We start from the raw sequence: 47,759 nt of genomic DNA on the forward strand, positions 1-47,759 counted from the left end.
GTGGGGTCGATGACGTCGCCGGCGGCGAAGACGCCGGGGAGGCTGGTGCGGGAGGAGCGGCCCTCGACGGCGATGGTGCCGTCGTCGGTGAGGGCGAGCTGGCCGCGGACGAGGTCGGTGCGGGGGTCGTTGCCGATGGCGACGAACACGCCGGTGACCTCGAGGCGGGACTCGGTGCCGTCGAGGGTGTTGGCCAGGCGCAGGCCGGTGACCTTGTCCTGGCCCTCGATGCCGGTGACGGCCTGGTTCCAGGCGAAGTCGATCTTGGGGTGGGCCAGGGCGCGCTCGGCCATGATCTTCGAGGCGCGCAGCTCGTCGCGGCGGTGCACGACGGTGACCTTGGAGGCGAACTTGGTCAGGAAGAGGGCCTCCTCCATGGCGGAGTCCCCGCCGCCGACGACGGCGATGTGCTGCTCGCGGAAGAAGAACCCGTCGCAGGTCGCGCACCAGGAGACCCCGTGTCCGGAGAGGCGCTTCTCGTCGGGCAGGCCCAGCTCGCGGTAGGCGGAGCCGGTGGCGATGATGACCGCCCGGGCCCGGTAGGTGTCCCCGTTGGCCAGGCGCACGGTCTTGGTCTCCCCGGCCAGGTCGAGGGCCTCGACGTCCTCGTAGAGGATCTCGGCGCCGAACCGGGCGGCCTGGGCGGCCATGTTGTCCATGAGCTCCGGGCCCATGATCCCGTCACGGAAGCCGGGGAAGTTCTCCACCTCGGTGGTGTTCATCAGCTCCCCGCCGGCGGTCACGGACCCTGCCACGACCACCGGGGACAGGTTCGCCCGCGCCGTGTACACGGCCGCCGTGTACCCGGCCGGACCGGAACCGACAATCACCACGTCGCGGACGGTCTCGTCGGTTGGGGCGTGGGTCTGCGTCATGGAAAGTCCTTCGGGTTGGGGGTGGTTTTCGGGCACGGCGGGAGTCAGTCCCGGCCGGCCAGCAGCCGGCCCTTCAGCTCCCGCACGCGGGCGTGGATGTCGTCGCGGATCAGCGCCATGCGCTCGCGGCCCTCGATGCCGCGCAGGCTCGGCTCGTCCGTGTCCCAGCGTTCGATCGTGACGCCGTCGACGGGGTCGACCTGGGCGTTCGCACCGACGATGACGACGTGCCCGGCCTCGCGCATGGCCTCCTCGGTCAGCTGCGTGGGCCGCTCCGCGCGGATGTCCGCGCCGAGTTCGAGCAGGGACCGGGCCGACTCCTCGTTGATCGCGTGGCCGGCCTTCGTGCCCGCGGAGGAGATGCCGATGGCGCCGCCGGCCTCGAGGCGCATGAGCCCGGCGGCCATCTGGGACTTGCCGCCGTTGGATTGGCAGACGAACAGGACGGAGGGGCGGGAGTCGCTCATGCGGAGACCTTTCCGGTGAGGGAGGCGGCGAGGCCGTCGAGGGCACCGGGGACCAGGGTGTAGTAGGCCCACACGCCGCGCTTCTCGCGGTGCAGGAGGCCGGCGTCGACGAGGACCTTGAGGTGGTGCGAGACGGTCGGTTGGCCGAGCCCGAGCGGCTCGGACAGGTCGCACACGCACGTCTCGGCGGCCTCGCTCGCGGAGACGATCGAGAGGATCCGCAGGCGGTTCGGGTCGGCGAGCGCCTTGAAGCGCGCGGCGAGCTCGGCGGCGGCGTCGCGCCCCAGGACCGGCTCCCCGGGCGCGGGCGCGCAGCACGGAGCGGCGGCGGCCTCGCCGCCGGCCGGCTGGCAGAGTCCCGCGACCGGCTCGGCGGTCGTGGTGTCGATGGTCTGCGTGGCCACGGTCACCCCTCGTTACATTGACGGATATCGATGCCCACCAGCATACTCGATATCGACAGTCATCGATATAGCCACCAACGATGCGTGCGCCACGCAGCAGGAGACCCCGTGACCGACACCCTTGCCCGCGCCGACACCGGTCCCGTCGCCGCGAAGCTCTCCACCCTGGACCGCTACCTCGCGGTCTGGATCCTCGCCGCCATGGCCCTCGGCCTCGGCCTGGGCCGCCTGGTGCCGGGCCTCGGCGCGGCGCTGGACTCCGTGCAGGTCGCCGGCGTCTCGCTGCCGATCGCGCTCGGCCTGCTCGTCATGATGTACCCCGTGCTGGCGAAGGTCCGCTACGACGAGACCCACCGGGTCATCGGCGACCGCAAGCTGATGGTGACGTCGCTGGTGATCAACTGGCTCGTCGCCCCGGCCTTCATGTTCGCGCTCGCGTGGATCTTCCTGCCGGACCTGCCGGAGTACCGGACCGGCCTGATCATCGTCGGCCTGGCCCGCTGCATCGCCATGGTGCTGATCTGGAACGACCTGGCGTGCGGCGACCGCGAGGCCGCCGCCGTGCTGGTGGCGATCAACTCCGTGTTCCAGGTCGTCGCATTCGGCGCGCTGGGCTGGTTCTACCTGCAGGCGCTGCCGTCCTGGCTGGGCCTGCCGACCACCAGCGCGGAGTTCTCCGTCTGGGCCATCACGCTCTCCGTCCTCGTGTTCCTGGGCATCCCGCTGGTCGCCGGCTTCCTGACGCGCACCTTGGGGGAGCGCGCCCGCGGACGCGAGTGGTACGAGTCGGCGTTCCTGCCGAAGATCGGACCCTGGGCCCTGTACGGCCTGCTGTTCACCATCGTGCTGCTGTTCGCGCTGCAGGGCGACACGATCCTCGCCAAGCCGCTCGACGTCGCCCGGATGGCCCTGCCGCTGCTGGTCTACTTCACCGTCGTCTTTGGGGCGAGCATGCTGATCGGCCGCGGCCTGGGCATGGGGTACGAGCGGACGACGACGCTGGCGTTCACCGCCGCGGGCAACAACTTCGAGCTGGCCATCGCCGTCGCGATCGCCACGTTCGGCGTCACGAGCGGCCAGGCCCTGGCCGGCGTCGTCGGACCGCTGATCGAGGTCCCGATCCTCGTCGCGCTGGTCTACGTCGCCCTGTGGGCCCGCAGGTACTTCCCGGCCCCCGCCACCCCGACCACCCGCGCCGTCCGAAAGGCCTGACCCATGGCGAACCCCACCCCCGTCTCCCCCGACGCCCCCACGGGCACCGACAAGCCCTCCGTCCTGTTCGTCTGCGTGCACAACGCCGGGCGCTCCCAGATGGCCGCCGGCTTCCTGATCCACCTGTCCGGTGGCGCCATCGAGGTCCGCTCGGCGGGCTCCCAGCCCGCCGAGACCGTGAACCCGGCCGCCGTCCAGGCCATGGCCGAACTCGGCATCGACCTGTCCGCGGAGACGCCGAAGGTCCTCACCACCGAGGCCGTCCAGGCCTCCGACGTCGTCATCACCATGGGCTGCGGCGACGAGTGCCCCTTCTTCCCTGGTAAGCGCTACGAGGACTGGGTCCTCGAGGACCCGGCGGGCCAGGGCGTGGACGCGGTCCGCCCGATCCGCGACGAGATCAGGGGCCGCGTCGAGGCGCTCATCGCCTCGCTGCTGCCCGCCCAGGCCTAGCCCCCGCCCGGCGGGGCCGACCCCCGGTGGGGCACGGCCCCGCCGGAACCACCCCGGCCTCCGCCGCGCGACACCGCCGTCGTCCATCCCGAGGAGCACGCCATGCAGAAGGACCCCGTCGTCGTCATCGGAGCCGGCCCCGTGGGCCTGGCCGCCGCCGCGCACCTGCTGGAGCGCGGGCTGGAGCCGCTCGTGCTGGAGGCCGGCGACGGCCCCGGCGCGGCGATCCGCGAGTGGGGGCACATCCGCCTCTTCTCCACGTGGCGGTACAACATCGACGACGCGGCGCGCCGCCTCCTGCTGCGCGCCGGGGAGGACGACGGCGGCCCCCGCTGGAGCGAGCCGCGCCCGACGCGGCTGCCCTACGGGGCCGAACTCGTCGACGACTATCTGGCGCCCCTGGCCGCCCTGCCGGCCCTGTGCGGGCGAATCCGCTACGGCCACCGGGTCGCGGCCGTGTCGCGGGTCGCCGGAGACGGGGGCGGCGTGGACAAGACGCGTACGCCGGGCCGCCCGGACTCGCGGTTCCTGCTCCGACTCGCCACGGCGGACGGCGAGGCCGAGGTGACGGCGCGGGCCGTGGTCGACGCCTCCGGCACGTGGGGCACCCCGAACCCCGCCGGCCGTTCGGGCCTGCCCGCCCTCGGCGAGGCAGGGGCCCGGGCCGCCGGACTCGTCACCGGGCCGCTGCCGGACGTGCTGGGCGCCGACGCGGACCGCTTCGCGGGGCGCGCGGTCCTGGTCCTCGGGGCCGGCCACTCCGCCGCGAACACGCTGCTCGCCCTCGCCCGCCTGCGGCAGCGGCACCCCGACACGCGGATCCTGTGGGGCATCCGCGGCGCCGCCGACCCGGCGCGGCTCTACGGCGGCGGGGCCGCCGACCAGCTGCCGGCGCGCGGCCAGCTCGGGACCAGCCTGCGCCGGTTCGTGGAGTCCCGGGACATCGAGCTGCTCGAGCGGTTCTCCGTGGCGCGGCTCGCGGTCGGCCGGGGGGACGACGGCGGCGCCCCGCTGCGCGTGGACTCCGCGGACGGGCGCGTCCTCGACGTCGACCTGCTCGTGCCGTGCACCGGATTCCGCCCGGACCTGCGGCCGCTGGCCGAGCTGCGCCTCGACCTCGACGACGCCGTGGAGGCGCCCCGCCGGCTGGGCCCGCTGATCGACCCCGAGTTCCACAGCTGCGGCACCGTCCCCCCGCACGGCGAGCGCCTGCTGGCCCACCCCGAGGAGGGCTTCTACCTCGCCGGGATGAAGAGCTACGGGCGGGCCCCGACGTTCCTCATGGCGACCGGCTACGAGCAGGTCCGCTCGATCGCCGCCGCGCTGGCCGGGGACCGGTCCGCGGCGGACCTGGTCCAGCTCGACCTGCCGGAGACCGGCGTCTGCTCGACCGACCTCGGCGGCTCCTGCGACGCCCCGGCGCCGGCGGAGTCCGCCCCACCGGAGTCCCCGGGTGCGGGCCCGGGCGGCGCCCCTGACCCGCTCGGGGTCGAGCCGGCCGGTTCGTGCTGCGCACCCCAGCCGCAGCGGGTGTCCGTCGGCTTCGCGACGGGCCTGCGGCACGGGAAGTCGGGCCTGGCCGGCCGCGGCTAGGGGCGTCAGCCGACGCGGGTGCCCGCCCACTCCCGCACGCCCGGGTGGAAGCGCCTGAACTTGCGGAACTGGTTGATCTGGCTGAGCGCGATGTAGGCCCAGCGGCGCGGGTTCGTCTCGGCCCGGTAGACGAAGGGGTGGGTGACTGCGTTGTCTCGGTAGAGGGCCGCGATCGCCGCGCGCAACCGCTCCGGGACGTACCGCATCAGCAGGGGCCGGGGCAGCACGGAGTAGAGGTGCCGCCCCTCGGCGACCTCGAAGCCGTCCACGGCGGGGGACTCCCCCAGCGCGGCGGCGACGTCGGGGAGGTACTCGCGCACGTACATCCGCGCGACGTTGTGGCCGGCGGCGGTCACGTAGTAGTGGTTCCGGCCGAGGCGCGGGTTGAGCTCGAAGAAGCGCAGCCGGCCGTCGCGGGGGTCCAGCTTGGCGTCGAACATGCAAAAGCCCGGCCAGCGCAGCTCCCGGACCAGGCGCGCCCCGGCCTCGACGATGTCCGGGTCCGGTTCGGCGACGATCGCGGCCGAGTTCCCCAGGGCCCCCGGGGCGTGCTCCTCGACCAGGACCCGGCCGGCCGACGCGAAGCGGGGCTCGCCGTCGCGCCCCCCGAAGAAGGTCACCAGCCGCATGCCGTGGTCGCCGCCGGGGATGAGGTCCTGGACCACCAGCCCGCCCCGGTAGCCGCCCGAGTGGGCGTCCGCCACGAGCCGCTCCAGCTCGTCCGGGCCGGACACGGTGTGGACCTTCTTCTTCCCGGGGAACGAGGCGTTGCCCCAGGCGACCGAGTCCGCGGCCTTCGCGATCGCCGGGTACGGGATCCCGGCCTCCTCAACGCGGCGCAGCAGGCCGTCGGCGGCTCCGTCGGGCAGCTCGTGCCCCAGGTCCAGGTCGACGGTGGCGGGGTGGTCCACGCCGACGCGCTCGCACAGGGCATAGAAGGAGTCCTTGTACGTGGCGGCGTCCAGTTGCCCGGCGCTCGCGTAGGGCACGGTGAAGAACTCGACCAGGGCGTCGCGGTGCTCGACCATGAACCGGACGTGCGGGTCGGCCGATCCCATGAGGAGCAGCGGGCGCCGGGCCCCGCCGTCGTCCTCCCCCGCCCTCGACAGTTCGCGCCCGAGCCGGACCGCGAACCCGAGGAACGCCGCGGCGTCGTCCTGGTCCGCGAACGGCCGCGCGTCGAGGATGCGGGAATGGCTCACGATCCCCGTCATGACGGAGGGCACGACGACGGACACGGCGCCGTAGGCCTCGTGGAATTCGCGGGCCAGGGAGTAGGCCCCGATGTCGCCGCCGAGGATGACGGGAACGAACGGTTGGTCAGCAGGGACGCGCATGGGAGCAAAACTATCAAGGCCTACCGCGCGGGCCCCGTGGGGGCGCCCGGTCCCCACCAGCGGGCGGCCCCAGACCGTCATATGCGGACAAAAAACTTTACTTAATTCGCTTAGGCATGCCTTACTGGACGACAGCCGTCCCGGAAGGATCCCCATGACTCCGACGCCCCAGCCCGCCCCGGCCCGCGCATCGCTCACCGCCGAGCCCCGGGCCGACCACGCCCACTCGCTCGCGCGCCGCATGCTGGCCGGCGAGGGCGCCGTCGAACTCACGGCGTACCGGGCCGGCGAGACACTGTCCTCGGCCCTACACGGGGTCTCCCGCTCCGGCGACCTGGTGGTCGCCGACATCCCCAACCTCTTCCATTCGCTCGGCGCCTTCCACACCGCCGGCGACATCGAGGTTCGGATGGACGTCTTCAAGGACTCCGCCGACCCCGCCCTGGCCCTGCGCCTTGCCTCGCTGCACCTGCTGGGGACGCTGCGGTGGTGCCGGGACACGGACGAGGTGGCCGCCCTGGGCGTGCAGGGCCGCGTCGCGGACCTCGTCGACGACGTGGGGCCGCGCGTCCGGGTGGGCGTCGTCTCCACCGAGCGGATCCTGATGCACGACTCCTCGGGCGCCACGGTGCACGGCGCCGGGATCCTGGCCGGGGCCGCCGCCGCGGCGCCAGCCACGGCCGACCTGTCTGACGCCGTCCTGGCCACCGGCGGGGAGACCCTCGCCCACGTCGCCGACGCGGTCCTGCAGGGCCGGATCCCCGGCTGGTTCGAGGCCCTGGAGGTGGCGGACGCCGCGGGCGTCACCGGCGAGCCGGCCCACTGCGTCGACGTCGACCACCGGTGCGTGACCGTTGCGCGCTTCACCGGCGACCGGGCCTGGGTCGTCCAGATCCCCCTGACGGCGGCGCAGCACGGGTCGGGCGGAAGGGGCGTCGCCGCATGGCACGGCCTCGTGGCGTCGATTCCGGCACAGCGCGCGGCCGACGCCGGACGCTAGGTCCTGAACAGCCCCTCCGGGCAGCGCGGCGCTGCGCTCAGTCGACCGTGTAGGTGGCGCACAGCGCCGTGTCGGTGACCTCGATACCCTCCGCGGTGCACATCAGGTCGGCGTTGTAGGAGCACTCCAGGCGGTGGCACGCCCCGACGCTGCCCTTGTCGCCCGTCAGCGGCCGGCGGGCGTCCAGACGCACGAAGGTGCCGCACGAGGCCTGCGACTCGGAGCCGGCAATGGTGATGGCCAGCGCCTGGCAATCGTGGTTGTTGTTGAAGGAACAGGCGGTGGTTCCGCAGGTGCGCACAGCAGTGGTCATGGTGGTTCGCCCTCTTCCGTCCAGGCCCAAGCCCTCGTGCCCGGGCAACAGTGCCAGAATATGCCTCCCCGGGCCGCGCGCAAGGGGAGCCACCGTCGGATGTGCGCGCAGCGTCCTGCGGTTCCGGGTCCGTGATCGCCTCTGCCGAGGACAGGTCGTACCTCGGAGCGCGCGGGGAGGCCGCGCCCAGGGCGCCGACCCCGGCGGCAGTCGGCGCCGTCGCACTCCCCCGCGGACCTTTCACATACCCCCGTGGGGTACTTGACGAAGATACCCACTGGGGGTACCTTCGTGCCATGGACACGACCCAGGCCCCGGCCGATCCGGCCACCGACGAGCACCGCGAGCACGCCTACACGGTGGACAAGGACGCCCTCCTGAAGCGGCTCAGCCGCATTGAGGGACAGGTCCGCGGGATCGCCCGGATGGTCGACGACGAGAAGTACTGCATCGACATCCTGACCCAGATCTCCGCGGTCAATGCCGCCCTGCACAAGGTCAGCCTCGGGCTGGTCGAGGGGCACATCGCCCACTGCGTTGTCGGCGCCGCGCACGACGCCCAGGAGACGGGCAACCCCGAGATCGTGACCGAGAAGGTCCGCGAGGCGTCGGCCGCCATCGGCCGGCTGCTGAGGTAACCACACAAGGAGGAACCACCATGAACACCACCGAGATCACCATCGACGGCATGACCTGCGGCCACTGCGTCGCCTCCGTCACCGAGGAGATCCAGGCCATCGAGGGCGTCCAGGACGTCCAGGTGGACCTCGTCGCCGGCGGCGTGTCCACCGCCCGCGTCGTCTCCGCGCAGCCCATCGACACCGCCACGCTCAGCGAGGCCGTCGCCGAGGCCGGCTACACGGTCGTCGGCACCAACGCCTGACCCCCACGCCCCGGCCGCACGGCCGACCCCCCGAAGGAGCCCCTCCACCATGGCCAGCGACACCACGGAACCGGCCCCGGACGCCACCACCGATCCGGGCCGCACGGTCCAACTCGACATCCAGGGCATGACCTGCGCGTCGTGCGTCAACCGGGTGGAACGCAAGCTCGGCAAGCTCGACGGCGTCGAGGCGACGGTCAACCTGCCGCTCGAGTCCGCCCGCGTCACCGCCCCCGCCGGCGTCACCGACCAGCAGCTGCTGGACACGGTCGCCGCCGCGGGCTACTCGGCCCGCGTGAAGGCGGACCCGCACGCGCGTCCCGCCCCGCGGTCGGACGCGCCCGACGCCGGCACCCACGCCGGCCAGGGCGCGGCGCCCGGCGGGCCCGAAGGCCCTGCGCAGGGCGGGCCGGAGCACGCGGGCCACGGCGAGCCCGGGACCCGCGGGGACGAGGCCCCCGGCGCCGGCCACGACCACCTCTCCCACGGCGGCACCGCCGCCCAGCTGCGGCCCCGCCTGACGGTCGCCGCGGTCTTCACGGTCCCGCTGTTCGTGATCTCCATGGTCCCGGGCGCGCAGTTCCCCCACTGGGGGTGGGTCGCGTTCGCGCTGGCGACCCCCGTGGTCCTGTGGTCGGCGTGGCCGTTCCACCGGGCCGCGGCCATCAACGCGCGACACCTGGCCTCGACGATGGACACGCTCGTGTCCATCGGCGTGCTCGCCGCCTACCTGTTCTCGGCCTGGCAACTGGTCGCCGACCCGGCACTGACCGAGCACGTGGGGATGGCCGGGATGGCCGAGCACCAGCTGTACTTCGAGACGGCGGGCGTCGTGGCGACGTTCCTGCTCCTGGGCCGCTGGCTGGAGGCGCGCGCCAAGGCGCGGGCCGGTGACGCCCTGCGGACGCTGCTGGACCTCGGCGCCAAGGAGGCAACCGTGCTCCGGGACGGCCGCGAGGTCCGCATCCCGGCGGCCGACCTGGTCCCCGGCGACGAATTCGTCGTCCGCCCGGGCGAGAAGGTCGCCACCGACGGGACCGTCGTCGACGGCGCCTCGGCCATCGACGCGTCGCTGCTGACCGGCGAGTCCGTCCCCGAGGAGGTCGGCCCCGGCTCCGCGGTCACCGGCGCGACCATCAACACCTCCGGCCGGCTCGTCGTGCGCGCCACGCGCGTCGGCTCGGACACCACACTGGCGCAGATGGGGCGGCTCGTCTCCGAGGCGCAGACGGGCAAGGCCCCCATCGCCCGGTTGGCGGACCGGATCTCATCCGTGTTCGTCCCGATCGTCCTGGTGATCGCCCTCGTGACGTTCGTGCTGTGGCTCGTCTTCTCCGGGGACCTCAACGCCGCCTTCACGGCCGCGGTGACGGTCCTGGTGATCGCGTGCCCGTGCGCCCTCGGCCTGGCCACGCCGGTCGGCCTCCTGGTCGGCACCGGCCGCGGCGCCCAGCTGGGCATCCTGATCCGCGGGCCGCAGGTCCTCGAGGACACCCGCCGCATCGACACCGTGGTGCTGGACAAGACCGGAACGGTCACGGAGGGACGCCTCGCCGTCGTCTCCGTCCGGCCGGAACCGGGCTTCGATGCGGACACGCTGCTCGCCGTGGCCGGCGCCGCCGAGTCCGGCTCCGAGCACCCCATCGCGCAGGCCATCGTCGCCGCGGCCTCCGAACGCGTCGCCGTGGGCGCCGCCGGCGGCGGCCTGCCTGCCGCGACCGGGTTCGTGGCCGCCCCGGGCGGGGGGATCCGCGCCGACGTCGACGTCCCCGGCTCCGGCGCCGCCGTCGTCCTCGCCGGGCGCGCCGGCTACCTGGAGTCGGAGGGCGTCGCCCTCACCGCCGAACAGGCCGACGCGCTGCGCGCGGCGCAAGAGGAGGGCACGACGGCGGTGCCCGTCGCGGTGGACGGCCGCCTGGCCGGCATCGTTGGCCTGCGCGACACCGTCAAGGCCGGCTCCCGGGACGCGGTCGCGCGGCTGCGGGAGCTGGGCCTGCGCCCGGTCCTGCTGACGGGCGACAACGCCCCCGTGGCCCGCGCCGTGGCGGAGGAGGTCGGGATCGACCCGGCCGACGTCTTCGCCGACGTCCGCCCGGAGGGCAAGGTCGAGGCCGTCAAGCGGCTCCAGGGCGAGGGCCGGCGGGTGGCCATGGTCGGCGACGGCGTCAACGACGCCCCCGCCCTGGCGCAGGCCGACCTCGGGATCGCGATGGGCTCCGGCACGGACGTCGCCATCGAGGCGGCGGACATCACGCTCATGGGGGACGACGTCCACCAGGTGGCGCAGGCGATCGAGCTCTCCCGCCGCACGCTGGGCACGATCAAGGGCAACCTGTTCTGGGCGTTCCTCTACAACACGCTCGGGATCCCGGTCGCGGCACTGGGCCTGCTGAACCCGATGCTCGCCGGCGCGGCCATGGCGGCCAGCTCCGTGCTCGTGGTCGGGAACAGCCTGCGGCTACGCGGCTTCGGCAGGTAGCCGCGGGGCATGCGAGGGGGCGGCGCGAGAGCGCCGCCCCCTCGGCGCACCGGAATCAGTCCGCGTCCTCCGGCGGGTAGGTGATCCGCGTTCCATCGACCCGGGCGAAGGACGTCAGCTTGTGCTCCTTGGCCTGCGTCGGCGAGAAGATGTCCAGCACCCTCACGCCGCGCACCAGCAGCGCGTCGCCGACCAGGGAGCGGTGGCATCGCCACGGCACGGCCTCGGCGCACATGATGGCCAGGTCGTTGGTGTGGCCGCGCTCCGCCAGGCGGTCCACCGCCTCGTTGAACTCGTCGGTCAGCATGTAGTCGGCATAGCCCTGGAAGGACTTGTTCCGCCACGCCCCGTTCGGGCTGTCCTTCCGGCGGTGGCGCAGGCCCCCGAGGTCCGGGACGTGGCGGTAGGTGATGCCGTGGGAACGGACGTTCTCCGCGAGGGCGTCGTGCCAGAACTGCGGGTTGTGCCGCGACTTGGGGACGGTGCGGATGTCGTTGAGCTTGCGGACCCCGTGGGCCTTGAGGAGCCCGACGAACTCCTCCCCGCTCAGGGTCGAGTGCCCGACCGTGTAGATCGTCGTGGGTCCGTCTCCGGTGCCTGCCATGTCCCTCCCGTCGCTCGTGCCGGCCCCCGCGCCGCGGCGGGCCGTCCCGACACCCTACGGGGCGGGATGCGCGTCGGCCACGGTTGCCACCGGCGCCGCCCGCGGGGCGGGGCTGCGCAGCTCGTCCGCGCGCACGAGCAAGACGCCGCCGACGATGGCCAGCCCGCCGAGCATCTGGATCGGGGCCGGCATCTCCCCCAGCAGCAGCCAGGCCCAGAGCACGGCGAAGAGCACCTCGGTCAGGGACACGAAGGAGGCCAGCTTGCTGCCGAGGCGGCGGGCCGCCATGATCCCGGACACGTAGGCGACCACGGTGGCCATCAGGACGAGCCCGGCCAGGGCCGCCCACCAGGGGACGGGGATTCCGGAGAACGAAACCTGGCCGAAGGTCGCCGCCATCGGCAGCAGTCGGACGGCGCCCAGCAGCAGCATCAGCGCGGCGCCCACGAACAGGCCGCCGGTGGCCAGGACGAGCGGCGGCAGGCTGTCGTTGGCCCGGGCGGTCACGAAGAAGTACACCGCCAGGCCGATGGCCGCCCCGATGCCCCAGAGCACGCCCATCGGGTCCACGCCCTTCCCGCCCGCGACGTCCAGGACGAGCACCAGTCCGACCAGCGACAGGACCGTCCCCGCCACGGTGAACCGGCTGGGCAGGCGGCGGCTGCGCGCCCAGAGGACCAGGACGATCAGCACGGGCGCGAGGTATTCGAGGAGCAGGGCGACGCCGACGTCGAGGCGCTCGACGGCCTGGAAATAGGAGAACTGGCAGACGCCGACCCCGAACAGACCGAACAGCGCGATGGGCTTCGCGTTCTCCAGGACGCTGCGCCAGCGTCCGCGCAGGACCACCAGCGTCGGGACCAGCAGCACCAGCGCCGCCCCGAGCATGCGCGCGCCGACGGCAGCACCGGAGGTCCACCCGGCCTCGAGGAGGGGCTTCGCGAAGGAGCCCGAGATCCCGAAGACGGCCGAGGAGAACAGCGCGATCCACACGCCGGCCAGGGCGGTGTTGGACGCGCCGAGGCGGGTGGTGCTCTGGGAGGCGGGCATGGCGGCTGGCCTTTCGGGGAACGGCTGCGGCCGACACGGAAAGGAGTGTCAGGAGCGCGGGGACGTATACTACTGACATCAGCTTATGACAGCCGGAACTCGCGTGTCGACAGGAGCGTCCATGATCTTTGCCCCTGACACTGCGGTGGCCTTGCGCTCCGTGGTGAACCTGGTGAACACGGGTGCCAGCGAGGTGGACGGGCTTCTGACGCTGGCCGACTTGGACGCGTTCCTGGAGCGGGAGGGGTTCACCGGCTCGCGCACGCATTCCGAGGGCGAGCTGCGCGCGGTGCGGCACCTGCGGACGCGGCTGGCGGCGGTCTGGGGCGCGGACGAGGAGCGCGTGGTCACCGAGGTCAACCACATCCTCCGGGCGGCGCGGGCGCTCCCCCAACTCGTCAAGCACGGTTCCTGGGACTACCACCTGCACGCCACCACGCCGGGGGCCCCGCTCGACGAGCGCATGGCCGTCGAGGCGGCCATGGCATTGGTCGACGTCGTCCGCTCCGGCGAACTCGAGCGCCTGCGCGCGTGCGACGCCCCCGACTGCCCGGCAGTCCTCCTCGACCTCTCCCGCAACCGCTCCAAGCGCTACTGCGACACCGGGAACTGCGCGAACCGGGAGCACGTGCGGGCGTACCGGCAGCGGCGGGCCGCCCGGGCGTAGGGCCGGCGAGGCCGGCCGGCCGGAACCGCCCCCGCGCCCCGCCGGCGGACCCACCGGCCGGCGGCCCCCGGACCGATACCCCGGCGTGCTGGTCCCGGCGGGCCAGACGCCTACACTGGTCCCCACCGGCGGAGTCGCCGCACACGGCAGGACGGAAGGAGCCCGACGTGAGCACAACGCCCGACAGCCACCACGCCTCGGAGAACTACGACGCGGGATTGGACAGCGCCCACGACGGCGCGTGGCGGGCGGCCGCCCGCTGGGTGGCCGGCATCGCAGACGCCTTCTTCGGTGGGGACGGGTCGGAGGCGGCCGGAGCGACCGTCGTGGTCCGGCGGATCGACAACGACGCCGAGGTCCTGCGGATCACCGCGTCCACGATCGACGAGGCCGAGGCGATCGTGGCGACCGTGCGGCGGGATCTGGAGCGGATGACCCGCGAGCAGTTCCTGGCGGAATGGGGCGGCACGGACGACGTGCTGGGCGACGAGGCCGGCGGGCCCGACGCCCGGGCCTGAGTCCCGCCCCCGGCTGCTACTGGCCCTGGCCGGGCTTCTTCCGGTCGGGGCGGGCCGAGGAGCGGTTCACGCCCGAACCCTCGCTGAGCCCCGGCGGGTTCTCCTTGCTGGCCATCATGAGCACGGAGACCACAAGCAGCGTGGCGACGAACGCGATGCCGAAGGCCAGGAGCCCGATGTCCACGCGCAGCACCTCGTCCGTCCCGCCGGTCGCGGAGATCGACGCGACGACCGCCGCGATGATGCCCATCACGAACGAGAAGACCAGCGGCGCCTTGATGCCCTGCTGCCACGACGGCTTCTGGTTGGACGGCTTGCTGGCCACGCGGATTCCTCCTGACAACGAGATGATCTTTCCAGTCTACCGGTGGGCGGCGGCCCGGGAGTCGTGCCGGTAGCCGAAGGCGGCGATGAGCAGGAACACCCCGATGACCACGGCGCCGCCCCCGGAGATCCCCCAGAGGCCGTGGGCGTCCAGCCCGGGACCGAGCCACAGGAGCCCGACGCCGCTGCCGGCCCCGGCCAGGCCCGTGATCAGGGCATCGCGCGCCGGTCCGGCGTCGCGGCGGTGCCGCCACCACGCGGCGAGCTCCAGCACCCCGGCGGCGAGCAGGCCGACGCCGGCCGCGACGACGAGCCCCGCCGTCGTCGGCATCAGGACCAGCGCGACCGCGGCGAGCAGCCAGGCGGCGCAGGCGCCCGCCAGCAGCGGGCGCAGCCGCGCCCCCGCCTCGGGCGCCCGGGACAGGTCCCAGACGGCCTTGGCGGTGAAGACGAAGTAGGCGGCGGTCAGGTACGCGACCGTGGCGGCGCCGGGGCGCTGCCAGAAGATGGACAGCCCGCCGAAGGCGGCCGCGACGAGCGCCCGCAGGAGCACCGGGCGCCAGATGGCGGCCGCGGTGTCGGGGGCGGGATGGATCGGAGGCACCGCTCGATCCTACCGCCGCGCCGCGGACCCGACCCCGCCGGGGGGCGCCGGGGTGGCCATCGCCACGCCGCTCCCCGCCTGCAGCCAGGGGGCGCGGACGCTGTGCGGCCCGAGGTTGGCGACGGTGCGCGCCCCCATGAGCATCATGGCCACGCGCACCTCTTCCGCGAGCAGCGCGATCGCCCGGTCGACCCCCTGCCGCCCGCCGGCCATCAACCCGTACAGGTAGGCGCGGCCGATCAGCGTGAAGTCGGCACCGAGCGCGAGCGCGGCCACGATGTCGGCGCCGGACATGATCCCGGAGTCCAGGATGATCTCCACGTCCGGCCCGGCCGCCGCGCGCACCTCCGCCAGGGCCTTGAGCGCCACGGGCGCCCGGTCGAGCTGCCGGCCGCCGTGGTTGGACACCACGAGGCCGTCGGCGCCGGCGTCGAGCGAGCTCCTGGCGTCCTCCGCGGTGAGGACGCCCTTGACGAACAGCCGGCCCGGCCAGATCCCGCGGATCCACTCGAGGTCCGTGAAGTTCAGGGTGGGGTCGAACATCGAGTTGATCAGCTCCGGCAGGGAGGCGCTGGAGCGGGACAGCGACGCGAAGCTCAGCGGGTCCGTGGTGAGGAAGTTGAACCACCACTCCGGCCGGCGGGAGGCGTCCGCGACGGTGCGCAGGGTCAGCCGCGGCGGGATGGCCATGCCGTTGCGCACGTCGCGCAGCCGTTGCCCGGCCACGGGCGTGTCCACCGTGACGAGCAGCGTGTCGAAGCCGCTGGCCCAGGCCCGCTCGATGAGCTCGCGCGAGCGGTCCCGGTCCTTCCAGAGGTAGAGCTGGAACCAGCGCCGCCCGCTCCCGGACGCGGCGGCCACCTCCTCGATGGAGCGGGTGCCCATGGTCGAGAGCGAGAACGGGATGCCCGCGGCGGCGGCGGCGCCCGCTCCGGCGTCCTCCCCCTCGGCGTGCATGAAGCGCGTGAACCCGGTGGGGGCGATGCCGAAGGGCAGCGCGGAGCGGCCGCCGGCGATCTCCACGGCCAGGTCCGCCGCGGCCGTGCCGTGGAGGATCCGGGGCAGCAGCTCCGTCGAGGCGAACGCGTCGCGCGTGCGGGCCGCCGTCAGCTCGGCGCCCGCGGCGCCGTCGACGTAGTCGAACGCCGGCTTGGGCGTGCGGCGGCGCGCGATCCCGCGCAGGTCTTCGATGTCCGCGGCCCGGCCCAGGCGGGCCGCCCGCCGGTCCGGGTTGAACGGCTCGAAGCGCATGAGCGGACGCAGTTCGGACGGGCGGGGCAGGCGGCGGCGCATGGGTGCGGCTCCTCGGGGGTCGGACGGGTGGGGGGAGGTCAGTCGATGGCCTTCCGCCGCCACAGGGCGACGGGGACTGCGGACGCCAGGCAGCAGAGGGCGACGAAGACGGCCGCAGGCCAGGTGGCGCCGCCGAAGGCGGCCATCAGGGCGGCCGCGGCGAGCGGCGTGAAGCCGGCGACGACGGCGCCGTTCGCCTCGCGGGCCAGGGCGATGCCGCTATACCGCTCCCGCGCGGGGAACAGCCCGGCGAGGAACGCCCCCTGGGCCCCCGACGTGCAGGCGATGACCACGCCGTACCCGAAGGCGAGGGCGGTCCCGGCAAGCACCGCGCTGCCGCTGGCCAGGGCCGCGAAGAGCGGGAAGGCGAACACCGTCCCGAGCCCGGAGCCGAACGCCAGGACGCGGCCCGCCCCGAAGCGGTCCGCGGCCCATCCGCCGACGGGCGTGCCGGCGATGCCGAACACGGACCCGATCGTGACGGCCGCGAGGGCGGCGCCCCGGTCCACGCCGACGGCGTCGGAGGTCATGAGGGACAACGCGAAGACGGCCATGGAGTAGTTCAGGGCATTGTGCCCGGTGATGGACAGGAAGCCGACCCCGAGGGCCGCCTTGTGGCCGCGGAACAGCTCGACGACCGGCACGCGCCGCCGTTCGCCGCGCTCGTGGGCGCGGCGGAGGGCGGCCACGTACTCGGGCGTCTCCTCGAGCCGGGCACGGATGAAGACGGCGAGGAGGAACAGGACGGCGGACGCGAGGAACGGCACGCGCCAGGCCCACTCGAGCAGGGCGGCGTCTCCGGCGGAGGAGGCCCAGAGGAACGCCCCCGTGGCCAGCACGATGCCGGCGGGCGGGGTCGCGAGCACCAGGGACGTGAGCAGGCCGCGGCGCCGGGCCGGGGCGAACTCGGCGACCAGCGTCATCGCGCCGGCCAGCTCCGCCCCCGCGCCCATGCCCTGCAGCAGCCGCAGGAGGACCAGCAGCACGGGAGCCAGCACCCCGATCGCCGCCGAGGTGGGCAGCAGCCCGATGCCGACCGTGGCGACGCCCATCATCAGGATGGTGAGCAACATGGCGGGGCGTCGGCCGTGGCGGTCGCCCAGGTGGCCGACCAGCAACCCACCGAGGGGGCGGGCGACGAACCCGACGGCGAAGGTCGCGAACGCGGCGAGCGTCGCGCCGGAGTCCGCGCCGGCGAAGAAGAGCGGGGCGATCACCAGGCCGGCGGCCGCGCCGTAGAGCGCGTAGTCGTACCACTCGATCACGGTGCCGACGATCGCGGCGAACAGCGCGCGGCGGGCGCCGGGCCCCATCCGCTCGGAGGTGGCGGGCGGGGCGGGCGACGTCGCCGGTCCTCTGGAATCCATGAAAGATATTTCTAGCATGCCGTGATACGGTTCACAAGTGACAACGCAGGACACGGCCCGCTCCCTGGCCCAGCGGCTGGTCGACGAGCTCCGCGGCCAGATCCTCTCCGGGGCACTGCCCCCCGGCGAGGTCCTCGTCGAGCCCCGGCTCGCCGAGGGCTTCGGCGTCTCCAAGACACCGGTCCGGGAGGCCCTGCACCTCCTGGCGACGGAGGGGCTCGTCGCGGTGTTGCCGAAGAAGGGCTACCTGGTGCGGACCATGGCCCCGCAGGACCTGGCCGAGGTGCTGGACCTGCGGATGCTGCTGGAGCCCCACGCCGCCGGCGAGGCCGCCCGCCACGCGAACGCCGCCCTGCTGGGCTCCCTCCGGGACGCGCTCGACCGCCAGCGCGAGGTCTCCCCCGCCGACCCGATCGAGGGGATGCGCGAGGCCCGCCGCTTCCACGAGACGCTCGCCTCGGGCGCCCGGAACTCGCGCCTGGCCGATGCCCTGCACCGGTGCTTCAACGAGACCTCCCGGGCGCACCACATCCTCCCCGGCCTGCGGGAGCACATGACGGACGCCGTCGAACTGGACGAGCACGAGGCGGTGTACGCCGCCGTCGCCACCGGGGACGCCGCCGCGGCGGAGGGCGCGATGCGCGCCCACCTGCGCACCATCCACGCGACCGTCACGCGCCAATTCGCCCGCGGCTCCGGCCTGTGGGACGGCGCGCGGTAGCTTCCGAGCCCCCGCGGAACAGGGCACCCCCGCGGCTGGCGGGCGCCACGGCCGAACGGCGCCTGGCCGACGGACGGAGCCGCGCGTCCGTCGGTCACGATTTGGCTATGTATTAGGTCACAGGCGCCCGCGCAGCTTAGGATTCTCCCGTCGGCCTCCCCTACGGACGCCGCGCACCACTCACTCGCGTTCTTTTTCCTTGGGGGGACTCCGCCATGCCTCTTCGTATCCGCCTGCGCTCCGTGGCCGCCGCCGCGGCCGCCGCACTCGCCCTCACGCTCGCGCCGTCGGCCGCGACCGCCGCCACGACCCAGCCGGTCGACGTCACCGGCTTCACCGTGCGCGACGTCGTGTTCAGCGCCCCGGGCTGCAAGGCCACCACCGCCTACGTCAAGCGCACCGTCGGCGCCGGCGCCGGGGACTACTTCATCGACTCCGTCGTCACCCGCTACGGGTACCTGGTCGACTGGGCCGAGTTCGACCGCGACTACTACTGGGACCGCCCGGTCCTGTGCGACGACATGGGACTTGGCGTCTACCGGATCGGCCCGTCCAACATCTACGACGCGGCGGAAACCTACGACTACGACGACGGCGCCAACAAGGCGTTCTACGCACGCGGCCAGGCGAAGGTCACCGTCTCGGCCTCCCGCAGCGGCAGCTACGTCTCCCTGCTGGCCAAGGCCACCTACTACAGCCCCGCCTCCGCCGGCTACCGCGCCTTCAACCCGCAGGACGCCAAGGTCCAGAAGTGGACCTCCAGCGGCTGGAAGACCATCCGCACCATCGACTTCCGCAACGGCCGCGGCTGGAGCAAGGTCTACGCCCCCGCGTGGGGCAAGTACCGCGTGGTCCTCAACCAGACCACGACGACGACGGCCGCGACCAGCGCCACGGCCAGCAAGTAGCTCCGGCCCACCGATCCTAAGGACACCACCATGAGCACCAACTACCCCCAGCAGTACGGCAACCCCTACGTCGGCGAGCGCAAGACCAACACGATGGCGATCGTCTCCCTGATCTCCTCGTTCTTCGTCAGCCTGCTCGGCGTGATCTTCGGGCACATCGCCCTGGGCCAGATCAAGCGCACCGGCGAGGGCGGCCGCGGCCTCGCCATCGCCGGCCTCGTGATCGGCTACGTCGGCCTGGTGGCCGGGGTCATCATCCTCATCGCCACGTTCGCGACCATCGGCGCGACCACCGGCGTCTAGCGCCGCGCCGCCGGCCCGCCCCCGGGCCGGCGGCTACGCGCCCACGGACATCCAGCGGTCGTTGCGGACCCGCCAGACCAGGGTCGCGGCGCGGGCCAGCATGTAGCCGACGCCGAACGCGAGCCACAGGGCCAGGATCGGGCCGGTGCCGGCCGTGTCCGCGGTGCCGGCCCACCAGAGCAGCGGGGCGTAGGCGGCCAGGTTCACGACACCGGTCACGGCCAGGTAGCGGGCGTCCCCGGCGCCGATGAGGACGCCGTCGAGCACGAACACCACCCCGCACACCGGCTGGGACGCCGCCAGGACCCACAGCCCCACGGCGGCGGCGCGCTGCACCTCCGCGTTCCCCGTGAAGAGGGCCCCCGCGAACGGGGCCGCGGCGGCCAGGACGGCGCCCGTGAACAGCCCGAAGAGCAGCCCCCAGCGGATCATCGTGGACGTCAGCCGCTGGGCGAGGACGCGGTTCCCGGCCCCGAGCTCCTTGCCGATGAGGGCCTGGGCGGCGATCGCGATCGCGTCGAGGGCGAACGCGAGGAACGTGAACAGCGTGAAGACGAGCTGGTGGGCCGCCAGCGTCACCGGCCCCTGGGCCGTGGCGACCCACACCGTGGCCAGGATCGCCAGGCGTAGGCTCAGCGTGCGCAGCATCAGCCACGACCCGACCCGCCCCGACGCCAGGACCCCGTGCCAGTCCGGGCGCAGGCGCACGCCGTGGGCCCGGGCGCGGGGAACCAGCATCCACAGGTAGACCAGGGCCATCCCCCACTGGGCGATCGTGGTCCCGAGGGCCGCGCCGGCGACGGACATCCCGGCCCCGTAGACCAGGGCGAAATTGAGGCCGATGTTCGCGGCGAACCCGATCCCGGCGACCGCGAGCGGCGTCTTCGTGTCCTGCAGCCCGCGGAGCACGCCGGTCGCGGCAAGCACGAGCAGCATGGCGGGCAGTCCGGGCATGGACCAGCGCAGGTAGTCCGTCGCGAAGCCGGCGACGCCGCCCTCGGCCCCCATCGCGCCGACCAGCGCCGGGGTGGCAGCCCATCCGGCGAGCGCGAGTACGGCCCCGAGGACCGCGGCCAGCCACACCCCGTCGCGCCCGGCCGCGAGGGCCAGGTCCAGGCGCCCCGCGCCGAGCCGCCGGGCGACGGCGGGCGTCGTCGAGTACGCGAGGAAGACCATGAGGCCGACGGCCGTCTGCAGCACGGTCGCGCCCAGGCCGGCGCCGGCGAGTTCCGCGACCCCGAGGTGGCCGATGATCGCCGTGTCGGCGAGCAGGAACAGCGGCTCGGCGATCAGCGCGCCCAGCGCGGGAAGGGCGAGGGCCAGGATGGTCCGGCCGAGGTGGCGCGGGGGCGCGGCGGCGCGGGGCGGGGACTGATCGGGGGTCACGATCCCCAGCGTATCGGGCCGCCCGCGAGCCGCCGGGCCCGGCCGGGATCGGCTCGCGACGTCGCCCCTCCCGCGCGAGATCGCCCCTCCCGCGCGAAATCGCCCCTCCCGCGCGAGATCGCCCCTCCCGCGCGAGATCGCCCGCAGCAACGCCTGACCTCGCGCCGAAAGGGCGTCCTCGGCGGCCGCCCGGCCGACTGCGGTCACCGGGTGGCGGACAGCCCGGCCTGCGGCCCACACCCGGTCCCGGAGGCCCCAGGCCCCTGACCCGCCCCGGCCGGTCAGTCGCCGCGCGCCTTGCGGGTCCTCTTGTCGTTGTCCTTCTGCAGCGCGTCGACCAGTTCGTCCTTGTTCATGGTGGACCGGCCGGGGACCTCCTGCTTCTTGGCCTGTTCGTAGAGGTCCTCCTTGGTGGCGTTCGCGTTCACGCCGCCCGCGGTGTCCTTGTCCGACCCGCGGCCCTTCCCGGAGGCCCGCTCGTCCGAGGGCCCCGGATCGTCCTTGGCCTCCCAGTGGTCGCCGACCTTCTGGTGCGTGTGCTTCAGGGACGCGTACGCGGCCCGCGCGGCGCGTTCCTCGTTGCCGTCGTAGGACTCCATCGCCGAGTCGTAGGTCTTGGCGAACGTGTCCTGGGCCTTCTGGCTCGAGCGCTGCAGCGTCGACGGCAGCTCGTCCTTGCGTGCGTGGTCGTTCTTGCCGGTCTTGGGCATTGCTCCCACTCCTTCCGCTTCGTGCCTCCCACGGTAGGACCGTCGCCCCGCTCTGGCCATGCCTACCTGCCCGCCCTACCGTGGGAGAACCGACGCAGCCCGGGCCGGTCCCCGGGCGAGGGGGTGCACGTGGACGGTTTCCGGGACAGGTACGACGCCGGGGCGCGCCTGGGGGCGCGTCTGACCGACGACGGCGGGTGGGCAGGCGCCGTCGTGCTGGGCCTGCCGCGCGGCGGGGTGCCCGTCGCGGCGGAGGTGGCCCGCGCGCTGGGTTCGCCGCTGGACGTGGTCGTCGTGCGGAAGGTCGGCCATCCACTGCACCGCGAGGTGGCGATGGGCGCACTGGCCGTGGTGGCAGGAACCGTGCGCTGCGTGGAGAACCCGATGGTCCTCGAGGAGATCCCCGAGCGCGAGCGACAGCGGGTCTTCGACGCCGCGGCCGCCAGCGAGGAGCGTGAGCTGCTGCGCCGCGAGGCGGCCTACCGGGGCGGGCGCCCGCCGCTGGTCCTGGCCGGCCGGCGCGTGCTGCTGGTCGACGACGGCGTCGCCACGGGCTCGACCATGCGCGCGGCGGTCGCGGCCGTGCGCTCCCTGGGGCCGGAGCGGCTGGGCGTGGCCGTGCCGGTTGCGCTCGGGCCCACGGCGCGGGAGCTCGCGGAGATCGCCGACGACGTCGTCTGCCTGTGGGCACCGCAGGACCTGCGGGCCGTCGGCCAGGCGTACGAGTGGTTCGACCAGACGGACGACGGCGAGGTCGGCCGGCTGCTGGATTCCACTCGCCCGTAGAATCTCGTTAAGAACGCGGGCGCAACGTCCGCTGCAGGTGGGGAAGGCGAGATGACCATAGGCTCCCTCATCAGCCCCTGCCTGGCGCTTGCCTGCGTCGCTGGACTCCTCTGGCACGCGCGGAGGGACCGCTTGGGGAACCGCCCGCCCGGACGGGAGCACGAGCCGTTGCTGGCCACGGTCCCCTGGGTCCTCGTCATGCACCCGATCGTGCTGTTTATCGGATTCTGCAGCGCAGCAGGAGCCAGCGAACTAGGTGGGCGACCCAGCGCGGGTGTCGCCGCATGGGGGCTCGTCTGGCCGGCTGCGGTTGAACTCGCCTCATGGGGCCGCCCCTACCGCGTCGCCCGCCTCCTTCAGCTGTACCTTGAGCACCAGTGGACCGCGCCGTTCGGGCACGAGTACCGACAGTACAAGCGGCAGGCTCGTCCTCTGCGGGCCACGGAGGCGAAGCTTCTCGTCATGGTGGTTCCCGGTTTTGTCGCAGGCCTCTTCCTCACCGGATTCTTTTCGGCACTCTAGGCGCCGTTCCGCCGCTGGCCCGGCCGGGCGCCGGGGACCCCGCGCAGGGCGGCCCCGGCCGAGGCCGCGGCCAGCGCCAGGAGCGCCGCCACGCACGCGACGGCCCCGCCCCAGCCGAGCGGAGCGAACGCCAGGCCGACCGCCCAGCCGAAGAGGCTCGACCCCGCGTAGTACGCCAGGTTGTACAGGCTCGCGGCCTGCGCCCGGCCCCCCACGCCTAGCAGCGGGATCCACCCGCTGGCGACGGCGTGGGCCGCGAAGAACCCCGCGGTGAACAGGAGCATCCCCACGGCCACGGCGGGGATCCATGGGGCCAGGGTCGCGAGCAGGCCGGCGCCCATGACGCCCGTCGCGCCCAGCAGCACGCGCAGGCGGCCGAACCGGGCGGCGAGGCCCCCGGCCCGCCGGGACGACCACGTGCCGGAGAGGTAGGCGACGAACACCAGCGAAACCAGCGACGAGGGCACGGAGAACGGGGGCGCCTCGAGCCGGAACCCCAGGAAGTTGTAGACGGCCACGAAGCCCCCCATGAGCAGGAACCCCTGCGCGTACAGGGCCAGCAGGGGCCCGCCGCGCAGGTTCGCGGCCAGCCGCGCGGCGAGTCCGGGCTCCCCCGGGGCCCGGCGTGCGGCGGCGAAGCCGCGCGCCCGGGGCGCGACGGCCAGGAACACGGCGGCCGCCGCGGCCGACATCAGGGCGACGGCGAGGACGCCGGTCCGCCAACCGACGAGCTCCGACAGCGGCCCGGCCACCAGGCGCCCGGACAGCCCGCCGAGTGTGGTCCCCGAGATGTACGTGCCCGCGGCGACGGCCGAGTGCAGCCGGGAGACCTCCTCGGACAGGTAGGCCAGCGCGACGGCGGGGATCCCGCCGACGGCGACGCCCTCGGCGAAGCGGACCGCGAGGAGCGCCCCGAACCCCGGCGCGGCCGGTACCAGCAGCCCGAGGACGGTCAGGGCGCACAGGGCCACGGCCATCGTCCGCCGCCGGCCGATCCGGTCCGCGACCCCGGACCACGCGATGACGGACACCGCGAGACCGAGCGTCGCCGCGGACACGGCCAGCGCGGCCTCGGCCTCGGAGACGCGCAGGTCCCGGGACAGGGCCGGCAGCACGCCCTGGACGGAGTACAGCTGGGCGAACGTGGCGACGCCGGCCGCGAACAGCGCCAGCAGCAGCCGCCGGTAGCCGGGCGTGCCCCGGGCGTGGCCGGCCCAGCCGGCGTCGTCTCGCATGCAGCCCGGCTCAGCCGAGCATCGGCAGGACGGTGTACGCGACCACCAGGGACACCCCGTTCTGCAGCACGTGCAGGATGTAGGAGTACGCGAGGGACTTCCCGGTCAGCACGTAGGCGACGCTGATCGCCACCCCGAGGACGGCGTACGGCACGACCGAGGTCGGATCGATGCGCCCGCCGGCGCCGAGGAAGTGGATGCCGCTGAAGATCCCGACCGAGAGCACCACGCAGACCCACTGGTTGAGGTAGCGGCTGAGCTTGCCGATCAGCAGGTGCCGGAACAGGTACTCCTCGACGAAGGGGCCCATGACGACGGCGACGGCGAACATCGTCGCGAACGGGACGGACCGGGTCATCCCCTCGATGGTCAGCTGGTTCTCGCTCTTCACGGCTTGGCCCACGGACACGAGGATCGCCGCGGTCACGCCCAGGCTGGCCAGCCAGGCCCCGGGCAGCCCGAACCCCTTGGCCCAGGGGTGGATGAGGAACGTGCGCAGCGACGCGACGAACGTGGGGAAGGCCATGATCATCGCGGCCGTGAACAGCACGGCGTAGGCGACCAGGTTGACGGCGAACTGGGCGGTGTCCGGGGTCCCGAACATCTCCCGGAACCCGGGAACGAAGAGCAGCAGGCCGGCCCCGCCGAGCCCGAAGAGCAGCACGTAGAGGACGACGGCGACGCCGTCCCCCCAGGCGAACCGCCCGGGCCCGAGGTCCGGATGGCGGGGCCGGGCGGGATGGGGCGCGCCCGGGGTCCCGGGCAGGGGGCGGTGCTGCATGCCCCTACCCTAGCGAGCCGTCGTCGCCCGCGCCGGGCCGCGCCCCGCCCGCCGCGCGGACGGCGGCCGCGTCGGCGTCGGACCCGTCCACCTGCCCGAACGCGTCCGCGTCCGGGTCCTCGGCGGGGCCGGCGAACTGCGACATGTACAGGCGGTGGTATGCGCCGCGGGCGGCCAACAGGTCCTCGTGGCTGCCCTGCTCCACGATCCGGCCGTCCTCCATGACCAGGATCGTGTCCGCGTCCCGGATCGTGGAGAGGCGGTGGGCGATCACGAAGCTCGTCCGGTCCGTGCGCAGCGCGGCCATGGCGTGCTGGACCAGCAGCTCGGTGCGCGTGTCGACGGAACTCGTGGCCTCGTCGAGGATCAGCAGCGACGGGTTCGCCAGGAAGGCGCGGGCGATCGTGATCAGCTGCTTCTCCCCCGAGGACACGTTGGTGCCCTCGTCCTCGATCACCGTGTCGTACCCGTCCGGCAGGGCCCGCACGAAGCGGTCCACGTACGTGGCGCGCGCCGCGGCGAGCACCTCCGGGTCGGTGGCGTCCAGCCGGCCGTAGCGGATGTTCTCCCGGATGGTCCCGTTAAACAGCCACGCGTCCTGCAGCACCATCCCCACCTTGGAGCGCAGCTCGGAGCGGGACAGCCGCGTGATGTCGACGCCGTCCAGCGTGATGCACCCGCCATCGAGCTCGTAGAAGCGCATCACGAGGTTCACGAGCGTCGTCTTGCCGGCGCCGGTGGGGCCGACGATCGCGACCGTGTGCCCGGGGTGCGCCTCGAAGGACAGGTCCTCGATCAGCGGCTTGGCCGGGTCGTAGGAGAAGTCCACGCGGTGGAAGCCGACGTGCCCGTCCGTGCGCTCGGGCAGGTGCTCCTCGGCGGTCTCCGGGTCCTGCTCCTCGGCGTCCAGGAGCTCGAACGTGCGCTCCGCCGAGGCGACGCCTGACTGGAGCATGTTCGCCATGCCGGCCATCTGGCCGAGCGGCTGCGTGAACTCGCGCGAGTACTGGATGAACGCGGTCGCGTCGCCCAAGCTCATCTGCCCGCTGGCCACGCGCAGGCCGCCGACGACGGCGATGCCCACGTAGGACAGGTAGGAGACGAACTGCATGACGGGGTAGATCATGCCGGAGACGAACTGGGCGCCGAAGGAGGCCCGGAACAGCCCCTCGTTGCGCTCCTCGAAGCCGGCCAGGGACTGCTCGTGGCGGCCAAACGCGGTGACGAGCTCGTGGCCGGCGAAGGACTCCTCGATGAGCCCGTTCAGCGCCCCCGTCGACTTCCACTGCTCCTTGAACCGCGTCTGGGCGCGCGTCCCGATCAGGCCGGCGGCGACGCCCGAGAGCGGCAGCGCGACGAGCGCGATCAGGGCCAGCTGCCAGGAGACGACGAACATCATGATCACGATGCCGATCACGGTCAGCAGCGCCTGGATCAGCTGGGCGAAGGCCTGCTGAAGCGCGTTCTGGATGTTGTCGACGTCGTTGGTGACGCGGGAGAGCGTGTCACCCCGCTGGCGGGTGTCGAAGTAGTTCAGGGGCAGCCGGTTGAGCTTGGCCTCGACGTCCCGGCGCAGGCCGTGGACGACGCGCATGACCAGCCGGTTGAGGATGAAGCCCTGGGCCCACATGAACACGTTGGCCACGAAGTACATGGCCAGCACGATCGAGATGATGACGCCGAGCTCGGTGAAGTCGACGCCCGTGCCCGGGACGAGCTCCATCCCGGCCAGCATGTCGGCCAGGTCGTTCTGGCCCTGGGCGCGCAGGCCGGCGACGACCTGCTCGGCGCTGGCCCCGGCGGGCATCTGCGCCGAGACGACGCCGGAGAAGATCACGTCCATGGCCCGGCCGAGGACCTTGGGCGCGATGACGTTGAGGACGACGGCGGCGGCCACGAACAGCAGCACGACGGCGATGCCGGCCTTCTGCGGGGCCAGCAGGCCGAGCAGCCGCTTCGCGGACGGCCAGAAGTGCTCGGCCTTGCGGACCGACTGCTGTCCGCCCCAGCCGTCGTCGATGCTCATCTCGACGAACTCCTCGGGCTCCTCCACCTCGACGGCGGCGGCCACGGGGGCGGTGGACGCGGCCGCGGCCTCGCCGGGAACCGCGTCGGGCGCCGTGGCAGGGTCGGCCGCCTGCCCGGGGCCGGCGACGCCGGGGCGGCGGTTCGCGGGGGTGTCGGCGTCGGACCGGTCCGGCGCGGGCCGGTTCGCGGGGGCCCGGCCGTCCGCGGCGCGGGCGCCGCCGTCGTCGTCCGCCGGGCGCCTGGTGTGCTTCCCCACCTACGCCACCTCCTCCGCGCTGATCTGGGACTCCACGATCTCCCGGTACGTGTCCGAGGTGGCGAGGAGCTCCTCGTGGGTGCCGCGGGCGGTGATCCGCCCGTGGTCGAGCACCAGGATCTGGTCCGCGCCGATGATGGTCGAGACGCGCTGGGCCACGATGACCACGGCCGCGTCCCGGGTGGGTCCGCGCAGGGCCGCGCGCAGGCGGGCGTCGGTGGCGACGTCGAGTGCCGAGAACGAGTCGTCGAACAGGTAGATGTCCGGCCGGGCGACGAGGGCGCGGGCGATGCACAGGCGCTGGCGCTGGCCGCCGGAGACGTTGGTGCCGCCCTGGGAGATCCGGGAGGCGAGCCCCTTCGGCTTGGCGCGGACGAAGTCGGCGGCTTGGGCGGTCTCGAGGGCCTCCCACAGCCGCGCCTCGGACGCGTGCTCGTCACCGAAGCGCAGGTTCGAGGCGACCGTGCCGGAGAACAGGTACGGGCGCTGCGGCACGATCGCGATCCGTGCGGCCAGCTGGTCGCGGGTCAGTGCGGTGACGGGTGCGCCGTCGACGAGCACCTCCCCCGCCCCCGCGTCGTAGAGGCGCGGGATGAGGTTCAGCAGCGAGGTCTTGCCGGAGCCCGTGGACCCGATGATCGCCATCGTCTTCCCGCGCTCGGCCGTGAAGGACACATCGGCCAGGACGGGTGCCTCCGCGCCGGGGTAGCCGAAGGAGACGTTCCGGAACTCGACGGCTCCGCTACCCGAGGTCTCGGCGGGGGCGGCGGGGACGCGCAGGGACGGCTCGGTGCGCAGGACCTCGGTGATGCGCTCGGCGCAGACCATGGCGCGCGGGACCATCATCGCCATGAAGGTGCCCATCATGACGGCCATGAGGATCTGCAGCAGGTACTGCAGGAACGCGGTGAGCGCGCCGACCTCCATCGCCCCGTCCGCGACGCGGTGGCCGCCGAACCAGAGGACGGCGGCGGTGGCCAGGTGCAGGACCATGCCGATCAGCGGGAACATCAGCACGAAGAGGTTGCCGACCCTGACCCCGACCTCGGTGAGCTTCGTGTTGGCCTCGTCGAAGCGGCGGGCCTCGTAGGGTTCGCGCACGAAGGCGCGCACGACGCGGATGCCCGTGATCTGCTCGCGCAGCACGCCGTTGATCCCGTCGATCCGGTCCTGCATGGTCCGGAAGAGGGGCATGAGGAAGCGGATGATGACCCCGACCAGGACGACCAGGAGCGGGACGGAGACCCAGACGAGCCAAGACAGGCCGACGTCCTCCCGCAGGGCCATAATGATGCCGCCGATGCACATGATCGGCGCCGCGACCATGAAGTTCAGGCCCATCAGCACCAGCATCTGGACCTGCTGCACGTCGTTCGTGCCGCGCGTGATCAGGGTGGGGGCGCCGAACGCGTTGACCTCCCGCGCCGAGAAGCCGCTGACCCGGTGGAAGACGCCCCGGCGGATGTCCCGGCCCATGGCCATGGAGGTCTTGGCGCCGAAGTACACGGCGGCGACGGCGGTGAGCACCTGGGCGAACGCGACGGCCAGCATCACGCCGCCCGTGCGCCAGATGAAGTCGGTGTCCCCGCGCACGACGCCCTCGTCGATGATGCGGGCGTTGAGACTGGGCAGGAAGAGGGTGGCGATGGTCGTCGCCAGCTGGAAGACGAGCACGGCCACGATCCAGCCGGTGTACGGCTTGGCGTGGTCCCGGATGAGTCTCAGGAGCATGGGTGCGGTTCCTCGGGTCGAGATCCCCGCGCGCGGGAGTGGGGGCGGGGAAGGGCCCGCCGGGGCGGCAACCCCGGGGCCGCTTTCAGCCTAGTCCCGGGGACCACGGGCGAGGATCCGCCGATCGGATGATTCCGGGCGCCCGGGCTGCGCGCGGCGCCCGCGGCCCGCCTCAGGCCGGGGCGCCCCGAACCGGCCTCAGGCCGCGGCGTCCCCCACGAGGTACTCGTTGCGCTTCTCGATGAGGTGGCGCAGGTAGCGGGCCAGGACCAGCCGTTCCGCGGCCCGGCCGACGACGCCCAGGGGCGCCGTGAACTCGATGAGGTCGACCATGACGGTCCCGCCGTCCGCCTCGTGGAACGCGTGGAAGTGCCGGAACGCCCGGAACGGCCCGCTGACCTGCTCGTCGACGAAGTAGCGGGGCTCCTCCAGCTCGGTGATGCGGCTGGTCATGGTCACCGGCAGGCCGAAATGGCGGGCCTTCCACGTGACACTCTGGTTCAGGCCGATGGCCCCGGACGTCACGCCCGCGACGGCCCGCTCGCGGGATTTCGCCATGGAGCCGACGTGCGAGTCGATGCTCAGGGACCGTTTGAACAACTCCTCACGGCCGAGCCGGGACTTCGTGGTGCACTCGAATCTGACGGTCATCTGGTCTCCCACCCGGATCCCGCGCCGTGGCCCGGGACGGAGGACCGCGGCGTCTCCTCCTTCGGATCGTAGTCCCGGCCGGCCGCCAAGGCACGCCTCGCGGGCGCTCCGCGGCCGCGTGTCCGGCCCCGGAAGGGGTATGCCGCGGACCACTCCTCCGTATACTGAGATTTCGATACCGCATCTTGGAAATCGAGAGAAAGCCGAGGCCGTCATGACCGAATCCCTGCGCCCCCTCACCGCGGGCGAGCCCGCCCCGCCCTTCACGCTGCCCGACGCCGAGGGGCGGCCCGTGTCGCTGGCCGACTACGCCGGACGCAGCGTCGTCGTCTACTTCTACCCGAAGGCGGCGACGCCGGGCTGCACCACGGAGGCCTGCGATTTCCGGGACAACCTGAACTCGCTCAAGGCGGCCGGCTACGACGTCGTCGGGATCTCACCCGACGGGCCGGAGGCCATCCGCGAGTTCGCGCAGGCCAAGTCCCTGACGTTCCCGCTCCTCTCCGACGCCGACTCGGCGACCGCGCAGGCCTACGGGGCGTTCGGGGAGAAGGAGATCAACGGGCAGACCGTCACCGGCACGCTGCGCACGACCGTGGTCGTCGGTCCCGACGGCCAGGTCGCCCACGCGGAGTACCGGGTCGACGCCGCGGGCCACGTCGCCCGGCTGCGCGAGCTGCTGGGGGCCTAGCCGAAACGCCCTGCGCGCAGACCCGTGCGGGTAGCGCATGACGCCGCGGCCTCATGCGCTGCCCGCACGGTCGTCCACGGATCCCGGAGGAGCCGGCGCCCGCCTCCCCGGGCCCCGCAGGGTTCGCTTAACGCGTGCCGGCGCCCTCCCTGTCCGTCTCAGGGAGGGCGCCGGTCCTACCGTCCGGGCGGGCTGGCGAACCCGCGCCCGGGAGGTGCCCGCTGCTTTGTAGGAAGAGCGGCACCGTGGGCGCGTCCCGCCCAGTGTCGTGCGGACGCGCACCTGGTTCGCCGTGGTCCGGGGCGCAAGCCCCGTCCCGGACCACGGCAGTCTGTGGGGGATTCCGGCGGACCGGCATCCCGGGCGGCCCGGCCGGAGCCGTGCTGGCCCCGGCCCCGGCCGCGGGCCCCGGTCCCTAGGCCTCGCCGCGGCGCAGGAGGCGCCCCCGCGGGGTGGTGAAGTCGACCTGCCCGCCGCGGACCCACGTGCCGGAGACGACGCCGGCGAGCGCGCGGCCGTCGTAGGGCGAGATGGGGTTGCGGTGGTGCAGTGTCTTCACGTCGACGACCTGGCTCTCGTCCGGGGAGAAGACCGCGAAGTCCGCGTCGAAGCCGAGTGCGATCTGGCCCTTGTGGGACAGCCCGGCCAGCTGGGCGGGCTTCGTCGACATCCACTGCAGGACCTGCTCCAGGGAGATGCCGCGGCGCTTGGCCTCGGTCCAGATCAGGGACAGGCCCAGCTGCAGCGACGCGACGCCGCCCCAGGCGACGCCGAAGTCGCCGTTCTCGACGTCCTTGAGGTCGACGGTGGACGGGGAGTGGTCGGAGACGATGCAGTCGATCGTGCCGTCCTCGAGGCCCTGCCACAGCAGCTCGCGGTTGGAGGCCTCGCGGATGGGCGGGCAGCACTTGAACGCGGTGGCGCCGTTGGGGATCTCCTCGGCGAGCAGCGTCAGGTAGTGCGGGCACGTCTCGACGGTGAGCTTGACCCCGTCCCGGCGGGCCGAGGCGATCATCGGCAGCGCGTCCGAGGAGGACAGGTGCAGGATGTGGGCCCGGGCGCCGGTCCAGCGGGCGCGCTCGATGACCTCGGCGATCGCCACGTTCTCGGCGCCGCGCGGGCGGGAGGCCAGGAACCGGGAGTACTGGTCGCCCTCGGCGTGCGGGGCGCGGTCGATGGCGCGGGAGTCCTCGGCGTGGACGATCATCAGGGAGTCGTACGAGGCCAGCTCGGCCATGTCCTCCTCCATCTCGTCCGCCGTCAGGTGCGGGAACTCGTCCACGCCCGAGTGCAGGAGGAAGCACTTGAAGCCGAAGACGCCCTCGTCGTGCAGGCCGCGCAGGTCCTTCTTGTTGCCGGGCACGGCGCCGCCCCAGAACCCGACGTCGATGTGCGCCTTCTTCTCCGCGGCCTCGCGCTTGGCCTGGAGGGCCTCGACGTTGACGGTCGGCGGGATCGAGTTCAGGGGCATGTCGATGAGCGTCGTCACGCCGCCCGCGGCCGCGGCGCGCGTGGCGGAGTCGAACCCCTCCCACTCGGTGCGGCCGGGCTCGTTGACGTGCACGTGCGTGTCGACGAGGCCCGGGATCATGACCTGCCCCTCGGCCAACTCGATGGTCTCGGTGCCGGCGAGGTTGTTGCCCAACGGCTCGATGGCGACGATCTTGCCGCCGCGGATGCCGACCTCGCGGGCGACGATGCCCGCGGAGGTGAGGATGCGCTCTCCGCGCACCACCAGGTCGTACTGGGCGGCACCGGCGGCCGGCGTGGCCGCAACGGATTCAGTGCTGCTGTCGATGCTCATGGGAAGGACTCCTTCGTGGTTTCCCGTGGTGGTTCTCAGTGTGGACGGTCGCCGGGGCCCGCGCTAGGCGGTGGCCGGCTCCGGCCGGGCGGCGGCCAGCCGCCGGCCGATCAGCTCCCCTGCGGCCCTGGCGAGCCGCGCCGCCTCCGCCATGCACACGGCGGGGTCGGATTCGAGGTCGGTCAGCGCAACGGTGGACGCGAAGCCCGCCGCGCGCAGCTGGGTGGGGTCCAGCAGCGTGCGCCCGCACACCGCGTGGACCTCGACGCCCGCGGCCCGCGCGGCCTCGGCCACGCCGGCCGGGGCCTTGCCCTCGAGGGTCTGGGTGTCGATGCTGCCCTCGCCGGTGACGACGGCGTCGGCCCCCTCGAGGGCCGCGTGGAGCCCGGTGAGCGAGAGGACGACGTCGATGCCGCGTTCGCGCACGGCGCCGAGCACGGCCATGGCGGCGAACCCGGTGCCGCCGGCGGCCCCGGCGCCGGGCCGGTCGGCGACGGCGGCGCGCTCCTCGCCGGCGACCCGGCCGAGCACGTCGGCCATCCGGGCCAGCGCGCCGTCCAGGACGGCGACGTCGGCCGCCGTCGCGCCCTTCTGGGGGCCGAAGACGGCGGCGGCCCCGTTGGCGCCGAGCAGCGGGTTGTCGACGTCGGCGGCCAGGGTGAAACGCGTGCGCCCGACCCGCGGGTCGAGCCCGGACAGGTCGATGCAGGCCAGCGACGCGAGCGCGGCGCCGCCGGCGGGGAGCTCGCGGCCGGCCGCGTCGAGGAAGCGGACGCCGAGCCCGGCCAGGAGGCCGGCGCCGCCGTCCGTGCAGGCGCTGCCGCCGACCCCGAGGACCACGTGCCGCGCCCCGGCGTCGAGCGCGGCCCGGACGAGTTGGCCCGTGCCGAGGCTGCTCGCGCGCAGTGCGTCCCTGGTGCCGCCGGGGAGCACGTCGAGCCCGGAGGCCGCGGCGAGCTCGACGACGGCGGTGCCGCCGCGGATGGCGAAGCCCGCCTCCAGCGGGCCGCCGGTGGGCCCGGCGACGGTCGCGGTCCGCGGCTCGAAGCCGGCCCCGAGGGCGGCGGCGAGGGTGCCCTCGCCGCCGTCGGCGACCGGGATGCAGTCGGTGCGCACGCCGGGCAGCGCGTCGGCCAGGCCGGCGGCGACCGCGGCGGCGACCTCGGACCCGGTCAGCGAGCCCTTGAACTTGTCGGGTGCGACGACGATGCGCATCCCGGTCCCCTTCCCGCGGACCCTACGCGTTCGCGCCGACCGGCTCGGCGGCCGGGGCGGGGACGTCGGACAGCGGAACCAGCGCGGTGGGGGCGTCGCCGGCGGTGTCCGCGAGGTCCTCGAACTCGTTGACGCCGTCCAGCGCGGCGCCCATGGCGATGTTGGTGACCTTCTCGAGGATGACCTCCACGACCACCGGCACCTGGTGCTCGGCGGCCAGGCGGCCGGCCTCGGCGAAGCCCGCCGCGAGCCCCGCGGGGTCCTCGACGCGCACGGCCTTGCAGCCCAGGCCCTCGGCGACCTTGACGTGGTCCACGCCGTAGCCGTTGGTCTCCGGGGAGTTAATGTTCTCGAAGCCCAGGGACACGTGGTAGTCCATCTCGAACGCCCGCTGGGACTGGCGGATCAGGCCCAGGTAGGAGTTGTTCACGACGACGTGGATGTAGGGCAGCTTGAACTGCGCGCCGACGGCCAGCTCCTCGATCATGAACTGGAAGTCGTAGTCGCCGGAGAGGGCGACGACGGTCTCGCCGGGCTTGCCCCGGACGACGCCGAGCGCGGCCGGGCCGGTCCAGCCCAGCGGGCCGGCCTGGCCGGCGTTGATCCACTTGCGGGGGCCGTAGACGTGCAGCATCTGGGCGCCGGCGATCTGGGAGAGGCCGATCGTGGAGACGTAGGTGGTGTCCCGGCCGAAGGCGGCGTTCATCTCCTGGTAGACGCGCTGCGGCTTGATCGGCACGTTGTCGAAGTTGGTCTTGCGGTGCAGGGTCCCCTTGCGGGCGGTGCACTCGTCGGCCCACTCCGAGTAGTCCGGCATCGTGCCGGCGGCCCGGCGGTCCCGGGCCGCGGCGATGAGCTGGTCCAGGGCGGCGCCGGCGTCCGAGACGATGCCGAGGTCGGGGCTGAAGACGCGGCCGATCTGCGTGGCCTCGATGTCGATGTGCACGAACTTGCGGCCGGCGCGGTACGTGTCGAGGGCCCCCGTGTGGCGGTTGGCCCAGCGGTTGCCCAGGCCCAGCACCACGTCCGAGGCCAGGAACGACGCGTTGCCGTAGCGGGTGTGGGTCTGGATGCCGACCATGCCGGACTGGAGGCGGTGGTCGTCGGGGATCGCACCCCAGCCCATGAGCGTCGGGGAGACGGGGACGTTGAGCAGTTCGGCCAGCTCGACCAGCTTCTCCGAGGCGTTGGCGTTGATGACGCCGCCGCCGGCGACGATGATCGGGCGCTGGCCCGCGGTGAGCACGTCCAGGACCTTCTCCGCCTGCGCGCGGGTCGCGGCCGGCTTGTCGGCGGGCAGCGGCTCGTAGGCGTCGATGTCGAACTCGATCTCGGCCAGCTGCACGTCCAGCGGCAGGTCCAGCAGCACGGGGCCGGGACGGGCGGAGCGCATGACCTGGAACGCCTTGGCGAACGTCCCGGGCACCTGCCCGGGCTCCAGGATCGTGGCCGCGAACTTCGTGACGGGCTTGGCGATGGACTCGATGTCCACGGCCTGGAAGTCCTCCTTGTGGAGAACGGCGGTCGGCGCCTGGCCGGTGATGCACAGGATCGGGACGGAGTCCGCGATGGCGGCGTACAGGCCCGTGATCATGTCGGTCCCGGCGGGGCCCGAGGTGCCGAGGCACAGGCCGATCCTGCCGGTGGCGCGGGAGTACCCGTCGGCGGCGTGCGAGGCGCCCTCGACGTGCCGGTGCAGCGTGTGGCGGATGCCGCCGTGCGCCTTCATGGCGGAGTACAGCGGGTTGATGGCGGCGCCGGGCAGGCCGAAGGCCTCGGTGGCGCCCTCCTTCTCGAGGATCAGCGCGATCGCGTCGACGGTGCGCATGGTGGTCATGGGTTGCTCCTGGGTGCCGGGCCGGACTGGGCGGCCGGAAGGGATGGGGGGTGCCGCCGCTCAGGCGGTGGCGGGGGCCTGCTGCTGCGCGGACTCGAGGCCGCCGGAGAGGCGCTCGACGCCGCGGAAGAGGCCGGAGTGGTCGAGGCCGCCGTCGCCGGTGGCGACCGTGGAGGCGACGAGCTGGGCGACGAGCGCACCCAGCGGGAGGACGACGCCCGCCTCCCGGGCGGCGGAGGTCACGATGCCCATGTCCTTGTGGTGCAGGGCCAGGCGGAAGCCGGGCGCGAACTCGCGGTCGAGGATCTTCTGGCCCTTCTGCTCCAGGACCTTGGAGCCGGCGAGGCCGCCGCCCAGGACCCGCAGGGCCGCCGTGGTGTCGACACCGTACGCCTCGAGGAAGGCCACGGCCTCCGACAGGGCCTGGATGTTGGCGGCGACGATGAGCTGGTTGGCCGCCTTGACGGTCTGGCCCGAGCCGGCGGGGCCCACGTGGACGATCGTCTTGCCCACGGCGGCGAAGACGTCCGCGGCGGCGTCGAAGTCGGCCTTCTCCCCGCCGACCATGATGGACAGGACGCCGTCGACGGCGCCGGCCTCGCCGCCCGAGACCGGGGCGTCGAGCGGACGGACGCCGGCGGCGCGGGCCTCCTCGGCCAGGCGGAACGCTACGTCGGGGCGGATGGTGGAGTTGTCGATCCACAGCGCGCCGTCCTTGGCGTGCGCGAAGACGCCGTTCTCGCCGGTGACGACGCCCTCCACGTCCGGGGAGTCCGGGACCATGGTGATGATGACGTCCGCGTCGCGGACGGCCTCGCCGATGTTGGCGGCCGCCGTGCCGCCGGCGGCGGCCAGCTCCGCGGCCTTCTCGGGGCTGCGGTTGTAGCCGGCGACGGCGAAGCCGGCCTGGACGAGGTTCTTGGCCATGGGCAGGCCCATGATGCCGAGGCCGATGAAGGCGATGTTCTTGCTCATGTCTGTGCTCCTGGTGTTGGTGGGCCGTGCGACGGCGGGGCCTGCGGGGGGGATGTATTGGTGGGCCGGAAGCCGGCCGGGCGGGATCGCCGCTAGGCGGGCTGGCGGATGAGCCAGTCGAACGCCTCGTCGGCGGTGGCCTTGTACTCGAGGCCGATGGGGCCGGCGTAGCCGAGGGAGCGGCTGCGGGTGATCCACTCGCCGAGCGGGAGGGAGCCCGAGCCGGGGGCTCCGCGCCCGGGGTTGTCGGCGATCTGGATGTGGCCGAAGTCCCGGGCATGGGCCTCGATGACGGCCGGGACGTCGTCGCCGTTCACGGCCAGGTGGTAGAAGTCCGCGAGCAGCCTGACGTTGTCGACCCCGGCTGCCCGGGTCTTGGCGATGACGTCGAGGGCGTCCTGCGCGGTCTTGAGCGGGTAGCGCTCCGCGCCGGAGACCGGCTCCAGCAGGACGGTGCCGCCGATCCGTACCACGCCCCGCGCCGCGGCGACGAGGTTCTCCACGGCGAGCCCGTCCTGCTCCTCGGGTGTGTAGCCGTCCTGGCGGTTGCCGTAGAGCGCGTTGAAGTGGCGGCAGCCGGTGGCCTCGCCGATGGCGGCGACGACCTCGATGTTCTCCTTGAACTCGCCGGAGCGGCCCTTCCAGGACACGAGCCCGCGGTCGCCGCCGGGCATGTCCCCGGCATTGAAGTTCAGGCCCGTGAGCTGGACGCCGGCGTCGGCCAGGGCCCCCACGAACCGGTCGACGTCCGCGTCGGACGGCACCGACTCCGCGAACGGCCACCAGAACTCGACCTGGTCGAAGCCGGCGGCCTTCGCCGCGGCGGGCCGCTCCAGCAGGGGGAGCTCCGTCAGGAGGATGGAGCAGTTGACGGTGTAGGACATCGCAGGTTCCCTTCGGTTCGCCAGTTTCCAAATTATGGAAGTTTTCTTCTGCGCTACGAAAAGCGTAGGAGTGACGCGAGACACCTGTCAAGCCTCGCCTTCCAAAACGCGAACCCGGATTTTCGCCATGCGAAAGAAAGGTCTTGACAGTAGGGACTGTGATGCGCGTTACTTGACGGAGTCGACGCGGAATCCTGTTTCCGCATGACGGAATCAAGACTTCCCCTCCCGAGGCCGGTCCGGCCACGAACGAAAGTCCCCTCCATGAGCACGACTGACGACACGGCGGTGCAGCCCATGACCGTCGAACCCACCCCGTCCACCAACACGCCCGGCGTGGATCCGCACAGCGCCACGGGCACCGTCCGCGAGGACAACCCCTACGAGCTGAGCGCCGACCTCTACAACCAGGACCTGGCGCCGACGAAGCGCGAGGGCCGCCCCTGGCGCGCCTACAGCATCTTCACCCTCTGGGCCAACGACGTCCACAGCCTCGGCAACTACGCCTTCGCCATCGGGCTCTTCGCCCTCGGCCTGGGCGGCTGGCAGATCCTGTTGGCGCTCGGCCTCGGCGGCGCCTTCCTCTTCCTGCTCCTGAACCTCTCCGGCTTCATGGGCGAGAAGACCGGCGTCCCGTTCCCGGTCATGAGCCGCATCGCCTTCGGCATCCGCGGGGCGCAGATCCCCGCCCTGATCCGCGGCGCCGTCGCCATCGCCTGGTTCGGCATCCAGACCTACCTCGCGTCCGTGGTCTTCCGGATCATGATCATCGCGGTCCTCCCGGGGGCCGCGGCCCTCGACCAGAACAACATCCTCGGCCTCTCGACGCTGGGCTGGATCTCGTTCGTCCTGCTGTGGGCCCTCCAGCTGGTCATCGTCAGCTACGGCATGGAGATGATCCGCAAGTACGAGGCGTTCGCCGGACCGGTCATCCTCGTGACGATGGCCGCCCTGGCCGTGTGGATGTTCATGCAGGCCGGCGGCTCCATCGCCTGGACGACGCCGGAGTCGAAGACCGGCCTCGACATGTGGCTGGCCATCCTCGGCGGCGCGGCCCTGTGGGTCTCGATCTACGGCACCTTCGTGCTGAACTTCTGCGACTTCACGCGCGGCGCCTCCTCCAAGTCCGCGATCATCCGGGGCAACTTCTACGGCATCCCCGTCAACATGCTGGTCTTCGGCGCCATCGTCGTCGTCCTCGCCGGTGCGCAGTTCAAGATCGACGGCACGGTCATCGAGTCCCCCGCGGACATCGTCCAGACGGTTCCCAACACCATCTTCCTGGTCCTGGCCTGCCTGGCCCTGCTGGTCCTGACGATCGCCGTGAACCTCATGGCGAACTTCGTCGCGCCGATCTACGCGCTGTCGAACCTGTTCCCGAAGGTGCTCAACTTCCGCCGCGCGGGCCTGGTCTCCGGCGCGATCGGCCTGCTGATCCTGCCGTGGAACATGTACAACTCGCCGGTCGTGATCACGTACTTCCTCGGCGGCCTCGGCGCCCTGCTCGGCCCGCTGTTCGGCATCATCATGGCCGACTACTGGCTGATCCGCCGCGCGCAGGTCAACGTCCCGGACCTGTACCGCGACCTGCCGCACACGACGTACCACTACACCCGCGGCTTCAACCCGAGGGCCGTGGCGGCACTGATTCCGACGGCCGCCGTCGCCCTCCTGCTGGCGTTCGTGCCCGCGTTCGCCGTGGTCTCCTCGTTCTCCTGGTTCCTCGGGGCCGGGCTGGGCGCCGTCGTCTACCTCCTGGTGGCCGACCGCCGCATGCCGTTCACCGACGTCTCCGGCGAGCACATCGCCGTCGCCAGCACCCACTAGGAGCCCGCCATGCGCATCCTCGTCGCCAACGTCAACACCACCGGGTCCATGACGGACGCCATCGCGGCGTCCGCCCGGGCGGCCGCCTCGCCCGGCACGGAGATCGTGGGGATCACCCCGCGCTTCGGGGCCGACTCCTGCGAAGGGAACTTCGAGTCCTACCTGGCGGCCCTGGCCGTCATGGACGCCGTCACCTCCTACCCCGAGCCGTTCGACGCCGTCATCCAGGCCGGATACGGCGAGCACGGCCGCGAGGGGCTCCAGGAGCTGCTCGACGTTCCGGTCGTGGACATCACCGAGGCCGCCGCCTCGACCGCGATGTACCTGGGCCACAAGTACTCGGTGGTCACGACGCTGGACCGGACCGTCCCGCTGATCGAGGACCGGCTCAAGCTGGCCGGCCTCGACGCCCGGTGCGCGTCCGTGCGGGCCTCCGGCCTGGGCGTGCTGGAGCTCGAGTCCGACCCGGAACGCGCGGTCGCGGCGATCGTGGCGCAGTCCCGCGAGGCCGTCGAGCGCGACCGCGCCGAGGTCATCTGCCTGGGCTGCGGCGGCATGGCCGAGCTCGAGGAGGCCGTCTCCGCCGCGACCGGCGTGCCCATCGTCGACGGCGTCCGCGCCGCCGTCGCGATCGCCGAGGGGCTGGTCCGGCTAGGGCTCTCCACGTCCAAGGTGCGCACGTACGCCGCGCCCCGGCCGAAGCGGGTCACGGGCTGGCCGTTCCCGGGCGTCGCCGCGGAGGCCGGCGTCTAGGCCGCCCTCCGGGCGCCGCCGGCGTCCCCGCGAGCGGGCCCTTCCGGGCGAACCACGACGGCACGGCCGGTGGTTCGCCGGGGAGGGCCCGAGACGCGTCGGGGACGGATTGGGACCTTCTCGATACGGATCCGGTTCGGGCCGGGAGCCGCCGTGGCCACCGGATAGGGTGCCATCATGACGAACGCCTCCAGCCTCCACTCGGACCTGTCCCGCCTCGGCCGCGAAACCGGGATGTTCCTCGCGACCGTCGAGTCGCTCTCCGACTCCGAAATGTCCGCCCCCTCCCTGTGCGAGGGCTGGACCCGGGCGCACGTCGTGGCCCATCTCGCGTCCAACGGCCGGGCCCTCGTCAAGCTCATCGACTGGGCCGAGACCGGCGAGGCCCGGAAGCTCTACCCGTCCCCCGAGGCCCGCGCGGAGGAGATCGACGCCCTGGCCGCACTGCCCCGCGAGGAGCTCGTCGCCCGCTGCCGCGAGGCCGCGGAGTACTTCGCCGAGCAGGCCCAGCGCCTGGCCGGACCGCTCGCGGTCGAGGAGGTGGACCTGCACGGGAAGGCGGTCCCCGTCGACGCGATCGTCTCGCTGCGCATCGCCGAGATCGTCGTCCACCACCAGGACCTGGACACGACGTGGACCCTCGAGGAGGCCGACCTCGACTCGCAGCTCGATGCCGTGGAGGCCGCGGTGCGCACCCTGCGCGCCAAGGGCGCGCCGGGCATGACCCTGGTGACCGAGGAGGGCGACGAGTGGGTGCTCGGCGACGGTTCCCTGCGGGTGGAGTCCGACCGGGAGGGCCTGCTCGCGTGGCTGTCGCGCGGCCGCGGCGAGCACGTCGAGGCCAGCGGGCCCCTGCCGGCGCTGCCGTCCTGGTGACCCTCTAGCCCCGCCCCTTCAAGTTTTCCTCAGGTGCCCGGTGATGGTCTCAATACGGAAGTCCCGCCACGCAAGACCAGGGGCCTCCGTGCACGGCCGCCGGGGAGGGCCGCCCACCGACTCGACACCACGCAGAGGAGAACAACGATGTCTTTCCCGATCCACGGCCGCACGGCCGGTGCCCTGCTCGCGACGGCGGGCCTGATCGCGGCAGGCATGGGCGCCTTCGCCACGGTCGCCCAAGCCGAGCCGCCCTGCGCGGGCTCCGCCCTCGTCGCCAACTACCCCGCCCCCACGGACCCGGCGGAGAACACGTGGGAGTTCGAGGGCAAGATCGCGGCACTCGACACGGCGACACGGACCGTCACCGTCAACGGGGCCACGTTCCACGTGCCGGACACGCTCATGGTCAAGACCCAAAGCCTGGACCAGCCCACGGGCAACCTGACCCTCGCCCAGCTGATGGACCCCGCGCTGCCCCCCGTCGTCGGCAACGCGACGGTGATCGCCAGTGGCACGTCCGTCTACTCGACCTCACCGGACGGTACGGCGCAGTGCGTCGGCTTCGAGGCCGACTCCGTCTACGTCGAGTTCGCGGAGAACGTCCTCGTGGGCACGTTCATGGGCGTCAACACGGACGGGTCCATCAGGATCGCCGGCGCCGACGTCGAGATGAACACCGACCCCCGGTTCCCGGCCACCCTGGTCGACGGCGCCGGCAACGAGCTGGTCCTGTCCGACTTCGCCGGGCACGAGGGGCTCCTGCTCGAGGCCGAGGGCTACTACAGCCTGGACCGCGGGGCCCTGCAGGCGACGGCCATCATCACCGAGGAGATCATCAAGCTGCCGGCCGACGGCACGGACGTCGTCGCCATCGGCAGGACCCAGTGGGACGACCGCGAATTGCGGGTCGGCGGCAGCGTCTCCCCGGCGGGCACCGGCAAGATGGTCACCATCTACGACGACGGAGGCGCCGGCGGCGCCTGCGACACGTCCGTCGTGATCGGCAGCACGGCCGTGGGAACCGACGGCTCCTACTCCTACCGCAACCGCAATGTGGCCAACCCGGGCACGATCTGCGTGGGCTCCAGCGGTGGCGGGACCGCCGAGGCGGCGGTCGCGGCGGACTAGCCACGGGTGACCGGGTCCGGGCACCGCGCAGGCGGTGTCCGGGCCGCGGCGCGCGAAACCGCGAAGGCCTCGGGGTGCGGTCAGTCAGTCCCGCAGCCGGAAGGCCCTGAAGTCCACGGCCAGGGGCACGCCGGCGCGGACGCCGGTCTCCCGCAGCATCGCGGGAATGAACTCCGCGGGGTCCGGGTGGTCCGGCAGGTCCGCGAGGTACTCCTGGTGTGCCTCGAGGGAGGCGACGGCGGCGGCCGCGTCGTCCTCCCCCACCGCGACGCTGTGGGTGGGGCTCCGGGAGCCCGCCACCAGCAGCCAGGACGCCTCCCACGGTTCCAGGCCCCCGTCCGCGGGCTCGGGGAAGATCCACCGGTTCCCCGCGGCGGCCACCGCGTCGGCCGCCGCGAGCCCGGCCACCCGGTGGTCGGCCTGGTTCAGCCCCCAGGGCACCTCGGCGTCCCAGGAGACGGTGACGACGGCGTCGGGCCGGAACCGGCGGATGGCGCGGGCGATGTCCCGGCGCAGGCCGAGCGTCGGCTCGAGCGTCCCGTCGGGATGGTCCAGGAAGACGACCTCGCGCACGCCCACGGAGCGGGCCGCGTCCCGTTCCTCCGCCCGCCTCAGCGGGCCGGCCTCCGCGGGCGGGCGCCGCATGCCCGCCTCGCCGCTGGTGACCAGGACGTACGCGACCTCCACGCCGCGGCCCGTCCAGTGGGCGACGGCGGCCGACGTCCCGTATTCGAGGTCGTCCGGGTGCGCCGCCACGCACAACACACGGCGGAAACCGTTGTCCGGCAGCGGCTCCAGGCGTTCCATGTCGTCCATGACGCCACCGTAGGCCGCATGCGCGCGGAAGCACAGGCGGGGCCCGGACGCACGCGGGCCCGGGCCCCGCGTCGGCGGTGCCCGGGCCCGGAGTCCCCCTGCTACGCCAGCAGCCGTCCCCAGCGGGCATCGAGCGGCGGCGCGCCGGCCAGCTTGAGGCAGTGCCACAGCGTCACGGCGACGGAGTCGAGGACGGGGACGCCCGTCTCCCGTTCGAGGCGCTCGACCGCCGACGCCCCGTACAGGTTTGTGCACAGGTACACGAGGGCATCCGGGCCCTCCGCGGCGAGCTCCCGCGAGGCGGGCAGCAGGTCCTCGGGGTCGACGCGGGCGAAGGACTCGTTGTCGCTGAGCCCCCAGTGCCGCTCACCGACGACGTCGAGGCCCTCGCGGGCGTAGGCGGCGGCCACGGCCTCGTTCACGTCCCGCGTATAGGGCGTCACCAGGCCGATGCGGCGGACCCCGAAGTCCGCGAACGCCTGGAGGTAGGCCAGGGTCGAGGTGGTGGCGGGGATGCCCGTGGCGCCGGTGATCTCCGCGGCGATCGCCCGGTCGTGGTCGGGGCCCAGCCAGGACCCGGACGTCCCGTTCCAGGCGATGGTGTCGACGTCGGCGGTCGCGAGCAATTCGGCGGCCGCGCGCATGCCCGGGGCGTCGAACTGCCGGTCGGACCCGGCATCGAGGGCGATCCTGGTGACCGGGATCCGGCTGCTGTGCACCGTCACGTCCGGGCGGCCGGCCAGCATCCGGTAGGACTGCGGCTCCAGACAGGTGTTGGACGAGGGGACGATCATGCCGATCCGCCGCGGACGGGTCGACTGGACCGGTCCGGGAGCCTCGACGAGGGCGGGGTCTGGCAGGTGGGTCACGCTGCGCTCCTTCCGGTGGAGGTGGGTTCGGTGGCCGGCGCCCCGAGCGGACCCCAGGACAGGGCCTCACTCAGCGGCGCCTGCTCCAGGACGCGCCCGGCGGGTCCGGGGTCGTGGAAGCCCGCCCCGTCGAGGACCACCCGCCCGGCGGCGACCACCGCCGTCGGCCAACCCCGCAGGGCGAGGCCCTCGAACGGCGAGAAGTCGGTCCCCATGTGAAGCGCGGCCCCCTCCACGCGGCGCTCGGAGGCCGGGTCGACGAGGACCAGGTCCGCGTCGTACCCGGGGGCCACGGCGCCCTTGCCCCGCAGGCCGTTTAGCCGGGCGGGCGCGGCGGAGAAGACCGACACGAACGCCTCGAGGCCCGACAGGTCCCCGCCCACCATCCGGGTGAACGTGACGGGCAGCCGCGTCTCCACGCCGGGCAGCCCGTGGGGCATGTGGCGGAGGTCGTCGGTGCGTTCGCGCTTCTGGCCCAGGCTGTAGCAGGAGTGGTCGGAGGCCACGGTGTCCACGGCCCCGCCCAGCAGCCGCTCGCGCAGGCCGGCCACGGTCTCGGGATCGCGCATCGGCGGGCAGCAGGCGTAGAACTCCGGCAGCGGGCCGGAGTACACGCGGCTGTCCAGGGCGACGTAGTGCGGGCAGGTCTCCGAGAACGCGGGCTGCCCGCCGAGTCGGGCGGCGGTGACGAGGTCGACGGCTCCCGGCGTCGACTGGTGGACGAAGTACACGCCCGCCCCGGTGTACTCGGCGAGCGCGAGGACCTCGCGGACCGAGGCCTCCTCCGCCAGCTCGGGGCGTGTCCGCGGCAGGTGGGCGATGGAGATCTCGCCGGCGTCCGCGTGCCGCTGGGTGCAGTCGACGATGATCTCGTCGTGCTCGGCATGGACGTAGGCCAGGCCGTCCAGCCGGGCCATCTCGCGCAGCGTGCGCAGGACGGTGTCGCCGTCGGCCATGGTGGTGCCGCGGTTGGTCGTGTACAGCTTCACGGAGCGGATGCCGCGGGCGGCGAGCTCGTCCAGCTGCGCCGGGACGGTGTCGTCCCAGGCGACGACAGAGCCGTGGACCGCCACGTCGCAGCGGGCCGCGCGGGCCAGCTCGAGCTTGCCCAGGGCCGCGGCCAGCGGCGTCTCGGACGCGTCGCGGGGGATCCCGAAGTCGAGCACCGTCGTCGTGCCGCCCCAGAGGGCCGCCGTCGTGGTCAGGGCGTAGTCGTCGAGCGTCGTGTACGGGCCCGTGGCCTGCGCGATGTGGCAGTGCCCGTCGACGCCGCCGGGCAGCACGACCAGTCCGGACGCGTCGATGGTGCGCCCCGCGTCCGGGACCGGCTGGTCGGCGTCGACGACGCCGACGACGCGCCCGGCCTCGACGACGACGTGGGCCCTCCGGCGCCCGTCCGCGTTCGCCACCAGGCCGTGGGCGACCACCAGATCCGCGCTCATGCCAGCGCCCCCGCGGACGCCGCGGCGGATGCCGCCCGTTGCCGGGAGGCCAGGTGCGCGTCGAGCGGCGCGGAGAGGCCGCGGCGCGGCTTGGCCGGCGGGCAGGCGTAGGACCCGGCACGGTGCGTTCCGCAGGCCAGCCCGGCCATGGTCTCGGCCATGCGCACGCCGGCCGCGATGCCGTCGACGACGGGGACGTGGATGCGGTGGGCCACGTCCCGGGCCAGTCCCGCCAGAGGCGCTCCGGCCAGGATGACGACGTCGGCGCCGTCCTCGGCGACCGCCCGGTTGGCGAGGGCCACGAGCGTCTCCGCGAAGTCCTGCTGGACGCTGCCTATCCCGTGCAGCGGATCCTTGATGCTGTGGATCGACGCCAGCCGGGAGCCGAAGCCGAAGCGCTCGACGCAGTCGCGGTACCAGGCGGTGATCCTCGGGGAGATCGCCACGATGGAGAACCGCGATCCGTGCAGGGCCGCGGCGCAGAGGGCCGCCTCGGTGATGCCGATGACGGGCACGTCGGCGAGCTCCTTCAGGGCGGGCATTCCGGGGTCGCCGAAGGCCGCGACGACGACCGCGTCGGGGGCGCCGCCGTCGTCGGCCGCCGCCTCGGCGACCACCTCGGCGACGGCCCCGGCCGCGACGAGCGATTCGAGCCGGGTCTCGATGTACTCGACGCCGTGGGGCGCGGTGCGCACGTCCAGCGCGGTGCCGGGGGCGGCGCTGCGGGCCGCCTCGGTCCGGATGAGGTCGGTAACCTCGTCGCTCGTGTTGGGGTTGATGACCAGGATTCTCATCGTCTTCCTGTCTGTGTCAGGGCGGCCTCGAGGCCGGGGAACTGGGTGCGGTACTTGGCGATGTGCCGGGACGACTCGTCTGCGGCGCGGTCCGGGTCGCCGCTCGCGATGGCGGCGAGGAGCCGGCGGTGCTCGGCGATGAGCTCGTCGAGGTCGTGCGCGTGGCGGAACAACCAGTGCATGCGCCCCTGGAGGGGCTCGAGCGCGTTGCGCAGCAGCTCGTTGTCGCAGATCCGCGTGACGGAGTCGTGGAACTCGGAGTTCGCGCGGCGCGCGGCGTCCGCGGCCCCGCGGGCGAGGTGGGCCTCGGCGTCGGCGAGGAGCCGCTCGAGGGCGTGCAGCTGGTCCGGGGTGGCGCGCTCGGCGGCGAGCCGGCAGGCCAGCACCTCGAGGGCCTCGCGCATGTCGAACAGGTCGCGCACGTCCTTCTCGGTGAGGCCGGCGACCACCGACCCGCGGGTCTCCTTCTCCGCCACGAGCCCCTCCTGGCGGAGCATGCGCAGCGCCTCGCGGACCGGCAGCCGCGAGACGTTGAACTCCGCCGCGAGGTCCCGCTCCACGAGGCGCGCTCCGGGCTGGTAGTGGCCCTCGAAGATGCGCTGCCGCAGGGTGTCGCGCACCTGGTCGCGCAGCGGGCGGCTGCGGGTGGCCGCGGGGTCCTGGGTCATGGGGCACTCCTGGGGTCGGGCGGTGGGCGGGGCGGAGGCTCCGGCCCCGCCCACCGCAGCGTGTCAGACGGCGAGCCGCTTGCTGTAGTCGAGCGTGACGACGGCGGCGCCCATCAGCAGCGCCGAACCGACGAAGTACAGCAGCGCCCACGTGTAGCCGCCGGTGGCGCCGACGATCAGCCCGACGGCGATCGGGGTGACGAAGCCGGCGATGTTGCCGCTGAAGTTCATGGCGCCGCCGAGGACGCCGGCGTTGGTGCGCCCGCCCAGGATGGAGGGGACGGACCAGAACAGGCCCACCCAGCGCAGGAAGAACAACACGATCGACAGCAGGGTCACGGCGGTGATGGGGTCCGGGATGACGGTGGTGCCGACCAGGCCGAGCGTGACCATGACGGCGGAGAAGCCGAGCATGGAGCGCATGACCTTGTTGGCGCCGTGGCCCCGGGCGCGCAGCCGGTCGGCGAGCGCGCCCCCGAGGATCTCGCCCACGAACCCGGCCCCGAAGATCACGAACGTGGACCAGCCGATCTCCTTGAGGTCGAACCCCTTGGCCTCCGACAGGTAGAGCGGTCCCCAGGTCAGCAGCCCGTAGAAGACGCCGTTGAACCCGAGCCAGCCCAGGCACATGGCCCAGAAGGAGCGGTAGCGCAGGTAGGGCAGCAGGGCCCGGCGCGTCTCGGTCACGCCGGCCGCGGCGTCCTCGGCGCGGTGCGACTCCTCGATGTACTCGGCCTCGGCGTCGTTGACGCCGGGGTGCTCGCGCGGGTTGTCGCGGACGTACTTCCACACGGCGAGCCCGAGCAGGACCGTGGCCGCGCCCGCGATCACGAAGGCCCAGCGCCAGCTACCGGTCGCGGCGATCAGGCCCGCGATGACGACGCCGCCGATGCCCGCGCCCAGCGGCGCGCCCGCGTCGAGGATCGTGGCGCCGCGGCCGCGCTCCTTGGAGTGCATCCAGATGGCGTTGAGCTTGCCTCCCGCCGGCATGACCCCGGCCTCGGTGACGCCGATGCCCATGCGGGCGATGAACATGGAGAGGAATCCGCCGGCCATGCCGGAGGCCGCCGTGGCGGCGCCCCAGCCGACGCAGGACGCGGTCATCATCTTGCGGGGCCCGAAGCGGTCGATCAGCCACCCGACCGGGATCTGCATGGCGGCGTACGCCCAGAAGAACGCGGAGAGGAGCAGGCCGACGAGCTCGGGCGGGAGGTTGAACTCCTCCTGGATCAGGGGCAGCGCGACGGAGATGGAGCCGCGGTCGATGTAGTTGACGGTGACCAGGACCAGCAGCAGGACAAACAGCTTCCAGCGGACGTTGGTGGGGGCGGCCTTCCGCGCCGTTGCGGTGCCCGCCGTTTCCTGGACTGTGGGTGGATCTTGTTGAAGGGACACGGGTCCTCCTCATGGCCTCGTGGTGTGCGTTGGGTTTCCGGCGGTCCCGGGCTGAGGACCCTCCGGCGCGTGGCGGGCCCGCGGCCCGCCGGGCGGAACGTTCCGCCTTTTGGGATCCCAAGTTGGGATCCCAACCAGCATAAAAGTGGTCCGCGTCACGCTTCAACGGGTTTTTGGGCTGCTTTCGGAGCCCACGGGCGGGTGGCCAGCCGGGTGGCCGGCCGGTGGCCAGCCGGGCGGGGATCCCGGACGCACGCGGGCCCGGGGAACGAGACTGGGGGGTCTCGGGACCGCAAAAGAGGAAGAGATCCACCAACGCAC

At 73.2% G+C, this 47,759-nt stretch carries 47 protein-coding genes; 18 read left to right on the forward strand and 29 right to left on the reverse strand.

Features of this window, described 5'->3' with window-relative positions; genetic code table 11:
• The 3 genes from trxB to AC1Q5D_RS13175 form a co-directional block, all read right to left on the reverse strand.
• Positions 1-875 (reverse strand): thioredoxin-disulfide reductase (trxB, locus tag AC1Q5D_RS13165; RefSeq protein WP_481738916.1); only part of this gene is annotated, 875 nt, incomplete at its 3' end.
• Between the two features lie 44 nt (positions 876-919).
• Positions 920-1,342, reverse strand: a complete 423-nt coding sequence (locus tag AC1Q5D_RS13170) for an arsenate-mycothiol transferase ArsC (RefSeq protein WP_481738917.1) — start codon at positions 1,340-1,342, stop codon at positions 920-922.
• Entirely contained in the window at positions 1,339-1,746 is a 408-nt protein-coding gene (locus AC1Q5D_RS13175) for an ArsR/SmtB family transcription factor (RefSeq protein ID WP_481738918.1), read from the reverse strand. The genes AC1Q5D_RS13170 and AC1Q5D_RS13175 overlap by 4 nt, the downstream gene beginning before the upstream one ends.
• Positions 1,747-1,854: 108 nt before the next feature.
• On the opposite strand from AC1Q5D_RS13175, the gene arsB reads away from it, so the two are divergent.
• The 3 genes from arsB to AC1Q5D_RS13190 all read left to right on the forward strand — a co-directional run bounded on the left by arsB (position 1,855) and on the right by AC1Q5D_RS13190 (position 5,004).
• On the forward strand, positions 1,855-2,958 hold the full coding sequence (arsB, locus tag AC1Q5D_RS13180) for an ACR3 family arsenite efflux transporter (protein ID WP_481738919.1): 1,104 nt from the start codon (positions 1,855-1,857) through the stop codon (positions 2,956-2,958).
• Between the two features lie 3 nt (positions 2,959-2,961).
• A complete protein-coding gene (locus tag AC1Q5D_RS13185) occupies positions 2,962-3,411 on the forward strand; it encodes an arsenate reductase ArsC (protein WP_481738920.1) in 450 nt (149 codons plus the stop codon).
• Between the two features lie 102 nt (positions 3,412-3,513).
• Positions 3,514-5,004, forward strand: coding sequence for an FAD-dependent oxidoreductase (locus tag AC1Q5D_RS13190; RefSeq protein WP_481738921.1), 1,491 nt, complete (start codon positions 3,514-3,516; stop codon positions 5,002-5,004).
• Between the two features lie 5 nt (positions 5,005-5,009).
• On the opposite strand, the gene AC1Q5D_RS13195 is transcribed toward AC1Q5D_RS13190, so the two are convergent.
• A complete protein-coding gene (locus tag AC1Q5D_RS13195; RefSeq protein WP_481738922.1) occupies positions 5,010-6,341 on the reverse strand; it encodes a carboxylate--amine ligase in 1,332 nt (443 codons plus the stop codon).
• Between the two features lie 154 nt (positions 6,342-6,495).
• On the opposite strand from AC1Q5D_RS13195, the gene AC1Q5D_RS13200 reads away from it, so the two are divergent.
• Positions 6,496-7,341, forward strand: coding sequence for a hypothetical protein (locus AC1Q5D_RS13200; RefSeq protein ID WP_481738923.1), 846 nt, complete (start codon positions 6,496-6,498; stop codon positions 7,339-7,341).
• A gap of 37 nt (positions 7,342-7,378) precedes the next feature.
• Here AC1Q5D_RS13200 and AC1Q5D_RS13205 read toward each other — a convergent pair whose 3' ends face one another.
• Positions 7,379-7,654 (reverse strand): DUF1540 domain-containing protein, encoded by a 276-nt coding sequence (locus AC1Q5D_RS13205; protein WP_481738924.1) that lies wholly within the window; start codon positions 7,652-7,654, stop codon positions 7,379-7,381.
• A gap of 296 nt (positions 7,655-7,950) precedes the next feature.
• Here AC1Q5D_RS13205 and AC1Q5D_RS13210 point away from each other — a divergent pair, with 296 nt between their 5' ends.
• The 3 genes from AC1Q5D_RS13210 to AC1Q5D_RS13220 are packed head-to-tail and all read left to right on the forward strand — an operon-like array spanning position 7,951 to position 11,016.
• Positions 7,951-8,292 carry a metal-sensitive transcriptional regulator gene (locus AC1Q5D_RS13210; protein WP_481738925.1) on the forward strand — a complete coding sequence of 114 codons (342 nt, stop codon included), beginning with the start codon at positions 7,951-7,953 and terminating at the stop codon, positions 8,290-8,292.
• Positions 8,293-8,312: 20 nt separating this feature from the next.
• A complete protein-coding gene (locus AC1Q5D_RS13215) occupies positions 8,313-8,537 on the forward strand; it encodes a heavy-metal-associated domain-containing protein (RefSeq protein WP_481738926.1) in 225 nt (74 codons plus the stop codon).
• 49 nt (positions 8,538-8,586) lie between these two features.
• A complete protein-coding gene (locus tag AC1Q5D_RS13220) occupies positions 8,587-11,016 on the forward strand; it encodes a heavy metal translocating P-type ATPase (protein ID WP_481738927.1) in 2,430 nt (809 codons plus the stop codon).
• A 55-nt stretch (positions 11,017-11,071) separates the two neighbouring features.
• On the opposite strand, the gene AC1Q5D_RS13225 is transcribed toward AC1Q5D_RS13220, so the two are convergent.
• Both AC1Q5D_RS13225 and AC1Q5D_RS13230 read right to left on the reverse strand, forming a co-directional pair.
• Entirely contained in the window at positions 11,072-11,620 is a 549-nt protein-coding gene (locus AC1Q5D_RS13225) for a DUF488 domain-containing protein (RefSeq protein WP_481738928.1), read from the reverse strand.
• Between the two features lie 54 nt (positions 11,621-11,674).
• Positions 11,675-12,670, reverse strand: a complete 996-nt coding sequence (locus AC1Q5D_RS13230) for an EamA family transporter (RefSeq protein WP_481738929.1) — start codon at positions 12,668-12,670, stop codon at positions 11,675-11,677.
• Between the two features lie 121 nt (positions 12,671-12,791).
• Here AC1Q5D_RS13230 and AC1Q5D_RS13235 point away from each other — a divergent pair, with 121 nt between their 5' ends.
• Together AC1Q5D_RS13235 and AC1Q5D_RS13240 are read left to right on the forward strand one after the other, a co-directional pair.
• Complete coding sequence (locus AC1Q5D_RS13235) at positions 12,792-13,337, forward strand: CGNR zinc finger domain-containing protein (RefSeq protein WP_481738930.1); 546 nt, start codon at positions 12,792-12,794, stop codon at positions 13,335-13,337.
• Positions 13,338-13,504: 167 nt separating this feature from the next.
• Positions 13,505-13,855, forward strand: a complete 351-nt coding sequence (locus AC1Q5D_RS13240) for a hypothetical protein (RefSeq protein ID WP_481738931.1) — start codon at positions 13,505-13,507, stop codon at positions 13,853-13,855.
• Between the two features lie 16 nt (positions 13,856-13,871).
• On the opposite strand, the gene AC1Q5D_RS13245 is transcribed toward AC1Q5D_RS13240, so the two are convergent.
• Genes AC1Q5D_RS13245 through AC1Q5D_RS13260 form a run of 4 tightly spaced genes read right to left on the reverse strand, consistent with a single transcriptional unit; the run spans position 13,872 to position 17,443 of the window.
• Entirely contained in the window at positions 13,872-14,180 is a 309-nt protein-coding gene (locus tag AC1Q5D_RS13245) for a hypothetical protein (RefSeq protein ID WP_481738932.1), read from the reverse strand.
• 36 nt (positions 14,181-14,216) lie between these two features.
• Positions 14,217-14,783 (reverse strand): hypothetical protein, encoded by a 567-nt coding sequence (locus AC1Q5D_RS13250; protein WP_481738933.1) that lies wholly within the window; start codon positions 14,781-14,783, stop codon positions 14,217-14,219.
• A 9-nt stretch (positions 14,784-14,792) separates the two neighbouring features.
• Positions 14,793-16,076, reverse strand: coding sequence for an alpha-hydroxy acid oxidase (locus AC1Q5D_RS13255; RefSeq protein WP_481738934.1), 1,284 nt, complete (start codon positions 16,074-16,076; stop codon positions 14,793-14,795).
• A 38-nt stretch (positions 16,077-16,114) separates the two neighbouring features.
• Positions 16,115-17,443, reverse strand: coding sequence for an MFS transporter (locus AC1Q5D_RS13260; RefSeq protein ID WP_481738935.1), 1,329 nt, complete (start codon positions 17,441-17,443; stop codon positions 16,115-16,117).
• 37 nt (positions 17,444-17,480) lie between these two features.
• Here AC1Q5D_RS13260 and AC1Q5D_RS13265 point away from each other — a divergent pair, with 37 nt between their 5' ends.
• The 3 genes from AC1Q5D_RS13265 (at position 17,481) to AC1Q5D_RS13275 (ending at position 19,375) form a co-directional block, all read left to right on the forward strand.
• Positions 17,481-18,164: a GntR family transcriptional regulator gene (locus AC1Q5D_RS13265; RefSeq protein WP_481738936.1), complete on the forward strand. Its 684-nt coding sequence runs from the start codon at positions 17,481-17,483 to the stop codon at positions 18,162-18,164.
• A gap of 215 nt (positions 18,165-18,379) precedes the next feature.
• On the forward strand, positions 18,380-19,072 hold the full coding sequence (locus tag AC1Q5D_RS13270; RefSeq protein ID WP_481738937.1) for a hypothetical protein: 693 nt from the start codon (positions 18,380-18,382) through the stop codon (positions 19,070-19,072).
• A gap of 30 nt (positions 19,073-19,102) precedes the next feature.
• A complete protein-coding gene (locus tag AC1Q5D_RS13275) occupies positions 19,103-19,375 on the forward strand; it encodes a DUF4190 domain-containing protein (protein WP_481738938.1) in 273 nt (90 codons plus the stop codon).
• Between the two features lie 33 nt (positions 19,376-19,408).
• On the opposite strand, the gene AC1Q5D_RS13280 is transcribed toward AC1Q5D_RS13275, so the two are convergent.
• The gene (locus AC1Q5D_RS13280) at positions 19,409-20,761 is read right to left on the reverse strand and encodes an MATE family efflux transporter (protein WP_481738939.1); all 1,353 of its coding nucleotides are present in this window, start codon (positions 20,759-20,761) and stop codon (positions 19,409-19,411) included.
• A 281-nt stretch (positions 20,762-21,042) separates the two neighbouring features.
• Positions 21,043-21,471: a ChaB family protein gene (locus AC1Q5D_RS13285; protein ID WP_481738940.1), complete on the reverse strand. Its 429-nt coding sequence runs from the start codon at positions 21,469-21,471 to the stop codon at positions 21,043-21,045.
• A 129-nt stretch (positions 21,472-21,600) separates the two neighbouring features.
• Here AC1Q5D_RS13285 and AC1Q5D_RS13290 point away from each other — a divergent pair, with 129 nt between their 5' ends.
• Entirely contained in the window at positions 21,601-22,257 is a 657-nt protein-coding gene (locus AC1Q5D_RS13290; RefSeq protein ID WP_481738941.1) for a phosphoribosyltransferase, read from the forward strand.
• A gap of 518 nt (positions 22,258-22,775) precedes the next feature.
• Here the strand turns inward: AC1Q5D_RS13290 and AC1Q5D_RS13295 are convergent.
• The 5 genes from AC1Q5D_RS13295 to AC1Q5D_RS13315 all read right to left on the reverse strand — a co-directional run bounded on the left by AC1Q5D_RS13295 (position 22,776) and on the right by AC1Q5D_RS13315 (position 29,461).
• Entirely contained in the window at positions 22,776-24,014 is a 1,239-nt protein-coding gene (locus AC1Q5D_RS13295; protein ID WP_481738942.1) for an MFS transporter, read from the reverse strand.
• A gap of 10 nt (positions 24,015-24,024) precedes the next feature.
• The gene (locus tag AC1Q5D_RS13300) at positions 24,025-24,795 is read right to left on the reverse strand and encodes a CPBP family intramembrane glutamic endopeptidase (RefSeq protein WP_481738943.1); all 771 of its coding nucleotides are present in this window, start codon (positions 24,793-24,795) and stop codon (positions 24,025-24,027) included.
• A 4-nt stretch (positions 24,796-24,799) separates the two neighbouring features.
• Positions 24,800-26,821, reverse strand: coding sequence for an ABC transporter ATP-binding protein (locus AC1Q5D_RS13305; protein WP_481739004.1), 2,022 nt, complete (start codon positions 26,819-26,821; stop codon positions 24,800-24,802).
• Between the two features lie 258 nt (positions 26,822-27,079).
• Positions 27,080-28,810: an ABC transporter ATP-binding protein gene (locus AC1Q5D_RS13310; protein ID WP_481738944.1), complete on the reverse strand. Its 1,731-nt coding sequence runs from the start codon at positions 28,808-28,810 to the stop codon at positions 27,080-27,082.
• Positions 28,811-29,008: 198 nt separating this feature from the next.
• The gene (locus AC1Q5D_RS13315) at positions 29,009-29,461 is read right to left on the reverse strand and encodes an SRPBCC family protein (RefSeq protein WP_481738945.1); all 453 of its coding nucleotides are present in this window, start codon (positions 29,459-29,461) and stop codon (positions 29,009-29,011) included.
• A gap of 214 nt (positions 29,462-29,675) precedes the next feature.
• On the opposite strand from AC1Q5D_RS13315, the gene bcp reads away from it, so the two are divergent.
• On the forward strand, positions 29,676-30,152 hold the full coding sequence (gene bcp, locus AC1Q5D_RS13320) for a thioredoxin-dependent thiol peroxidase (RefSeq protein WP_481738946.1): 477 nt from the start codon (positions 29,676-29,678) through the stop codon (positions 30,150-30,152).
• 415 nt (positions 30,153-30,567) lie between these two features.
• Here bcp and allB read toward each other — a convergent pair whose 3' ends face one another.
• From allB to AC1Q5D_RS13345, 5 genes are all read right to left on the reverse strand, one after another.
• The gene (gene allB, locus AC1Q5D_RS13325) at positions 30,568-31,956 is read right to left on the reverse strand and encodes an allantoinase AllB (protein ID WP_481738947.1); all 1,389 of its coding nucleotides are present in this window, start codon (positions 31,954-31,956) and stop codon (positions 30,568-30,570) included.
• Positions 31,957-32,019: 63 nt separating this feature from the next.
• Positions 32,020-33,171 carry a glycerate kinase gene (locus AC1Q5D_RS13330; RefSeq protein WP_481738948.1) on the reverse strand — a complete coding sequence of 384 codons (1,152 nt, stop codon included), beginning with the start codon at positions 33,169-33,171 and terminating at the stop codon, positions 32,020-32,022.
• A gap of 22 nt (positions 33,172-33,193) precedes the next feature.
• Positions 33,194-35,008, reverse strand: coding sequence for a glyoxylate carboligase (gene gcl, locus AC1Q5D_RS13335; RefSeq protein ID WP_481738949.1), 1,815 nt, complete (start codon positions 35,006-35,008; stop codon positions 33,194-33,196).
• A gap of 60 nt (positions 35,009-35,068) precedes the next feature.
• Complete coding sequence (locus AC1Q5D_RS13340) at positions 35,069-35,983, reverse strand: 2-hydroxy-3-oxopropionate reductase (RefSeq protein WP_481738950.1); 915 nt, start codon at positions 35,981-35,983, stop codon at positions 35,069-35,071.
• Between the two features lie 92 nt (positions 35,984-36,075).
• The gene (locus tag AC1Q5D_RS13345; protein WP_481738951.1) at positions 36,076-36,867 is read right to left on the reverse strand and encodes a hydroxypyruvate isomerase family protein; all 792 of its coding nucleotides are present in this window, start codon (positions 36,865-36,867) and stop codon (positions 36,076-36,078) included.
• 264 nt (positions 36,868-37,131) lie between these two features.
• Here AC1Q5D_RS13345 and AC1Q5D_RS13350 point away from each other — a divergent pair, with 264 nt between their 5' ends.
• The 4 genes from AC1Q5D_RS13350 (at position 37,132) to AC1Q5D_RS13365 (ending at position 41,454) form a co-directional block, all read left to right on the forward strand.
• Positions 37,132-38,694: an NCS1 family nucleobase:cation symporter-1 gene (locus tag AC1Q5D_RS13350; protein WP_481738952.1), complete on the forward strand. Its 1,563-nt coding sequence runs from the start codon at positions 37,132-37,134 to the stop codon at positions 38,692-38,694.
• A gap of 9 nt (positions 38,695-38,703) precedes the next feature.
• Positions 38,704-39,447, forward strand: a complete 744-nt coding sequence (locus AC1Q5D_RS13355; RefSeq protein ID WP_481738953.1) for an aspartate/glutamate racemase family protein — start codon at positions 38,704-38,706, stop codon at positions 39,445-39,447.
• A 177-nt stretch (positions 39,448-39,624) separates the two neighbouring features.
• Entirely contained in the window at positions 39,625-40,323 is a 699-nt protein-coding gene (locus AC1Q5D_RS13360; RefSeq protein WP_481738954.1) for a maleylpyruvate isomerase family mycothiol-dependent enzyme, read from the forward strand.
• Positions 40,324-40,470: 147 nt separating this feature from the next.
• Positions 40,471-41,454 carry a hypothetical protein gene (locus tag AC1Q5D_RS13365; protein ID WP_481738955.1) on the forward strand — a complete coding sequence of 328 codons (984 nt, stop codon included), beginning with the start codon at positions 40,471-40,473 and terminating at the stop codon, positions 41,452-41,454.
• A gap of 84 nt (positions 41,455-41,538) precedes the next feature.
• On the opposite strand, the gene AC1Q5D_RS13370 is transcribed toward AC1Q5D_RS13365, so the two are convergent.
• The 6 genes from AC1Q5D_RS13370 to AC1Q5D_RS13395 form a co-directional block, all read right to left on the reverse strand.
• Positions 41,539-42,270, reverse strand: coding sequence for a PIG-L deacetylase family protein (locus AC1Q5D_RS13370; protein ID WP_481738956.1), 732 nt, complete (start codon positions 42,268-42,270; stop codon positions 41,539-41,541).
• 101 nt (positions 42,271-42,371) lie between these two features.
• A complete protein-coding gene (locus AC1Q5D_RS13375; RefSeq protein ID WP_481738957.1) occupies positions 42,372-43,139 on the reverse strand; it encodes a maleate cis-trans isomerase family protein in 768 nt (255 codons plus the stop codon).
• Positions 43,136-44,581, reverse strand: a complete 1,446-nt coding sequence (locus AC1Q5D_RS13380; protein ID WP_481738958.1) for a dihydroorotase — start codon at positions 44,579-44,581, stop codon at positions 43,136-43,138. Before AC1Q5D_RS13380 ends, AC1Q5D_RS13375 begins: the two co-directional genes overlap by 4 nt.
• Positions 44,578-45,375 carry an aspartate/glutamate racemase family protein gene (locus AC1Q5D_RS13385; RefSeq protein ID WP_481738959.1) on the reverse strand — a complete coding sequence of 266 codons (798 nt, stop codon included), beginning with the start codon at positions 45,373-45,375 and terminating at the stop codon, positions 44,578-44,580. The genes AC1Q5D_RS13380 and AC1Q5D_RS13385 overlap by 4 nt, the downstream gene beginning before the upstream one ends.
• Entirely contained in the window at positions 45,372-46,043 is a 672-nt protein-coding gene (locus tag AC1Q5D_RS13390; protein WP_481738960.1) for a GntR family transcriptional regulator, read from the reverse strand. The genes AC1Q5D_RS13385 and AC1Q5D_RS13390 overlap by 4 nt, the downstream gene beginning before the upstream one ends.
• 63 nt (positions 46,044-46,106) lie before the next feature.
• Complete coding sequence (locus AC1Q5D_RS13395; protein ID WP_481738961.1) at positions 46,107-47,438, reverse strand: MFS transporter; 1,332 nt, start codon at positions 47,436-47,438, stop codon at positions 46,107-46,109.
• Positions 47,439-47,759: the final 321 nt, after the last annotated feature.

The organism is Arthrobacter paludis, from assembly GCF_056782315.1.

Bases quoted from the DNA above. Each gene is read 5' to 3' on its own strand.
- AC1Q5D_RS13170 (WP_481738917.1), bottom strand. From the start codon at position 1,342: ATGAGCGACTCCCGCCCCTCCGTCCTGTTCGTCTGCCAATCCAACGGC.
- AC1Q5D_RS13185 (WP_481738920.1), top strand. From the start codon at position 2,962: ATGGCGAACCCCACCCCCGTCTCCCCCGACGCCCCCACGGGCACCGAC.
- AC1Q5D_RS13190 (WP_481738921.1), top strand. From the start codon at position 3,514: ATGCAGAAGGACCCCGTCGTCGTCATCGGAGCCGGCCCCGTGGGCCTG.
- AC1Q5D_RS13195 (WP_481738922.1), bottom strand. From the start codon at position 6,341: ATGCGCGTCCCTGCTGACCAACCGTTCGTTCCCGTCATCCTCGGCGGC.
- AC1Q5D_RS13200 (WP_481738923.1), top strand. From the start codon at position 6,496: ATGACTCCGACGCCCCAGCCCGCCCCGGCCCGCGCATCGCTCACCGCC.
- AC1Q5D_RS13205 (WP_481738924.1), bottom strand. From the start codon at position 7,654: ATGACCACTGCTGTGCGCACCTGCGGAACCACCGCCTGTTCCTTCAAC.
- AC1Q5D_RS13210 (WP_481738925.1), top strand. From the start codon at position 7,951: ATGGACACGACCCAGGCCCCGGCCGATCCGGCCACCGACGAGCACCGC.
- AC1Q5D_RS13215 (WP_481738926.1), top strand. From the start codon at position 8,313: ATGAACACCACCGAGATCACCATCGACGGCATGACCTGCGGCCACTGC.
- AC1Q5D_RS13220 (WP_481738927.1), top strand. From the start codon at position 8,587: ATGGCCAGCGACACCACGGAACCGGCCCCGGACGCCACCACCGATCCG.
- AC1Q5D_RS13225 (WP_481738928.1), bottom strand. From the start codon at position 11,620: ATGGCAGGCACCGGAGACGGACCCACGACGATCTACACGGTCGGGCAC.
- AC1Q5D_RS13230 (WP_481738929.1), bottom strand. From the start codon at position 12,670: ATGCCCGCCTCCCAGAGCACCACCCGCCTCGGCGCGTCCAACACCGCC.
- AC1Q5D_RS13235 (WP_481738930.1), top strand. From the start codon at position 12,792: ATGATCTTTGCCCCTGACACTGCGGTGGCCTTGCGCTCCGTGGTGAAC.
- AC1Q5D_RS13255 (WP_481738934.1), bottom strand. From the start codon at position 16,076: ATGCGCCGCCGCCTGCCCCGCCCGTCCGAACTGCGTCCGCTCATGCGC.
- AC1Q5D_RS13260 (WP_481738935.1), bottom strand. From the start codon at position 17,443: ATGGATTCCAGAGGACCGGCGACGTCGCCCGCCCCGCCCGCCACCTCC.
- AC1Q5D_RS13270 (WP_481738937.1), top strand. From the start codon at position 18,380: ATGCCTCTTCGTATCCGCCTGCGCTCCGTGGCCGCCGCCGCGGCCGCC.
- AC1Q5D_RS13275 (WP_481738938.1), top strand. From the start codon at position 19,103: ATGAGCACCAACTACCCCCAGCAGTACGGCAACCCCTACGTCGGCGAG.
- AC1Q5D_RS13285 (WP_481738940.1), bottom strand. From the start codon at position 21,471: ATGCCCAAGACCGGCAAGAACGACCACGCACGCAAGGACGAGCTGCCG.
- AC1Q5D_RS13295 (WP_481738942.1), bottom strand. From the start codon at position 24,014: ATGCGAGACGACGCCGGCTGGGCCGGCCACGCCCGGGGCACGCCCGGC.
- AC1Q5D_RS13300 (WP_481738943.1), bottom strand. From the start codon at position 24,795: ATGCAGCACCGCCCCCTGCCCGGGACCCCGGGCGCGCCCCATCCCGCC.
- AC1Q5D_RS13305 (WP_481739004.1), bottom strand. From the start codon at position 26,821: ATGAGCATCGACGACGGCTGGGGCGGACAGCAGTCGGTCCGCAAGGCC.
- AC1Q5D_RS13310 (WP_481738944.1), bottom strand. From the start codon at position 28,810: ATGCTCCTGAGACTCATCCGGGACCACGCCAAGCCGTACACCGGCTGG.
- AC1Q5D_RS13315 (WP_481738945.1), bottom strand. From the start codon at position 29,461: ATGACCGTCAGATTCGAGTGCACCACGAAGTCCCGGCTCGGCCGTGAG.
- bcp (WP_481738946.1), top strand. From the start codon at position 29,676: ATGACCGAATCCCTGCGCCCCCTCACCGCGGGCGAGCCCGCCCCGCCC.
- allB (WP_481738947.1), bottom strand. From the start codon at position 31,956: ATGAGCATCGACAGCAGCACTGAATCCGTTGCGGCCACGCCGGCCGCC.
- AC1Q5D_RS13330 (WP_481738948.1), bottom strand. From the start codon at position 33,171: ATGCGCATCGTCGTCGCACCCGACAAGTTCAAGGGCTCGCTGACCGGG.
- gcl (WP_481738949.1), bottom strand. From the start codon at position 35,008: ATGACCACCATGCGCACCGTCGACGCGATCGCGCTGATCCTCGAGAAG.
- AC1Q5D_RS13340 (WP_481738950.1), bottom strand. From the start codon at position 35,983: ATGAGCAAGAACATCGCCTTCATCGGCCTCGGCATCATGGGCCTGCCC.
- AC1Q5D_RS13345 (WP_481738951.1), bottom strand. From the start codon at position 36,867: ATGTCCTACACCGTCAACTGCTCCATCCTCCTGACGGAGCTCCCCCTG.
- AC1Q5D_RS13350 (WP_481738952.1), top strand. From the start codon at position 37,132: ATGAGCACGACTGACGACACGGCGGTGCAGCCCATGACCGTCGAACCC.
- AC1Q5D_RS13355 (WP_481738953.1), top strand. From the start codon at position 38,704: ATGCGCATCCTCGTCGCCAACGTCAACACCACCGGGTCCATGACGGAC.
- AC1Q5D_RS13360 (WP_481738954.1), top strand. From the start codon at position 39,625: ATGACGAACGCCTCCAGCCTCCACTCGGACCTGTCCCGCCTCGGCCGC.
- AC1Q5D_RS13365 (WP_481738955.1), top strand. From the start codon at position 40,471: ATGTCTTTCCCGATCCACGGCCGCACGGCCGGTGCCCTGCTCGCGACG.
- AC1Q5D_RS13370 (WP_481738956.1), bottom strand. From the start codon at position 42,270: ATGGACGACATGGAACGCCTGGAGCCGCTGCCGGACAACGGTTTCCGC.
- AC1Q5D_RS13380 (WP_481738958.1), bottom strand. From the start codon at position 44,581: ATGAGCGCGGATCTGGTGGTCGCCCACGGCCTGGTGGCGAACGCGGAC.
- AC1Q5D_RS13385 (WP_481738959.1), bottom strand. From the start codon at position 45,375: ATGAGAATCCTGGTCATCAACCCCAACACGAGCGACGAGGTTACCGAC.
- AC1Q5D_RS13390 (WP_481738960.1), bottom strand. From the start codon at position 46,043: ATGACCCAGGACCCCGCGGCCACCCGCAGCCGCCCGCTGCGCGACCAG.